Source organism: Streptomyces radicis (genome assembly GCF_003626575.1).
GTDB classification, from domain to species: domain Bacteria; phylum Actinomycetota; class Actinomycetes; order Streptomycetales; family Streptomycetaceae; genus Streptomyces; species Streptomyces radicis.
In genome coordinates, this window is record NZ_RBDY01000036.1 from 1 (window position 1) to 57,284 (window position 57,284).

A 57,284-nucleotide genomic window follows, 5' to 3' on the forward strand; every position below is an offset into this window, starting at 1 on the left:
GATGGCCCTCATGTGGGCCGCCGAATGGCCCCTCGCCCAGCACCTCTCCGACGGCACACCCAGCATGTCCGCCAACCCCTTCATGGACTCCCACCTCGTCTACGCCCTCGCCCTCATCACCCTCGCCACCCTCCACGCCGACCGCACCTGGGGCCTGGCCCACCTCTGGCAACGCCTCCCCCTCATCCGCACCACCCCCTGGCTCCACTGACCCCCAACCCCCGCCCGGGACGCCCACCACCGGCGCCCCGGGCGCACGTCGTCCCTCCGCTCCCGGGTGCCCCCGCCGCCCCGGTCAGCGCCGTATCAGCAGCTCGACCACCCCGGTGGTGTCCTCGTCGGGGTGCCCCTCGGCGAGGCGACGCTCCATCAGGGCCAGATAGGGCGCGATCAACTCGGCGCTCACCCCCTGCTCCTCGGCGGTGCGCAGCAGGGTCGCGCTCCCGGCCACCTGCATCGCGAGGTTCGACACGACCCCCTTGGTGTAGTCGTCGCTCTCCAACTGCTCGGCGACCTTCCCCGCCGACTGGCTCATGGCGACCAGCCACCCGGAGAGCAGCGGCGCGAACTCGCTCGGCCTGATGTCCTCCCGGCGGACCAGGGCGAAGGCGTGCGCCACACCCGCGAACATGCCGTTCATCGCGCTGAGCAACGCCACGTCGTGCAGCGCGGCGAACCCGGCGTCCTCCCCGACGAACGTCGCCCCCGCGGGCACGGTCAGGGCCTCCCTGCGCTCCTCGAACAGGTGGCGGTCCCCGCTGTAGAAGACATAGGCGCCCGAACCCTCGACGCCGATCATCGGCGGGACGGCCATGATGCCGCCGTCGAGATAGCGGGCGCCCCGCTTCTCGGCCCAGGTGGCGCGGGCGCGAGCCTCGGCGGGGGTGCTCGTCGTGATGTTCACCAGGTCCCGGCCCGCGAGGTCCGTGGTCGTGAGCGTCTCGTCGACGGAGGCGTCGTCGAGCAGGCAGGCGATCACGAGCGGGCTCGCGGCCACGGCCTCCGCGGCGGTGCTCGCGACCGTCGCCCCCGCATCGGCGAGCGGGTCGGCCCGCGCCGGGGTGCGATTCCAGACGGTGACGGGATGGCCCGCGGAGAGCCAACTCCTGACGAGCGCGGCGCCCATGGCGCCCAGCCCGAGAACGGTGATCGGCTGCGGTCTCGTGATGTTGTCGGTCATGCCATTTAGGCTGGTCGAGGATGCCGGGGTGGGCAAGAACGCACTTTGAAGTGGGTGGTTTCCCCCGGGTGAGCGAGCAGGCAGGAGGGTTGGACATGGCGACGGCGGCGAGGCCGGGGGGACCGGCGGGACACGTCTGTGGGATCGACGCGGCGATGTCGGTGATCGGTGGCAAGTGGAAGGTGCTGATCCTGTGGGCGCTGGGCGAGAGGGCGTGCCGCTTCGGGGAGTTGCGCAGGCGGCTGCCCGGCGTCACGGAGAAGGTGCTGGCGTCGCACCTGCGCGAGATGGAGGAGCACGGCATCGTGCACAGGGAGGCGCATGACGAGGTGCCGCCCCGGGTGGTCTACTCCCTGACGGAGAACGGCACTTCGCTCAACGCCGCGCTGGTGCCGCTCGGCATGTGGGGGAGAGCGCACGTGCTCGGCATCGCCGCGTGAGCGCCACCCCGGCGCGCCAAGAGACCCGAGGCGCCCACGACACCGAAGACACCGCCCAAGGCGCCGAGGAGGCGCCCATGACACCGGAGGCGCTCAGGCGTTGGGCGTCGCCACGGGCACGAGGCGTTTACGGGCCCAGTAGAGCTTCTGCGCCAGCAGCGTCAGGGTGCCGGCGATCAGGATGCCCAGCAGATTGAGCCCGAGCTGGGTCATCGAGCCACGGGCGTCGGCGAAGTGGCCGTAGCCAAGGGCGAGCGCGGCGTGCCCCGCGGCGGGGACGGTCGTCACCGAGATCGCCACGCCCACGAGCATCCCGGCCTTGGCGGAGGTCAGGGACAGGATCCCGGCGATCCCGGCCAGCGCCGCCACCACGAACGACATCGCGTCGGGCCTCCAGACGAACTGGCTCGCCGGGTGCGGCCCCTCGAACATCGCCTTGGAGAACAGCCCGAACACATCCATCAGCAGGGCGAACGCGCACGTCAGCAGCGCGGCGAGCGGGAAGCCGACGAGCAGCGCCACGACGGGCCGCACCGCCCGGCGCGGGGTCCACATCGCCACGCTCGTGCAGATCCCGGCCAGCGGACCGAATTCAGGCCCCACCGCCATCGCGCCCACCAGCAGGATCGCGCTGTCGAGCATGACGCCGGAGGCGGCCAGCATCGTCGCCACGACGAGGAACGCCAGCCAGGTCACGGACAGCCGTGACTCTCCCTGGGTGGCCTCGTCCATGGCCTCCCACAGCACGGCGTCCACGCCCTCGCCAGGCGCGTCGCGCTCGGCCCTGGCGGAGCGGGTCGAGAGCGACAGATCGACATTGTCGACGATGATCGCGCCGTCGTCGGACAGCCCGAGCGCGCGCAGGTGACCGATCAGCGCGTCCGCCGCCTCGCGCGCCACGTCGCACAACACCACATCCCCCACGGGCTCCTGCGCGACCCCGGGCAGGACCATCAGGTGCGCGGTGCCGACGGTGCGCCGCAACAGGGCGACGACGTCCTCGGTCCGCTCGGCCGGGGTGATCAACCTCATCTGGAGCATGGGCATGCCCGGCAGACTACGAGGGTCGGCGGGTCTCGGCGCTCTCCGCCCCGGTCCGGCGCCACCGTCGGCCGCCGCGCCCCCGCCGCGACCCGTCGCGCCCCCGCCCCGGCCCCCGCCGCGCCCCCCTACGACCCGTCAGCGCCGTTGGCCGCCGCGACCTCCGCCCTGATCCCCGCCATCAGCAGCCGTAGCCCGAAGCGGAACTGTTCATCCGACCCGACGACAAACAACTCCTCGCCGGGCACATGGCTCCCCGGCAGCCCGTCGAGCATCGAGCGCACCTGCTCCCAGCGTTCGTCACGCGAGCCCGCCCGCACGGCCATGGCCAGCGAGGACGCCAGATACGCCACGAGCGTCTGGAGGCAGCGCACCGCCGTCGCCGGGGGCAGCCCCGTGGTCACCAGCGCCGTCACCAGCCCGACGGCGACGCGCCGCCCGTTCGCCCCCATCGGCGGCCTGGCGGCCACGTGCGCCGCGATGCCCGGGTGCCGCAGCGCGGCCGAACGGATGGCGTCGGCGGTGGCGAAGACCCGTTCGTCCCAGGGGAGTTCGGCGTCGGGCGACGGGACGTCGGCCAGCGCGAGATCGGCGACGGCGTCGAGCAGGGCCTCTCGGTTGGCGAAGTGCCGGTAGAGCGCCATCGGGTCGCAGCCGAGCTCGGCCGCGATCCGGCGCATCGACATCGCCTCCGCGCCGTCGCGGTCCCCCAAATCGGACGCGGTGCGCACGATCAGCTCGGGCGAGAGGAAGCGGGACGTTGCCATGGGCCCATTCTGGCACCGTGTCTACGGTGTAGACATGGCGCTCCCTTCCTGTCTACGCTGTAGACATCCGGCCGCGCACCCCGCGTCCCCGCCGATCGAAGGAGAAGAGACCGTGCGTTCCCCCCTGATCGTCGGCCGAGGGCTGGCCGTCTTCATCGGCGTCGGCACCCTGGGCAACGTGGTGATCCGCGGCGTTGAGGAGCACTTCGTCGTTCCCGACCTGCTCATCGCCGTCGCGCTGCTGGTGGCCGCGGCGCTCCCGCCCGCGCACGCGGTGCCGTTGCTCGGCGTGGCGTTCGGCATGGCCTCGGGCGTGTTCACCGTGGCGACCTTCTCCTATGTGGCGCGCGGCGAAGTGGGCGTCCCCGTCACGCTGTTCGCGGTGTCCTGCCTGGCCATGGCCGCCGTGCTCACCTGGCGCGCCGCGTCGCCCGGCGGGGACTCGGCCCCCGCCGGGCGGGTCACCGCGGCCTCGCCGTCCTGAACGACGGCGCTTCGCGACCGCTACGCGCCCGGCGCACGCGCCTCGCGCGCCTCGTCGGCGGCCGCCACCGGCGTCCGGGGGGACGTCGGTTCGGCCCCGGCTCGCGCCCCGGTCCCGGCCCCCGTCCCGCGCGTCGCCGCGGGGGACGGCAGGAGGAACGTCGCGGCCAGCGTCGCGACGAGCAGCCCGGCCGCCCCGAGCGCCGCCCCCGCGCCGACCGCCACCGCCCAGGGCGCGATGGCCAGCCCGGCCTTGACGGAGCCCATGCCGACGCCCACCTGGAGGAACTGCGTCGGCTCCACCAGGGGCGTGCCGCCGCGCGCACGCGCCCGGCGCTGATGCAGGGCGAACGCGCCCGGCGCGAGCGCCCCCACGACCACGAGCGCGGTGGCCCGGCCCGGCCAGTGGCCCTCGTCGGACAGGGCGATCAGCGGATGGAGCAGCAGCACCAGGGCGGCGGTGGAGAGCGCCGCGCCCGGCAGGTCGAGCCGGGGCGCGCTCGCCACCCGCCTCGGCCGCACCACGGGCGCCGTGACGCGGCTGCTCGACCGGATGGATGGCGCGGGCTACATCCGCCGCGCCTCCGCCCTCCACGACCGCCGCCGCGTCGTCGTCGAGCCGACCCTTGACGGGCTGGCTCGCTGCGCGGAGTACTACGAGGGCCTGGGCGAGCGCACGACGGCGATGCTGTCGACGTTCGACGGGCCCCAACTCCGCGCGATCCTCGAGTTCGTGACGACGAGCAGGGAGGGCACGGTCGCGGAGGCCGCCCGCCTGCGCGAGGACGGCTGAACGCGCCGGACGCGAACGCGCGCCCAACGCCGGACGCACCCAACGTGCCCAACGCGCCGAACGTGAAACGTGAACGCCCGCCGAACGCCGACAAACCCTTTGCCGCGTACCCCGGTTGATGGAAGGGTGACGCGCCGGAGGTGGGGACGGTGGACGCTGGAGGAACGGCCGACCGCGTGACGCTGCCTGTCGTCGTGCGGGATCTGCTGCCCGAGGACCTGGAGCGCTGCGGCTGGTCCGGGTCGCCGCTCCATCTGGCCGCGGTGGCCAAGGAGTTGACGAGGGTCCGCGCGGGGGAGGTCGACTACCTGGCCGTCTGCCCACCTTCCGGGCTTCCCGTGGCCATCGGCGCCGTCGACCATGTGGACCGGCCGGGCGTGGGCAAGCTGTTCCAGCTGGTCGTCCACCCGGCGCTGCGCTCGTGCGGCCTGGGAACGCGCCTGATCGCGGCGGCCGAGCACCGCGTGCGCGTCCGCGGCCTCGCCCATGCGGAGATCGACGTCGAGGAGGACAACTCCAGGGCTCGCGCCCTGTATGAACGCCTCGGCTACGTCGCCTACGGCTCGGCACCCGTCGGCTGGGACGAGGAGCGCACCGACGGCTCCGTCACTCGCTATGAAACGGTGTGCACGCTGATGCGCAAGCGGCTGCCCTGAGTCCTTGAACGGTCACTCCGCGCGACCCTGGCCCACGACCGTGTCGAAGTGCGGCCAGCCGTCCGTCTCGGTCCTGCCGGGGGAGGCGGGCAGGGCCAGGCCGGGCAGAGCCGCGTCCAGCAAGACCCGAACGGTCCCCGGACGGTGGAGGTTGAGGTAGGCCCGGTCCGGCAGCCGTATCAACGCCCCTGCCTCGAACGCGGAGTTGGAGATGATCCGCCCGGGCCCAGGGCGGAAGACGAGCCCGAGGCGGCGTCGGGTGCCCTCGCGGTAAAGGGACAGCACCAGGCGGCAGTTGGCGTAGTCGGAACGGTCAACGTGCTGACGCACGGCCCAACACCATGTCGTTCCGCCCACGACGAGGCGCCGCAGACGGCGATCGGTGCCCATGCCGCCACGTTAACGGCGAACGGCGGGGGTCAGCCAGCCAGTTGGGCGGCCGCGACGGGGACGAGGGGCTCATCGATCCGGTGCCTGCCGAACGCCTCCCGCTCCAACTCCGTCAGCGCACGCGGCCGTTGGCGCACCGGATCCACGCCCACCCAGGTCGAGGTGATCTCGGCGAAGATCACCGAGCCGTCCGTGATCCGCGCGATCCCCGTCACCGAGGACCGGCCCAGCTTGGTCACCGTGGTCTCGATCCGCACCCGGCGCTGGTACGGGCACGGCGCCTGGTAGCGCGCCGTGTGCTGCACGGCGACGAACGCCGGGGGAACGCCCTCGGCCGTCGCCGCGAGATCCGCCCACGAGTCCTGTACCCAGGCCAGCATGCGGGCGTTGTTCACGTGACGGTGAAAGTCCAGGTCGGCCAGGGAGACGCGCTGCTCCCACACATGCGGAGTCATGCCCGCCAGCCTGCCCGACGCCACGCCGTACCGGAGGCGACAATCCCCCATTCGGCCTAGCGTGGGCGCCGAACTTCACTCACAGAACATCTGCACATCTGCTCCGACCTCGATGCGCGGTGAACTCCGGTCTCGCGCACGGTACTTGATCATCGGGGCGGCCCGGCGGTGAGCCGTACGCAGGGTGAGACAAAGTCATCCGCGAAGTGATCGGCCCCGAACCCGGACGCGACCAGAACGCGCAGCACCGCCTCATTCATCGCGGCGCCGACCTCGCCGCGGCGCCGGATCAGCGGGTCGTCCATCCTGCGCTCGCGGACGCACGCGATGACCGCCTGGTTCATCTCCGCGCTGATCTTCCAGCGGGCGTAGACGCCGCCGAGCGCGTCGGCCTTGGCGTCGACCCAGACCTGCACGCCCGAGTCGCCGAACTCCTCGCGCAGCACCGGCAGTCCGGCCGCCCGCAGCGCGGCGTCCACCGCGTCGGCGAGCGCCGCCCTGGCCGCCAGCACCTCCTCGGTTGCCCTGGGGTCCCCCCCGGGCGCGGCGTCGGAGGTGTCGGATGTATCGGACATGAACGAACACTCCTCATCGGCCGTCGGCGCGTCGGATCATATCGGACAGCAGATCCGCGCTCGCCTGGTTCATGAGCAGCGCGTCATCGGCCGACAACGGGGGCGAGTTGTAGTAGGGAACGGACCACGACACGTTGACCTGGCCCATGCTGGAGTCGATGAGGTTCTGGCAGTTGGCGCACGGCTGGCGCTCCGTGTAGAGGTCGATGACCCGCTGTGGGTCGATGCCGCGCTGCTCGAGCTGCTGGAGGATGTGTCCCTCGGAGTGTCTGCCCGCGCCGCTGAACCCGACGATCAGCTCGTCGAGCCCCTGCACCCGGGCGACCGCGACGTTGTGGTCGGCGTCCCAGTAGCCCGCGTTCCTGCGCTCCTGGAACGCCCGCTGGCTCAAGTCCGTGCTGTTGTAGCGGATTTCGCCGACCGGGTGGGCCGCGAGGCCCAGCGCGTCCGACCAGGTCAGCGGATTGTGGGGATAGCCGAAGACATGGGGCGAGGGCCCGAGCCCCAGCGGGTCGGGGGAGGTGTAACGCCCGGCGAAGGGGTCGTAGTAGCGGTGCAGGTTGTAGTGCCACCCGGTCTCCGCGTCGGCGTACTGCCCCGGGAAGCGCAGCGGCATCCGCCGTGCGTCGCCCTGGAGTTGGGTGGGAACGCCCCACAGACTCGCGCGGGCGTGCCAGGCGACGGAGCCGTCCTCGTCGACGAGATGCGTCGGCGCGCTGGCCAGGTCGGTGACGATCGCGTAGAAGCGCCGGTCGAACGCGTCCTGGTCCGCGTCGGGCCCGAGGCGTTCGATCTGGGCTACGGGCCGCAGCCCGTCGTACTCCCACGTCGTGGTCGCGGCCCCGTCGGAGGCCGACGGCGTACCGCTCCGTTGCTCGACGAGCTGCGTCTCGTCCCATGTGAACGTCGTCTCCTCGACCACCTCGCCGCCGTCGTCGAGCCGCTGCTTCGCGACCCGGCGGCCGAAGGGGTCGTAGAGGTAGCGCCACAGGGTCCCGTCCGGCGTGACCACCCGGGCCAGCCGGTCCTCCGCGTCCCACACATAGCGCCATACATCGGGCTTGCGGGACAGCCGCGTTCGCTGCTGCTTGATGACGCGCCCTGCGTCGTCGTACCAGTACCTGACGCCTCCGGCCCGGGTCAGCAGGCCCCCGCGATACTCCCGGTCCCCGACCGCCGTGCCCTCGACCGCCGCGCCCCCGTCGGACGACGCCGACTCGCCCCAGCGCGCGGAGAGTTGGTCGCCGACGTCGTTGTACCGGTAGCTCTCCCGGCCGTCGGGGGCCTCGACGTCCAGGACGCGGCCGACCGGGTCGAGCCGGTAACGGGTCTCGCCCGACGGCTCGGACACCGACACGGGATAGTGGTCCGCGCGGTACGCGAAGGTTCGCCGCACCATCGGCCCGCCGCCGGAGGACGCCGGGGCGCCAGGACCGGCCTGTGCCGCCCGCGCCGCCGTGACGGTCTGCTCGGTCAACCGGGCGGCGGCGTCCCAGGATTGGGCGGTGTCCAGGATGCCGAAGACGTCCTGCCCGATGAGGCGCCCCGCCGGGTCGCGGTGGAACGTGACCGTTCGCCCGGCCGCGTTCAGCGCGACGGCGCGCCCCGCCTCGTCACGCTCCCACCGGGTGACGTGCCCCGCGGGGGTGGTCCGGCTGAGCGGCCTGCCCAGCGGGTCATGAGTGAGGCTGAGCGTCCTGCCGTTGACCGTCTCGGTCAGCAGGTTCCCCAGGACGTCGAACGTGCGGACCAGCTCGACGCCGGGGGAGCGGGCGGCGACGACGCGCCCGGCCTCGTCGTACTCGAAGGTGGTGACAGCGCCCTCGGAGGTCTCCTTCCTGACCACGCGACCGGCGAAGTCCCTGGTGTAACGCACGGACTGGCCCGCCGCGTTGACGCGCGAGGTCACCCGGCCCGCGGCGTCCCGCGCGTAACGGGTGACGCGCCCGTCGAAGTCGCTCTCCGCCACCAGGCGTCCGGCCTCGTCATAGCCGAAGTCCCACGTCTCATCACGGGAGTTGCGCACGGCGGTGAGACGCAGCTCCGAGTCGCGCTCGAACGTGTAACGGCGCCCGTCGGGCCAGGACTTGGACGTCTCCAGATCGAACACGCCATAGGTGGAACGGGCCACGCCGCCGTTCTCGTCCGTCAGCTCCAGGACGTTGCCCTCCGCGTCCCGGGCCCAGGTGCGTTGACCCCCCAACGCATTGGTGACGCGGGCCGGTTGACCGTCAACGGTCCACTCCGTCGTCGTGGTCGCCCCGAGCGGGTCGGTGCGCCGCACGACCCTGCCGAAGGCGTCGCGGTCGAAGCGGGTCGTCCGCCCGAGGCCGTCGGTGACGGCCACGGGGAGTCCGGCGGCGTCGCACAAACGCCGGGTGCTGTGGCCGAGTTGGTCCGTGGTCTCGGCGGTGGCGCCGGTGGGGTGGTGGGAGAGCCGCACGACATTTCCGGCCGGGTCGGTGATCGCGACGCGATTGCCCCGGTCGTCGTGGACCTGCGCCCAGACCGAGCCGTCGGCCAGGGTCGTGCGGACGGGCTGCCCGGCGGCGTCGCGCTCCACGAACAGCTCGGTCCCGGCCGGTCCCTCGATGGCGAGGAGGTCGCCGTAGCCGTCGTAGCGGAAACGCGTGGTGGTGCCGACGGGGTCGGTGACGCCGGTGGCCCGGTCGTAGCGGTCCCACTCCCAAGCGGTCGTGTTGCCCAACGGGTCGGTCTCGGCCGTGAGTTGGAAGCTGTCGTTGAACTGGTGGACGGTGGCGTGGCCGAGGGAGTCCGTCACGGTGGTGCGGTGGTCGGCCGCGTCGTACGCGTAGTGGTACTCCAACGCGCGCTCGGACCCGGTGGTGTGGACGCACCGCCCGTCCTCGTCGTACTCGTACGCGTACCAGTAGCCGTTGCGGTCCTCCCAGCGGGTGATCCTGGCGTGGTCGTCGTAGGTGAACGTCAGTGGTAGTCCTGAGGAGTTGTGGATCTCGCTCAGCAGGCCGTTGTGGTAGTCGTAGCGGCGCAGAACGGGCCGGTCGGGGTCGTTGAGCAGGCGCAGCTCGGTGACGCGGCCGCGCTCGGTGGCGACGCCGACGCGGTAACCCCCGCTGTGGCTGACCTCGGTGGGCGCGCCCGTGGCGGGGTCGTACGCGAACCGGATGGTGTTCCCGTTCCGGTCGGTGACCGAGGCGAGGGGGAGCTCGGCGCCGGGGCGTCCGGGGACGGGGGCGAAACGCAGCGTGTGCCCGGTCTCCCGCTGGCGCACGGTGAGCGGCGAGCCGGGCCGTCCGTCCCAGGTCAGCCCCCACCGCGGGCCCTCCACAGGGAAGACGGGCTCGTCGGGATCGGGGCGTGGGTAGAGCAGGGTCATGCCGTCGGCGGTGTGGAAACGGACACCGTGCTCGTCGAGCTCCAGCCGTTGGTCGAGGGTGGAGGCCCAGGAGCGGCCGAAGCAACGTCCGTGGCGGTGGCTGGAGATGTGGTGGCGTTCGATGATCAGTGGGAGGACGCCGGGGAGTTGGACGTCGGTGGCCGACATCAGCAGCTCGCCGGTGGCCATGTCGACGGGGTCGCCGCATGCGTTGCGGCCGTTCATGGGGACGGCGTCGCCGCGGGTGCGGCGGCCCAGGCCCAGGGCGCCCTGCCGGATGCCGCGCAGTCCGGTACGGGCCAGGCCCCTGACCCCGGCCGCCAACGCCCCCAGCGTGGTGAGGCCTTTCATGCCGGGGATGCAGTCCAGGGCTGCCATGGCGACGTCGAAGAGTGATGCCTCGCCTCTGGCGTATTTGATCAGTGTGTCGGCCAGGACGATCAGCGCGGCGGCGAGGACGACCCAGGCCAGGGGGCCGCCGATGATCATGACGACGACGCCGAGGACGGCGACGACGAGCTTGGCGATGTCGACGATGGTGTCCCAGTTGTCGACGACCCAGTCGATGGCGTCCTCCCACCACGACCGGTTCTGGATGCCCGCGTCGGAGGCCGCCTCGATGTCACGGGCGCAGATCCGGGCGGCCTCCTCGCGCATCTCCTTGGCCTGCCGGGCCAGTTCGCGGGCGGCGGAGAGGTCGGCCTGGGCGGCGTCGACGCGGCCCTGTGCGGCGGATGCGGCGGCCTCGGCGGCGTCGTGGTCGCGCACCGCGGAGCGGATCTCGCTCTCGGAGGGCGGCTCGGGGTCCTCGCCCTCCTCCTGGAGGCGTTCGGCCTCCTCACCCGCCCGCCCCACCCAGTCCTCCGCGCCGCCCAACTCCGTCTGCGCCGCCCGCAGATCCGCCTGCGCCGCGATCGCCCGGTCCAGCGCGCGATCCGCCTGCGCCTGCGCGCGTTGCAACTCCGGCCAGTACCGCGCGAGGGCGTCGGCGGCCATGTCGTAGGACGTCTGAAGTTTGGTCAGGTTCTCGGGAACGCCGTCGAACTCCCCGCGGAACGCGTCCGCGGACAGCCCCGACCAGTCCTGCACGGCGCGGTCGGAGGCCATCCCCCGGATCTGCGACAACGCCTCCCCGACATCGTCGGCGAACTCCTGGAGATCCTCCGCCAGGGTCCGAACCTCCTCCGGATCCCCCGGAGTCGGATCCGAGTCCATGTCCACCGGCGACCAGTCAGAAGCACGAGCCATCGAGTCGTCACCCCCCAAAGTGGGCCGACCACGACAGTAGGCGCGAAGTGGCCCGCGCCTCAATGGTGTTGCACGCGGCGCAGGCCGTGACCGGCTTCCACTCGACGCGATCGCCACCGTTGCGAGCTGAGGACGCGACGTAATAGGGCGGCAAACGGCTCGAGTTCATGTCGGGCGAGCCCCTGACCCTCGCCGTGACAACGGAGTTGTGGGCCAGCCGTTGGGTATCGCCCGGCAGGGCTCAGCGCTGAGAAGCGCGGATCAGGCGGAGTTGGCCGATCTCTGTGGCGTTCTTGGTCAGCTCCGTGTTGAGCCAGGCGAGGGTGTGGGCGATCGTGTGGGCCGGGTCGTGGGGCCAGGGGAACGGGGCCGTGGCGTCGAGGTCCTCGTCCGTGAGGCGCTCCAGCTTCTCCCGCCAGGCCGTGCGGAGTTCGTCGAGCCAGGCGATGGCGGCCTCGCCGCTGCCTGGCCAGGTGATCTCCGTGCGGTCGCGGGGAGTTCGGCCCTCCAGGTGGTCAAGGGTGACGCTCCACCACCAGCCGATGTGCCAGCTGATCCAGCCGATCGTCGGTACCGGGATCGGGTCGGGCTCCTCGTCCGACCAGTCGGGCACCCAGCCGCCCGCGCCCTCGGCGACGGGGCGCACGGTCCAGCAGAGGGGGCCGGGCTCCCACAGGAAGTCGTCCTCGTCGAGGCGCTCCAAGTGGTACGCGAAGAGGGCCCAGGCGAGGTCGAACTGCCAGCGCAGCAGGTCGACGCGGGAGGCGTTGACGGATGGCACGAGAGGGACCCTGGCACACGCCCGCGCCATCCGCACAACGGTTATCCGATGAATCTCGCCGGGGCGCGCTCCTCGTCGAAGCGGGCGGCCGCCTCCGGTCGCTCTGCGACCGTCAGCAGGAGCTGACCCAGCGGTGGGAGAGGAACGTACGGCCCGCGCTGTAGCCGATGCCCGTGCCCCGGGGGACGCAGATGCTGCTGCCCTGGTAGTCGGCCTGGGAGTAGAGCCGCACGTGGATCAGCAGGCCCGGGCCGCCGTTGTTCTCGATGTAACGCACGCGGCTGGTCCCGGCCCAGCTGCAAACCGTTGTGCCGCTCCGCCAGTTGTTGTCGTTGCCAGACCAGGAGCACTGGCGGCCGCTGGTGTTGGTGGTGTCCCATACGCAGACGTTGCCCGCGGCGCAGGCCGCCTGCGTGCCGATGTCGCTCCGGGCGTCCTCCGCGCGGGCGTTGCCCGACATGCCCGTGAGGGCAAGGACCCCGGCGGCTCCGAGCAGCGTCAGTTTCTTGAGAGCGTTCATGGCTTCCCCCTGTGGTGAGTGCCGTGCGGTGGCGCAGATCCTGACATCCGGCCGAGTTGGCGACGAAGGGGTTCAGGTGGGGATGAATCGCTTGGCGGCGGGAGCCCGTATTGATATGTGGCCGCGGTTCACCCGTTCGAGTGATGACGCGAGAGTGGGCGGTCGACTACTGTCTGTGATCAAGCGGGGAGTCGAGAGTGGGGGAAGTGATGACGGTGTCGGATGAGGTACCAACGCCCCTGCGGGCACGGGTCTGTTGGCCGCCCTGATCAGGGGTGACCGCGCGGAGGGCGGGCGTTTCAGGGAGGAGTGAATTCATTGCGGTCCCGCCCGCGCCTTGGTAGGTACGGACGAGGGGGACGACATGGACAGACATTTCGGGGGACTTCGTGCTGCGTATCCACTTCGACGGGGATGACCTCGCCCACACACGGGTCGCGGAGAGACCCGTCCCGGCCTGGGAGACGGTGCTGAGCCTGCACTGCCTCCACCACTCCGATCGCTGGATCGTCTCGCGCCGCTGGCGCCGGTCCGTCGCAGGGAGCGCGCCGCGCGCCACCCAGCTGCTGACCCAGCTCGTCCCGCCCCGTGGCTATTTCCCGGACTTCCTCACCCCGGGACGCCAGCGGTACGGCCTGCGCGAGAGCGTCGCCGAGGTGCTGCGCACCCCCAGGGCCGAGCTGCGGCGCGACCTCGATCTGCTCGCGGCGGAGCGACCGTCGACCCCCTGGTCCAGGGCGCTGGGTCGGGGAGACGGCGACGCGTTGGAGCTGCTGGGCCGCGCCATGGCGTCCTACCAGCGGGCGGCCATCGCCCCGTTCTGGAGGCGCGTCCGCACCCGGGTGGAGGCCGACCGGGCGCGCCTGTCCCGGGAGCTGCTGAACGGCGGCACCGAGGCGTTGCTCGGAGGTCTGGCGCCCAGCATGCGCTGGCGCCGCCCGGTGCTGGAGGTCGACTATCCGGTGGACAGCGAGCTGCGGCTCGGGGGCCGGGGGTTGCTGCTGATCCCCTCGTTCTTCTGCTGGCGCACCGGCGTCACGCTCGTGCACCACGATCGCACCCCGGTGCTGGTGTACCCCATACCGCGGTGGCCGCTGACGAGCGGGCCGGTGGAAGACCGGCACCGGGCGCTGGCCGCGCTGGTCGGCACGACCAGGGCGGCGGTGCTCGAGAGCGTGGGCGAGGGCGCGACGACCGGCGACGTGGCGCGGCGCACCGGCGCGTTGGCATCCTCGGTCAGCCAGCACACCACCGTGCTGCGCGACGCGGGCCTGGTGGTGAGTGAGCGCCGCGGCAACACGGTGACGCACACGCTCACCCCCCTCGGCCGGTGCCTCCTCGCGGGCGGTGACCCCCAGGCACCGTCCATACGTTCCGGAGGTGAGGTGCCCTTGTAGGAGAGGCGCTACGGACTGCTGACCCAGTCCGTGTCGTGGTCGAGGCGGGCCAGGAGCTGGTCGCGGTGCAACTCCGCGACCACCTCCGTCAGATCGGGGTGGCGCAGCAACGCCGCGGCCTGCCGGTCGCGTTCGGCGGGGAGCGTCAGGCGGCGGAACTCATGCTCGCCGCCGTCCACGGCGGCCACCGCCTGTCGCGCCAGGTCGGACGAGGTGAGCAGGCAGACGGCCCAGCTGGCGACCGTTTCGTCGACCCATGTGCGCCAGGCGAACTCCTCGCCCTCGGGCAGCACGGTGTCGGCGCCCACGATCCAGTCGAGATGTGCCGAGCCGCCGGGCCCGGCCATCGTGACCAGGGCCGCGTCCATGGCGGTCGGGTAGCGGAGCCAGGCGGCGACGGTGACGGCCTGGCGGGCCTGGACTTCGGCCAGGACTTCGTTCAGCGGGCCGTCGGCGGCGGGATACGCACGCAGAAGCCACTGGCTGGTCGCGGCTATGACGGGTGAGAGATCAGCGCACACGGATGGGTCTTCCTCGTGCAGCGGGTGTGGGGGCGAGGTGAACCGCCCGCCAGCGTACCGGCCCGTGGTCCAAACCATCAGACCGCCGGGACACAGGTGCGCAACGTCATATCCGGCAACGCGCCACGCCCGTCGGTCACGCAGCGTGCCCGGCGCGCACGGCGCGGTGTCCGGCGCCACTCCATCGGCCCAACGGCGCGGTGTCCGGCGTGCGGGTGACGCCGCGCGCCCGCACGGTGGCGGGGGTGGCAGCGGTACACCACCCGCACCTTCAGGAACTTCCGAGCGGAGAGGCACCATGATCCCTGCGACACCCGCCCGAGCGGCCCTGAGCGCCCTGGGCGCCCTCCTCCTCGTCGGCTCATCGGCCGGCGTTGCCCATGGCCAGACCGACACGCTGTCCACCACGGACGAGACATTCCTGACCTCGGCGCACCAGAGCAATCTGGCCGAAATAGCCGCGGGCGAGGACGCGCGGACGAGCGCCACCACCGAGTGCGTCAAGGAGGTCGGCGAGACGCTGGTCATCGACCACCGGCGGCTCGACGACTCCCTCACCGCACTGGCCGGGCGGCTGAACGTCGCGTTGCCCGACGCCCCGACGCCCGAGCAGCAGCAGACGCTCGCTGACCTCGCGGCGCTTGCGGGCACCCCGACCTACGACGAGGAGTGGCTGCGCACCGAGGAGGCGGGCCACCGCGCGACGCTCGAGCTGATCGACGACGAGATCAACGGTGGGGAGAACGCCGAGGTCATCGCCCTGGCCGAGGCCGCGCGCCCGGTGGTGGCGCTGCACCTGGAGATGGTCGAGGGCGGCCGGTGCGACGCGCGCCCCTCGGGCAACGTCGACTGAACGCCCCACCCCCGCGCAGGAGAACGGCCCGCCGCCTTCGCCCGGCGGGCCGTTCCCGTGCGCCCCGGGGCCGAACGACGTTTTCCTGGCGTCCCGTTGGTTACCCGAGTGCCCGGTGCGAAGGCAGACCGGGCAGGACGTTCAGGCGAGACATCGAAGGAGACCGCCATGGGACACGGCGGAGACATCATCCATGAACTCACCACGGATCACCGGGAGGTGGCGGAGCTCTTCTCCGACATCGAGTCGATGCCACCGGGGGAGCCACGCCGCAAGCGGCTGGCCGACCAGGTGACGATCGAGCTCGTGCGCCACTCCATCGCCGAGGAGCAGTACCTCTACCCGGCGGTGCGGGCCCAGGTTCCCGAAGGGGACGCGATCGCCGACCGCGAGATCGGCGACCACGCGACGGCCGAGCGCATCATGAAGGAGCTGGAGGAGTACTCCGCGTCCCACGCGAGGTTCGACCAGCTGGTCGCCCGGCTGATGATCGAGGTCAGGGAGCACATCCAGGACGAGGAGGACCACCTCTTCCCGATGCTGCGCGCGGCGTGCACGCCCGAGGCGCTGGCCGACCTGGGCGACAAGGCGCGCCGCGCCAAGCGGATGGCGCCCACCAGGCCGCACCCCTCGGCCCCCGACACCCCGCCGCTGAACAAGGTCCTGGCCCCGGGCATCGGCCTGGTGGACCGGGCGCGCGACATGATCAGCGGGCGCGGCAGGGGGAGTTGAGCCGGTCGGGCCACGGGTCCCGGGCGAACGCCGTGCCCGGGGCCCGGATCAGCCGCCCACGCCGAGCGCCTTCGCGATGACCGCGTGGACCAACTGGTCGGCGGGCAGCCGGTTCTCCTTGAGGCGTTCCAGGTCGTCAGGGCCGAACCAGTCCCACGCCGGGTGCTTGGACCACTCGAGGACCGGCGCGTCCAGGTCGCCGTCCACCTCGACGACGTAGTCCGCCTCGTGCCGCAGGCCGCGCCCGTCGTCGCCCTCCCACGTGATCACGCCGAGGAAGCGCGTCACCGCGCGCACCCGCCAGCCGGTCTCCTCCTTGACCTCGCGCACCAGGGCGTCGAGCAGCGTCTCGCCCTCCTCCACATGCCCCCCGACCAGGTCCCAGCAGTCGGGGAACAGCCGCCGCGTGGCGCTGCGCCGCTGGGCGAACGCCTGGCCGCGGGAGTTGAGCACCACCGCGGCCACGGCCCAGGTGCGGCCGCCGCCGGGCTCGGGGAACGCCACCCCGGGCGCCACCGCCACGGTCGCCGCGTCGGGGGAGAGGCCCGCGCCCCGCTCCCGTTCCGCCGCGAACTCCTCGGGCGCCAGGGCGGCGCGCGCGGCGGCCTCCACGCGGTCGACATCGGCGCGTCGTCCCGCACGCCCAGCACGGCCGCCACCGCGCCAGGCACCCCCGCCCCGGTGACGGCGGCCAGCTCGACGAGCCACACGCCGTCGGGGAAGCGGCCGGTCTCGCGCGCCGCGGCGGCGAGCGCGAGCCGCGTCTTCCCGACCCCACCGGGCCCGGTCAGTGTCACCAGGCGGGCCGAGGCCAGCCGTTCTCCGGTCTCTGCCAGGTCCTCCTCGCGGCCGATCAGCTCGGTCACGGGGGCGGGCAGATTGGTGCGCGCGGGGGGCGCGAGCGCCGCCTCCTGCCGCCCCGCGCGGTAGAGGGCGCGCATGTGCGCGGCGACGAGCCGCTCCCGCAAGGGGTGACGCTTGATCAGCGCGGGCAGCTCCGCGGTCAGCGCGTCGTGTTCGCCCAGGGCGAGGCGGGCCTCGGCGCGCTCCTCCCACGCCGTCAGCCGCCGTTCGTCCAGCCGGGTCACCGCGGCCCGCGCGAACGCCTCGTCGGCGAAGTCGGCGAACGCCTCGCCCCGCCACAGGTCGAGCGCCTCCCCGAGCAGCGCCGCGCGCGTGCGCGGGTCCCCGCTCGCGGCGGCGCGCCCGAGCAGCGCCTCGAACGCGCGCGCGTCCACCGCGTCGGGCGCGGCGTCGAGCGTGTAACCGGCGGGGCCGAGCGTGACCAGCGCCCGCCCGCCCGGCTCCGCCTCGGCCAGCGCGCGGCGCAGCTGCGAGACCCGCGCCTGAAGCGTGCCGGTGGGATTGCGCGGGGGGCGCGCGCCCCACAGGTCCTCGATCAGCCGGTCCGCCGGGACGGGGCCGCCGTCCCGCGCGAGCAGACCGGCGAGCAACGCCCTGACCTCGGTGTCGGGAACGATGACCGGCGTCCCCTCATCCGTCCACACGGCCAGCGGACCGAGCACCCCGAAGCGCATGCGGCCAGGCTAACCGGGCGGCCCTGCCACAGCGGGCTCCGCAGCCGTTCCACAGCGGGCTCCGTAGCGGGCCCGAAGCGTTCCCGAAGCGGCGGGGCGCACGGTGGGGCCCACGCACACGGCGGAGGAGACCGGGACGGACATGAGCACGCGTGAGCCGGTGACCGTGATCGGACTTGACGCGATGGGCGCGAAGATGGCCGAGATCCTTGTCGACGCGGGTCACCCGACGACCGTGTGGAACCGAACGGCATCCAAGGCCGATCGGCTGGTGGAACGCGGTGCCACCCTCGCCGCGTCCCCGACCGAGGCGTTGCGCGCCTCGGGACTCGCGGTCGTCAGCCTCGTCGACCACGGCGCGATGCACGACGCCATCGGCGCGGCCGACCCGGCGGCGCCGAGGGACCCGGTGCTGGTCGCCCTCAGCTCCGACACCCCTGAACAACTGCGCGGCGCGGCCCGTTGGGCGGCCGGGCACGGCGTGCGGTTCGTGGCGGGCACCTACCCCGGCGACGGGCACCTACCCCGGCGAGGAGAACAGCCTCGCGATGCAGGTCGTCGGCGCCGAGCGCGTCGTCGAGACGACGCGCGAGGCGGGCGTCGCGACCGGCCTGTCCGCCGCGGTGCACCACCTCTTCGCCAAGGCCGAGGCCGAGGGCCACGCGGCGGAGAGCGTGGCCAGTGTGTTCGAGACCCTGCGCACCCCGGCCTACAGTAGGCCGATGGCCGCGGAGACGGACGGGGAGTGGGTGCTCGTGGTCGCCGCGCGCAACGACCGGGGCGACAGCGGGCGGCGCGGGTGGGAGCGATGGCTGCGCGGGTGGGGGATCGACTGGGACCCCTTCCACCCCCACGAGGTGCGGATCGACATCGCGCGCGTGGCCCTGCCCGACGGCGGCGTTGGATGCGTCGTCAGCAGGTCCGTGCGCACCACGGCGCTGCGCCGCCTCGGCATCGCGCCAGGCCCCCCGCCCGACGCCTCCGCCTGACGCCACCTCCGCCTGACGCTTCCGCCCGGCCCCCTAGCCCATGCCCAGCTTGGCCTTGCGCAGGCTCAGCACCGCGTCCTCGTCGCCCTCGATCGACACCTTGGCCGCCTCCTGGCGCCCCATCGCGAACAGCAGCAGCTCGCCGGGATCGCCCGTGACCGTCACCACAGGGGTGCCCTTGTGGGCCACCGCCGTCTGCCCGTTGGGCCGCCTGAGCACCAGGCCCACCGGGCTGCGGCGGCCCATGATCCGCGCCCCCGACTCCAGCCGCTTCCACAGCGCGTCCGAGAACACCGGGTCGAGATCGCGCGGCTCCCACTCGGGCCGCGCGCGCCGCACGTCCTCGCCGTGGACGAAGAACTCCACGGTGTTCGCCGCCTCGTCGATCTGCTTGAGCGAGAACGGCGAGACCCGGGGCGGGCCGAGCCTGATCAGCTGGACCAGCTCGTCGTAGGGCCGCGACGCGAACTCGCTTCGCGTGCGCTCCCCCCGGGCGGCGAGCGGCTTGATCACGATCCCGGCCGCCGCGTCGGGCCGCCGCTCCCGCACCACCACATGGGCCGCCAGATCACGCGCCGTCCACCCCTCGCACAGGGTGGCGGCCTCCGGGCCCGCGGACTCCAGGAGATCGGCCAGCAGCAGACGTTCACGCTTCGCATGCGTCGACATGCGTCCAGCCTAGTCGTCCGCCCCGCGGAGCACCCCTCGAGCAGGAGGCAGAATGAACCCATGTCCCCTACGTCACCTGGTACGTCACCGGGCCCGTCCCTCGATCCGGCCATCGCCGCGCGCCTGAAGCGCACCCCCGACGGGCTGGTCGCCGCCATCGCCCAGCAGTACGACACCGGTGAGGTGCTCATGCTCGGCTGGATGGACGACGAGGCCCTGCGCCGCACGCTGACCACGGGCCGCTGCACCTACTGGAGCCGCAGCCGCCGCGAGTACTGGGTCAAGGGCGACACCTCGGGGCACGCGCAGCACGTGAAGTCGGTCGCGCTCGACTGCGACGGCGACACCGTGCTCGTCCAGGTCGACCAGGTCGGCGGGGCCTGCCACACCGGCGACCGGACGTGCTTCGACGCGGGACGCCTGCCGTTCCCGACGCACTAGGCTCACGCGCCATGACGACGCCAGACCTCGAGCGCTTCCGGACGCTCGCCAAGGAGCGCCGGGTGATCCCGGTCACCCGTCGCCTCCTCGCCGACGGCGACACCCCCATCGCCCTGTACCGGAAGCTGGCCGCCGAGCGCCCCGGCACGTTCCTGCTCGAGTCCGCGGAGAACGGGCGGACGTGGTCGCGTTACTCGTTCATAGGCGTCCGCAGCGTCGCCACCCTGACCGTGCGCGACGGGCGCACGCACTGGCTCGGCACCCCGCCGGTCTCCGTCCCCACGGACGGCGACCCGCTGCGGGCCCTGCGCGAGACCATCGAGATCCTGCACACCCCGCACGACCCCGAACTACCGCCGTTCACCGGGGGGATGGTCGGCTACCTCGGCTACGACATCGTCCGCCGCCTCGAGTCCATCGGCGACAGCACCCGCGACGACCTGGCGCTCCCCGAGCTGACCATGCTGCTCGCCTCGGACCTCGCCGTGGTCGACCACCGCGACGGCACGGTGCTCCTGATCGCCAACGCCTGGGGGCACCTCCCGCTCGCGGGGGAGAATCACCATGACCCCGACACCGGCGTCGACGAGGCGTACCTGGACGCCGTGGGCAGGCTCGACGCCATGACCGCCGACCTCGCCCGCCCCGCGGGGGCCGAGGCCGTCGCCCTGCCGCCGTCCGAGCTGCCCCCGCACACCGCCCGCTGGGGCGGCGATGACTACCGGCGCGCGGTGGAGACCGTCAAGGAGTACATCAGGGCGGGCGACGCGTTCCAGGTGGTGCCCTCGCAACGGTTCGAGACCCCGTGCGCCGCGAGCGCCCTCGACGTCTACCGCGTGCTCAGGGCGACCAACCCCAGCCCTTATATGTACCTCTTCAGGTTCGACGGCTTCGACATCGTCGGATCGAGCCCCGAGGCGCTGGTCAAGGTCGAGGACGGCCGCGCCCTCCTCCACCCCATCGCGGGCACCCGAAGGCGCGGCGTCACCCCGCAGGAGGACGCGGCCCTCGGCGAGGAGCTGCTCGCCGACCCCAAGGAGCGCGCCGAGCACCTGATGCTCGTCGACCTCGGGCGCAACGACCTCGGCCGCGTGTGCCGCCCCGGCACCGTCGAGGTCGTCGACTTCATGTCGGTCGAGCGCTACAGCCACGTCATGCACATCGTCTCCACCGTCACCGGGCGGCTGGCGGACGACCGCACCGCCTTCGACGCCCTCATGGCCTGCTTCCCCGCAGGAACGCTCTCGGGCGCGCCCAAGCCGAGGGCGTTGCAGATCATCGAGGAGCTCGAGCCCACGCGCCGCGGCGTCTACGGCGGCTGCGTCGGCTACCTCGACTTCGCGGGCAACGCCGACACCGCCATCGCCATCCGAACGGCCCTCCTGCGCGAGGGAGTCGCCTACGTCCAGGCGGGCGCCGGGGTCGTGGCCGACTCCGACCCCGTCGCCGAGGACACGGAGTGCGCGAACAAGGCGGCGGCCGTTCTGAGGGCGGTGGCCACAGCCGGGAAGTTGCGAGGTAGCGTGGAAGCGTGACCCGGAACCCCCCAAGCAGCGCCGCGGGCGCGCGCGCCTCGCGCCGCGCGCTGGGTGTCGCGCTGCTCAGCGGCGCCGCAGGGGCGGCGATCGTGCTGATCTCCGCCGGGCAGACCTGGGGCGAGGGCGAGACGGCCGCCACCGACGCGTCGCTGCCGGTCACGGCGAGCGGCAGCGCGGTCTCCGGCGTGCCGAGCGCGCTGGCCCTGGTCGGACTCGCCGCGCTCGTCGCGGTGTTCGCCGTCCGCAGAACGGGGCGGACCGTCGTCGCCTCGGTCCTCGCCCTGTCGGGGGCGGGCGCGATCGGGACCGCCGTGCTGGGCGCGGGCGACACCGACGCCCTGGAGACCAGCGCCGCCGAGGCCATGGGCCTGACCGAGGCCGCGGTGACGAGCGTGAGCCACACGGGCTGGCCGTGGTTCTCCGCGCTCGGCGGGCTGCTGCTGCTGTGCGCGGGGCTCCTGGCGTTGAGCTACGGGCGCCAGTGGCCCGCGATGTCGGGCCGCTACGAGCGCGCTGGCCGCCGCGAGCGCGGGGAGCAGGGCCGCTCGGCCGCCCTCGGCGACGACCGCCCCGAGGACATCTGGCGCGCGCTCGACCGGGGCGAGGACCCCACGTAGGACCGTCCCCGCTGCCTGCGACAATGGCCACAAGCCACTCCGGCCCCCAGGACGGTCCCTCGACCGGGCGGCCGTCGATCACCGAGGAGCACTGAAACATGGCGCGCGAGAACCACCACGGGAACACCCCGGCCGCCTGGACCGCTGTCATCATCATCATCGTCGGGTTCTGCGTCGGTAGCGCCTACACCGTGATGGCCCAGCCGTGGGGGGTGGCCGCCGGTGGCGCGGTCGTCGCGCTCGGCGCGGTGGTCGGCCTGGTGATGCGCTCCATGGGCCTCGGCCAGCCGGTCTCCTCCACGGCGGCGGTCGGCAAGGCGCCGACGGCCGCGGTCCCCGGCCAGTCGACGGGCGATGACCGCGAGGCGAGCGTCACCGGCTGAACGCGGCGCGTTCCTTTGCGCGGGCGCGGCGCGCCGCCGATGCTGAACGGGTGCTCGCCGCCCCCCTCGCCGCGCTGGGCGCGGCGGCCGCCGCGTTCGCCGCGGTGGCCACGGTCGACCCCAACGTCCCCGGCCACTACCCCCCTTGCCCGGTCCTCTCGCTCACCGGTCTCCACTGCCCCGCCTGCGGCGGCCTGCGCAGCGCCCACGCGCTGGCCCACGGCGACATCCTGACGGCGCTCGGCGCGAACGCCCTGGCGTTGACCGCGTTCGTGACCTTCGCGACGACCCTGGCCCTGTGGCTCACCCATCGCACATTCCCCTTCACCCCCACCCCCCGCCACGCCTGGACGGCGGCAGCGGTGACGGCCGCGTTCACGATCACGAGAAACACTCCGTGGGGCACACCGCTGATCGCTGCGGTCCCCTGAGAGTCCGCCTGCGGCGCGCTGGGCCGCGTGGGGTGGTTGTTGTGGGGGTTCGCCTGCGGCGGGCTGTTGCGCTCGGCGCGCTCCGCAGGGCGGGTGGTGGCTGTGGTTCGCCTGCGGCGGGCTTGGCGGTCGTATGCGTTGTGCGGTGTACGGGGTGACTGCTGTTCGCCTGCGGCGAGCCGGGAGCTTGAGGTCTTGCCTGCGGCGGGTGGTGCGCCGTGCACAAGGCCGCGCACGCGGGGTGGCTGGGGGAGTGATCGAGGTGTACCTGCGGTGGGCTGGGATGCCGTGTGCGGGGTGGCCGCTGTGGAAGTTCGCCTGCGGGCTGCTGCGTTTCGTGGGCTACGCCGGGCTGGGTGTTGTCACGCGGGTGGTTGCTGTGAGGGGGCGCTTGTGGTGAGCCGTCTTGTGCGGCGACTTGAGGAGGCTCCCTGGTGCCGCCGGAGGTGTGTTGGTTGCCTGCGGGGCGGGTCCGGTGAGCGCGCTCGCCCTGCCGCAACCACGCCGAGCAGCGCGCAACGTGGCGGCCCTCCGCAGGCGTACCCCCATACGGTGGCCATCCCCGGACGGTGCAGCTCGCACCGCGTGGTGGTTCGCCATGGCCGGGTTCCTGGACGGCAGTCCTCGGTGCGGTGGAACCGGCCCTCCGCTCCGGGCCTCTCGGCGTAGCTGGCACAGTGCAGTGGCTCGCCGCAGCAGAAATATTCCAAGCCCCCGGCCCGCCGCAGCCATCCTGTCCACCGCACAACGCGTACGGCCGCCCAGTCCGCCGCAGGCGACCTTGCGGTACCCCCCCACCTCGCGCGGAGCAGAACACGCATACGCTCAGCCCGCCGCAGGTGGGATTCACAGCGGTCACCCGGCGCGCGGCACGTCGCGCACGGCGCCCAGTCCGCCGTGGGCAGGACCTCAAGCTCCCGGTCCGCCGCAGGCGAAGGGCGGCTACCGGGCGCGCGGCACGACGCGTTCGGCGGCCAAGCCCGCCGCAGGCGATCAGCAGCGACCCACACGCCGCACCTCGCGCACGGCGGCCAAGCCCGCCGCAGGCGAACCCGCAGGCGAGCCCGTGACCACCCCCGCGCGGGTCAGCGCGCCGCAGGCGCTGCGCGGGGGATGCGGATGCGAACGCTCCGGGTCCTGGCGGATACCATCGAGGTGTTCGTATCTCCCCGGAGGGAAGGGGCCGGTCGCGTGAGTGTGCTGGACGAGATCGTCGAGGGCGTCCGTGCGGACCTCGCCGAGCGGCAGGCGCGGGTGAGCCTCGACGACCTCAAGGCCGCCGCCGCGAAGGCCCCCGCGGCCAAGGACGGCGTCGCCGCCCTCAAGGGCGAAGGCGTCGCCGTCATCTGTGAGGTCAAGCGCTCGAGCCCCTCCAAGGGCGCGCTTGCCGCGATCGCCGACCCGGCCGCGTTGGCCGGGGACTACGAGGCCGGTGGCGCGGCCGCGATCTCCGTCCTGACGGAGGAGCGCCGTTTCGGTGGCTCGCTCGACGACCTCAAGGCCGTGCGCGCCCGGGTCGACGTGCCCGTGCTGCGCAAGGACTTCATCGTCACCGCCTACCAACTGTGGGAGGCCAGGGCGCACGGCGCCGACCTCGTGCTGCTCATCGTCGCCGCGCTCGGGCAGGACGCGCTGGTGTCGCTCGTCGAGCGCGCCGAGTCCATCGGGCTCACCCCGCTCGTCGAGGTGCACGACGAGGAGGAGGTCCAGCGCGCGCTCGACGCGGGCGCCAAGATCATCGGGGTGAACGCGCGGAACCTCAAGACGCTCGACGTCGACCGGCAGACGTTCGCCAGGGTCGCGCCCGAGATCCCCGCCCACGTCGTCAAGATCGCCGAGTCCGGCGTCCGCGGCCCGCACGACCTGATCGCCTACGCGAACGAGGGCGCCGACGCCGTGCTCGTCGGGGAGTCCCTGGTCACGGGCAAGGACCCGCGTTCCGCCGTGTCCGACCTCGTGGCCGCCGGGGCCCACCCGGCGCTGCGGCAGGGGCGCTGACCGGAGTGTCGACCGGCGCGCGGTGCAGCGATCCGGCCCGGGGCACGCGCCCCCGCGGCTGTCGCGCGCCCGCGCGCCGCGTGCTCGGCCGCCGCGTGCGATACCACATCGGGTGCGAGCCCGGCCAGATCAACGGCCGTCGATGGCGCCGCCCCGGGGTCTCCGCCTGAGGCGGACCCCGTCGCGCCCGTCGTTTCGGTACACCCATCTGGAAGGGCTTCGTTCCGCATGTCCGTTGCTCACTTCTTTCCCGACCCCGATGGCCGGGTCCCCGACGCCGGGGGATACTTCGGCGCGTTCGGCGGCACCTTCATCCCGGAGGCCCTGCGGGCCGCCGTCGATGAGGTCGCGGCCGAGTACGAGAAGGCGAAGGGCGACCCCGCCTTCGCCGCCGAGCTCGACGACCTCCTGATCCATTACACCGGCCGCCCCAGCCCGCTCACCGAGGTGCCGCGCTTCGCTGAGCACGCCGGGGGCGCCCGGATCTTCCTCAAGCGCGAGGACCTGAACCACACCGGCTCCCACAAGATCAACAACGTGCTCGGCCAGGCCCTCCTCACCCGTCGCATGGGCAAGACGCGGGTCATCGCCGAGACAGGGGCGGGCCAGCACGGGGTCGCCACGGCGACCGCCTGCGCCCTGTTCGGCCTCGACTGCACGATCTACATGGGCGAGGTCGACACCGAACGCCAGGCGCTCAACGTCGCGCGGATGCGCATGCTCGGCGCCGAGGTCATCCCCGTCACCTCGGGCAGCCGCACCCTCAAGGACGCGATCAACGAGGCGTTCCGCGACTGGGTGGCCAACGTCGCGCACACGCACTACCTGTTCGGGACCGTCGCGGGCCCTCACCCGTTTCCCACGCTGGTCCGCGACTTCCACCGCGTCATCGGCGTGGAGGCGCGCCGCCAGATCCGGGAGCGCGTCGGGCGGCTGCCCGACGCGGTCGTGGCGTGCGTGGGCGGCGGGTCGAACGCCATCGGCCTGTTCCACGCGTTCATCCCCGACGAGGGCGTGCGGCTCATCGGCTGCGAGGCCGCGGGCCACGGCGTCGAGTCGGGCGAGCACGCCGCGACGCTGACCGCGGGCGAGCCCGGCATCCTGCACGGCTCGCGCTCCTATGTCCTCCAGGACGAGGAGGGCCAGATCACCGAGCCCTACTCCATCTCCGCCGGGCTCGACTACCCCGGCATCGGCCCCGAGCACTCCTACCTCAAGGACGCGGGGCGCGGCGAGTACCGGCCCGTCACCGACGACCAGGCGATGCGGGCGCTGCGGCTGCTGTCCCGCACCGAGGGCGTGATCCCCGCGATCGAGAGCGCGCACGCGCTCGCGGGGGCGCTCGACGTGGGCCGCGAGCTGGGGCCCGAGGGGCTGATCCTGGTCAACCTCTCGGGGCGCGGCGACAAGGACATGGACACGGCCGCCCGGTACTTCGGGCTCTACGACGAGCGGCGGGGCGAACGACAGGGCGAGCGACAGGGCACGAACGGAGCTGAGGCATGAGCGGCAACGCACACCTCCTGGACGCCAGGCTCGCGGCGACCCGGGACGAGGGCCGCGCGGCCCTCATCGGGTACTTCCCTGCCGGGTTCCCCACCCTCGACGGCGGCATCCGCGCCGTGACCGCCATGGTCGAGGCGGGCTGCGACATCGTCGAGATCGGGCTCCCGCACAGCGACCCGGTGCTCGACGGCCCGGTCATCCAGACCGCGGACGACATCGCGCTGCGCGGCGGCATCCGCATCGCGGGCGTGCTGCGCACCGTGCGCGAGGTACACGCGGCGACCGGCGCGCCGGTGCTCTGCATGACCTACTGGAACCCCGTGGACCGCTACGGCCCCGAGCGGTTCGCCGCGGAGCTGGCCGAGGCGGGCGGCGCGGGCTGCATCCTGCCCGACCTGCCCGTCGAGGAGTCGGAGGCCTGGCGGAAGGCCGCCGAGCAGCACGGTCTCGCCACGGTCTTCGTGGTCGCGCCGAGCAGCGCGGACGCCCGCATCGCCACCGTCACCGCGGCGGGCAGCGGCTTCGTCTACGCCGCCTCCCTCATGGGGGTGACCGGCACCAGGGCCTCGGTCAGCAGGGACGCCGCCGACCTGGTGCGGCGCGTGCGGGCCACCACCGAGCTGCCGGTGTGCGTGGGGCTCGGGGTGTCCAACGCCGTCCAGGCGTCCGAGGTGGCCGTGTTCGCCGACGGCGTGATCGTCGGCTCGGCGTTCGTCCAGCGCGTTCTCGAGCACATGGACGACGAGGAGGCGCGGCTCGCCGAGCTGCGGCTGCTGACCGCCGACCTCGCGCGCGGGGTCAGGGCCCGCGGCTGAACGGAGCGCTGCTCAACGGACCGGTGCTCAACGGCCGGACGCGCGCGCCGGGTTCACGCCCGGCGCGCGCTCCGGCTCACGGCCCCCGTGAGGGCCGGGCGCGTTTCCCCGCTACAGTCGGTGGCATGGGGATTTCGGGGGCCGCGGGCAGCGCCGCGGGTCAGGAGGCGCCTTGGCGGGCGCCCACGGTGGTCGAGGAGAGGCTCTACGCGGCGGGGGCCGAAGGGGACTGGCCCACCTTCTTCACGGTGCTCGCGGGGACGGATCTCTACTTCCCGATGTCCCGTGAGCTGATGGACGCCGTGCCGGGCTCGATCCCGTTCAAGCCGTTCCACGACCCGCGCTTCCAGGGCCTGTCGCTCGCCGTCTTCACGCGCGGCATGCTGACCGCGCCGAGCGGCGACCACGTCTTCGAGCGCAGCGACCTCAAGGCGTTGGCCAAGGGCTGGCCCAAGTCCGTCCGCTGGCTCGCGGTCAACCCCGGCACCCCCGTCGAGACCTTCCTGCCCGCCGACCCCAAGCGCTGGAAGCGGCACACCAAGGCCTCGGCGCCCGAGCCGCAGCTCAAGACGCTGTGGACGGGGCACAGGTACGACACGCTGGCGCACGGCATGGCCTGTGGCGCCATGCTCATGGTCAACAACGGCGCCATCTGGAACCACCTCGGCTGGCAGTGGGGCGGCTACACCGAGGAGAAGGAGCTGCTGCGCACGTGGTGGGGCGTCTCGGGGCGCCCCGAGTGGCTCGAGACCACCGAGCAGCTGCTGCGCGGCGACGTCATCTCGCCCGCCTGGGAGTTCGCGCTGCGGGTGCGGCAGGCGTTGATGCAGGAGCACGGCACCGCGCCCGACGCGGTGCGCTGGCGTGAGACGGCGGAGCGCGTCCTGGTCTCGCGCACCGCGGAGGTGGTGGACAAGACGGGCCGCCCGCCCGAGTTCGACCTCGACGCCGACATCGCGCTGGTCCAGGAGCTGATCGGCCGCGTCCTGCGCTACGAGGCCCGCTTCCGCGCCGACGGCCTGCTGAGCGGCGACTCCTGTGTGCGCTCGGTCCTCGCCTGGGACTTCGGGCGCGCCTCCTGCATGGCCCGCTGGGGCCTGGGCGCCAGGTACGCCGACCTCGCCGAGACCGAGCGGGCGCTGCTGCGGGCGGGCGAGGCGAGCCGACAGGTGTACAGGTCGTGGGCGGAGTTCGCCATCGGCTTCGTGCTGGGCCGGTGCCTGCACTTCGACAGCGAGGAGTTCGGCGACTGGTACACGGACATGGTCGCCGTGCACCGGATCCTGAGCACCGAGCCCGAGAGCCCCTGGCTGAGCGTGCCCTGGGAGCAGTCGCCCGCGGACGTGCCCGAGCGCTGAGGCGCGGCGGCCCGAGCCCGCCCCTCCGTGGGCGTGTCCTGACCGGGCGCCGCGTCGTTGGCCCTTGCGTGAGCGAACGGAATCGTCAGGGGAAGATCAGCGCGCGCGAGCGGCTGCGCGCGGAGCGGGAGCGCGAGCGGGCGGCGGAGCGCCGCAAGCGCACCGTCAAGGTCAGCGGCATCGCCGTCGCCGTCCTGGTGGTGGCCACCGGGGTCGGCATCATCGCGGCCAACGGCAACGGCGGGGGCACGGACGACACACCCGCCGTCGACCCGATCAGCGTGGGCAAGGGCGACGCCCCGGCCACCCTCGCGGTGTACGAGGACTTCCGCTGCCCGGCCTGCGGCCAGTTCGAGAACGGCTTCCGCGACACGGTCGCCGACCTGACCGACGAGGGCAAGCTGCGCGTGGACTACCACCTGGTGACGATCATCGACGGCAACCTCGGCGGGAACGGCTCCAAGTTCGCCGCGAACGCCGCGCTGTGCGCGAGGGACGAGGGCAAGTTCGCCGAGTACCACGACGTCCTCTTCGAGAACCAGCCGCCCGAGTCGGACGACGCCTTCGGTGACAAGTCTCACCTGATCAACTTGGCGGGCGACGTGGAGGGCCTCGACACCGAGTCGTTCCGCTCGTGCGTCCAGAACGGCGACAACGACGAGTGGGTCCACCGTTCGAACAAGGGATTCCTGGGCTCCGACTTCAGCGGTACCCCCACGATCCTGCTGGACGGCGAGAACGTCTACGGCGACACCGACGACCCGCTCACCCCCGACCGCCTGCGCGAACGCGTGGACGAACTGGCCGGATAGCCGGACGGGTGCCGGATCGTCGTCGGATCGGTGACGGACACGGGCGCCGGGATGGGGCAGGCGGATTCCGTCCCGGCGCCCTGGCACGGTAGCGTCGGGAGCACCATGGAGATCCTTGCCTCATTCCCCAGCCCAAGCGAGAGCGAGATCCACCTCGGATCGATCCCGCTCCGCGGATACGCCCTGTGCATCATCATCGGCGTCTTCCTCGCCATCTGGCTCGGCGGGCGGCGCTGGGTCGAGCGGGGAGGCAGGCCGGGCACGGTCGCCGACATCGCCGTGTGGGCGGTGCCCTTCGGCCTGATCGGCGCGCGGGTCTACCACGTGGTCACCGACTACCAGCTGTATTTCGACGAGGGCCGCGACTGGGTCGACGCGTTCAAGATCTGGGACGGCGGGATCGGCATCTGGGGCGCGATCGCCGGTGGCGCGCTCGGGGCCTGGATCGCCTGCCGCCGCAGGGGCATCGCGCTGCCGCCGCTGGCCGACGCGGTCGCGCCGGGGATCGCGTTCGCACAGGCGATCGGTCGCTGGGGGAACTGGTTCAACCAGGAGCTGTACGGTCGCGCCACGGATGTTCCATGGGCCGTGGAGATCGACAACGGTCTCGACAACGGGACCTTCCACCCCACCTTCCTGTACGAGTCGCTGTGGTGCGTGGGCGTCGGCGTGCTGGTGATCTGGGCCGACCGGCGGTTCAGGCTGGGGCACGGACGGGCGTTCGCGCTGTATGTCGCCGCGTACACGGCGGGCCGCTTCTGGATCGAGTACCTGCGGATCGACGAGGCGCACGAGTTCCTGGGCCTGCGCCTGAACAACTGGACATCGGTCCTGGTCTTCGCCGCCGCGGTGGCGTACCTGGTGATCTCGTCCAGGCGGGCGCCGGGGCGCGAGGAGCGGGTGGAGGCTCCTGAGGACGAGCCCTCCGACGCGGTGGAGTCGGCGGACGCCGCGGAGTCGTCGGAAGAGACGGACGCGGCGGACGCGGCGGAAGCGGCGGACACCGCCGAGACGGCCGATGCCCCCGCGCCCGCGAAGCTGGAGAAGGCCGCGAAGGCCGACGGGGCCGAGGGCGGGGACGGCGAGAAGGAGACGGCGCCCGCCGAGAAGGGGTCATAGCCCACCCGCCCCGGCCTCCCGGAGCCCCGCCGTCGCCCACGCGACGGCGGGGCTCCGTCGTTGTCGCCGGTGGGAGGGCGGGGGCGGGGAATACGCCGGGTGGGGAAAACCGCTGAGGCTGATGGCGTTGCTTTGTTTCTGGGGGGTTTCAGATCCTTGTCCCCGGGCATGTGCAATGAGGCCCACAGCGTGGGCGTTGTCCGCATCGTGGACTGTCGTATCCGCTTCCCGGGATCCGACACATCGTGTAACCTGCACGAAAATTTAACGCACGCCAGGGCCAGCGTCGTCCCTCGGAACAATCACGCACCAAGACGACGACGGGAGAGCCGATGCGTTCCGCGTCCCACCCGGTCAAGCAGGGGATGTACGACCCGCGCCACGAGCATGACGCCTGTGGTGTCGGCTTTGTCGCCACTCTCACCGGCGAGGCCAGCCATGAGCTGGTCGATCAGGCGCTCGCCGTGCTGCGCAACCTCGAACACCGTGGGGCCACCGGCTCGGATCCCGATACCGGCGACGGCGCGGGCATCCTGTTCCAGATCCCGGACGCCTTCCTCAGGGCGAATGTCCCCTTCTCCCTGCCCCCCGTCGGTTCGTATGCGGTCGGCATCGCCTTCCTGCCCACGGGCGCCGACGCCGCCGCGACCGCGATGGCGCGGATCGCGGCCATCGCGGGCGAGGAGGAGCTGAACGTCCTCGGCTGGCGCGAGGTGCCCGTCGCGCCCGAGCTGCTCGGCGCCGCCGCGCGGGCGACGATGCCCGCGTTCCGTCAGCTGTTCGTCGCGGACGCCCACGGCGTCAAGGCCGGTCTCGAGCTCGACCGCGCCGTGTACGCCCTGCGCAAGCGCGCCGAGCGCGAGGCCGGGGTGTACTTCCCCTCGCTGTCCGCGCGCACCCTTGTCTACAAGGGGATGCTGACCACCGGGCAGCTCGAGCCGTTCTTCCCCGACCTGTCCGACCGGCGGCTCGCCTCGGCGATCGCGCTGGTGCACTCGCGGTTCTCCACCAACACGTTCCCGAGCTGGCCGCTCGCCCACCCGTACCGGTTCGTGGCGCACAACGGCGAGATCAACACCGTCCAGGGGAACCGCAACTGGATGAGGGCGCGCGAGTCGCAGCTGGCCGGCGATCTGTTCGGGGACCCGGAGCGGCTGGAGCGGGTCTTCCCGATCTGTACGCCCGAGGCGTCCGACTCGGCCACCTTCGACGAGGTGCTCGAGCTGCTGCACCTGGGTGGGCGGAGCCTGCCGCACGCGGTGCTGATGATGGTCCCCGAGGCGTGGGAGAACCACGAGTCGATGGACCCCGCGCGGCGGGCGTTCTACCAGTACCACTCCACGATCATGGAGCCCTGGGACGGCCCGGCCTGTGTCACGTTCACCGACGGCGTGCGGGTCGGCGCGGTGCTCGACCGCAACGGGCTGCGGCCTGGGCGCTACTGGGTCACCGACGACGGGCTCGTGGTGCTGTCGTCCGAGGTCGGCGTGCTGGACATCGAGCCGTCGCGCGTCGTGCGCAAGGGGCGGCTCCAGCCGGGGCGGATGTTCCTGGTGGACACCGCCGAGCACCGGATCATCGAGGACGACGAGATCAAGGCCGAGCTGGCCGCCGAGCAGCCCTACGGGGAGTGGCTCGACGCGGGCCTGATCGAGCTGGCCGACCTGCCCGAGCGCGAGCACGTCGTGCACACCCACGCCTCGGTCACCCGGCGGCAGCAGACGTTCGGCTACACCGAGGAGGAGCTGCGGATCCTCCTGACGCCCATGGCCCGCACCGGCGCCGAGCCGATCGGGTCGATGGGCACGGACACCCCCATCGCCGCGCTCTCCGACCGGCCCCGGCTGATCTTCGACTACTTCACGCAGCTGTTCGCGCAGGTCACCAACCCGCCGCTGGACGCGATCCGCGAGGAGCTCGTCACGTCGCTGCACTCCTCGCTCGGCCCCCAGGGCAACCTGCTCGAGCCGGTCGCGGCGTCCTGTCGCAGCGTGACGCTGCCGTTCCCGGTGATCGACAACGACGAGCTGGCCAAGCTCATCCACATCAACGCCGACGGCGACCTGCCCGGGTTCGCCGCCGTGACGCTCTCCGGGCTCTACCGGGTCTCGGGCGGCGGGCAGGCGCTTGCCGACCGGCTGGCCGAGATCTGCGCCGAGGCCGACGCGGCCATCGCGGACGGCGCGCGGATCGTCGTGCTCTCCGACCGGCACTCGGACGCCGAGCACGCGCCCATCCCCTCCCTCCTGCTGACCTCGGCCGTGCACCACCACCTCATCCGCACCAAGCAGCGCACCCAGGTGGGCCTGCTGGTCGAGGCGGGCGACGTGCGCGAGGTGCACCATGTCGCGCTGCTGATCGGCTACGGCGCGGCGGCGGTCAACCCGTACCTGGCCATGGAGTCGGTCGAGGACCTGGTCGCGCGCGGCACCTATCTGCCGGACGTCGACGCGCCCACCGCCATCCGCAACCTGATCAAGGCGCTCGGCAAGGGCGTGCTCAAGGTGATGTCGAAGATGGGCATCTCCACCGTCGCCTCCTACCGGGGCGCGCAGGTCTTCGAGGCGGTCGGGCTCGACGCGGCGTTCGTCGACGCCTACTTCCACGGCACCACCACCAAGATCGGCGGCGCCGGGATCGATGTCATCGCCCGCGAGGTGGCCGCGCGGCACGCCGCCGCGTTCCCGGCCTCCGGCGTGGCCCCGGCCCACCGGAACCTGGACATCGGCGGCGAGTACCAGTGGCGCCGCGAGGGCGAGCCGCACCTGTTCGACCCCGAGGCCGTCTTCCGGCTCCAGCACTCCACGCGCGAGCGGCGTTACGACATCTTCCGCGGGTACACGGGGCGGGTGAACGAGCAGTCCGAGCGGCTCATGACGCTGCGCGGGCTCTTCCGGCTGCGCGAGGGCGTGCGGCCGTCGGTGCCGATCGATGAGGTCGAGCCGGTCGCCGAGATCGTCAAGCGGTTCTCCACGGGCGCCATGAGCTACGGCTCCATCTCGCAGGAGGCGCACGAGACGCTGGCCATCGCCATGAACAGGCTCGGCGCCAAGTCCAACACCGGCGAGGGCGGCGAGGACTCCGAGCGGCTGGTCGACCCGGCGCGGCGCAGCGCCATCAAGCAGGTGGCGTCCGGGCGCTTCGGCGTGACCAGCGAGTACCTCGTGCACGCCGACGACATCCAGATCAAGATGGCCCAGGGAGCCAAGCCGGGCGAGGGCGGCCAGCTGCCGGGGCACAAGGTCTATCCGTGGGTGGCCAGGACGCGGCACTCGACGCCGGGCGTCGGGCTGATCTCCCCGCCGCCGCACCACGACATCTACTCCATCGAGGACCTCGCGCAGCTCATCCACGACCTGAAGAACGCCAACCCGGGCGCCCGGATCCATGTCAAGCTCGTCTCCGAGGTCGGCGTGGGAACGGTCGCGGCCGGCGTCTCCAAGGCGCACGCCGACGTGGTGCTGATCTCGGGGCACGACGGCGGCACCGGCGCCTCGCCGCTCACGTCGCTCAAGCACGCGGGCGGCCCCTGGGAGCTCGGCCTGGCCGAGACGCAGCAGACGCTGCTGCTCAACGGGCTGCGCGACCGGATCGTGGTGCAGACCGACGGCCAGCTCAAGACCGGGCGTGACGTGCTGGTCGCGGCGCTGCTGGGCGCCGAGGAGTTCGGCTTCGCCACCGCTCCGCTGGTCGTCTCTGGCTGTGTCCTGATGCGGGTGTGCCATCTCGACACGTGCCCCGTCGGCATCGCGACCCAGAACCCGGTCCTGAGGGAACGTTTCACCGGGAAGCCGGAGTTCGTGGTGAACTTCTTCGAGTTCATCGCCGAAGAGGTCCGCGAGCTGCTGGCCGAGCTGGGCTTCCGCAGCCTGGAGGAGGCCGTCGGCCACGCCGAGCTGCTCGACGTCTCGCGCGCGGTGGACCACTGGAAGGCGCAGGGCCTCGACCTGGCCCCGCTGCTGTACGTGCCCGAGCTGCCCGATGGCACCCCGCGGCACCGGACCACCGAGCAGGACCACGGGCTCGCCAAGGCGCTGGACAACGATCTGATCAAGCTGTCGGCCGACGCGCTGTCCGCCGAGACGGCCGAGGACGCGCAGCCGGTCCGTGCCCAGCTGGCCATCCGCAACATCAACCGCACCGTGGGCACCATGCTGGGGCACGAGGTGACCAAGCGGTTCGGGGGCGCGGGCCTGCCGGACGACACGATCGACCTCACCTTCACGGGCTCGGCGGGCCAGTCGTTCGGCGCCTTCGTGCCGCGCGGCGTCACGCTGCGCCTGGAGGGCGACGCCAACGACTACGTCGGCAAGGGGCTCTCGGGCGGGCGGCTGATCGTCCGCCCCGACCGGGCGGCCGACCACCTGCCGGAGTTCTCGACGATCGCGGGGAACACCATCGCCTATGGCGCGACCGGTGGCGAGATCCTCCTGCGCGGCCGGGTCGGCGAGCGCTTCTGTGTGCGCAACTCCGGCGCCACGGTCGTCGCCGAGGGCGTCGGCGACCACGGCTGCGAGTACATGACCGGCGGCCGGGCCGTCGTGCTCGGCGCGGTCGGGCGCAACTTCGCGGCCGGCATGTCCGGCGGCATCGCCTATCTGATCGATCTCGATCCCGCGTCGGTCAACCCCGGCTTTGTCGCGGTCGAGGAGCTTGACGAGAGCGACGCGGAGTGGCTGCACGGCGTGGTCCGCCGCCACGCCGAGGAGACCGGATCGACCGTCGCGGGCGCGCTGCTCAGTGACTGGGACGCCTCGCTCGCCCGCTTCAGCAAGATCATGCCCACCACCTACAAGGCCGTGCTCGCCGCCAAGGACGCCGCCGAGCGGGCCGGACTCTCCGAGTCCGAGACCCACGAGAAGATGATGGAGGCGGCGACCCATGGCTGATCCGAAGGGCTTTCTGACCACCCGGCGCGAGGTCGCGCGGACCCGCCCCGTCGAGACCCGGGTCAGGGACTGGAACGAGGTCTACGTCCCCGGCTCGCTCCTGCCCGTCATCAGCAAGCAGGCCGGGCGCTGCATGGACTGCGGCGTGCCGTTCTGCCACAGCGGCTGTCCGCTCGGGAACCTGATCCCCGAGTGGAACGACTACGCCTACCGCGGCGACTGGCGCGCGGCGAGCGAGCGGCTGCACGCGACCAACAACTTCCCCGAGTTCACCGGGCGGCTGTGCCCCGCGCCGTGCGAGTCCGCGTGCGTGCTCGGCATCAACCAGCCCGCCGTGACCATCAAGAACGTCGAGGTCACCATCGTCGACAAGGCGTGGGAGGCGGGCGTGATCACCCCGCAGCCCCCGCAGCGGCTCTCCGGCAAGACCGTCGCCGTCATCGGCTCGGGCCCCGCCGGGCTCGCCGCCGCCCAGCAGCTCACCCGGGCCGGGCACACCGTCGCCGTCTTCGAACGCGCCGACCGCGTCGGGGGGTTGCTGCGGTACGGCATCCCCGAGTTCAAGATGGAGAAGCGCCACCTCAACCGCCGCATCGAGCAGATGCGCGCGGAGGGCACCAAGTTCCGCACGGGCGTGGAGATCGGCAGGGACACCGACGCGGCGTCGCTGCGCAAGCGGTACGACGCGGTGGTCATCGCCGCGGGCGCCACCACCGCGCGCGACCTGCCGGTCCCGGGGCGTGAGCTGGGCGGCGTGCACCAGGCGATGGAGTATCTGCCGCTCTCCAACAAGGTGCAGGAGGGCGACCTGATCGCCTCGCCGATCTCCGCCGAGGGCAAGCACGTCGTGGTCATCGGCGGCGGCGATACCGGCGCCGACTGCGTCGGGACCGCGCACCGGCAGGGCGCGGCGTCCGTGACCCAGCTGGAGATCATGCCGCGCCCGTCGGACGAGCGGCCCGCCCACCAGCCGTGGCCCACGTTCCCCATGACGTTCAAGGTCACCTCCGCGCACGAGGAGGGCGGCGAGCGCGTCTACTCGGTGTCCACCACGCGCTTCGAGGGCGACGGGAACGGCGACGTGCAGTGGCTGCACCTCGTCGAGGTGGAGTTCGTGGCGGGCAGGCTCACGCGGAAGCCGGGCACCGAGCGCCGCATCCCGGCCCAACTGGTCACCCTGGCCATGGGGTTCACCGGCACCGACCAGGAGAACGGGCTGGTCGCGCAGTTCGGCCTCGACCTGGACGAGCGCGGCAACATCGCGCGGGACGCGTCCTACGCCACCAACGTGGACGGCGTGTTCGTCGCGGGGGACGCGGGGCGCGGGCAGTCGCTCATCGTCTGGGCCATCGCCGAGGGCCGCGCCGCGGCGCGGGGCGTGGACCGCTATCTGACGGGCGAGTCACGGCTGCCCTACCCGATCAGGCCCACCGACCGTTCGCTCGCCGTCTGAGCCGAAGTACCGCCCCCGGAAGGGCTTTTGGGCCTCTGGCCTGGACCAATGCGGTCAGAGGTCCAGCCCACAAACGGTGCCGTTCCGTGATGTGCGGACCTGGATCGGCCGTTCGCCGCGCTGTCACAATCAACGCCCATTCGATCGTTACGGAGGGGCGCTCGTATGCGGCAATCTCCCCGGGGGCGTTCCCCCTTCTCGCTCCTGTCGCGGCGTCGGCGCCTGCTCGCCGGCGCCGCGGCGCTGTCGCTCGGCCTGCTGACGGCCTGCGGCGGCGACGGTGACGACGGCTCCGACGGCGGAGGTCCGACCCTCGAGGTCTGGATCATGGAGGGCACCAACCCCGACGCCGAGCCCTATGTGGAGGCGCTGGAGGCCGCGTTCGGCGAGGAGACCGGCGCCTTGCTCGACGTGCAGTTCATCCAGTGGGCCGACGCGCACGACCGGTTCACCACGGCCATGGCGGGCGGTGAGCTGCCCGACGTGGCCGAGATAGGCACCACATGGGCGGCGGAGTTCGGCGCGGCCGGGGCGCTTGCCGACCTCTCGGGGAGCATCGACGAGGCGGGCCTCGGCGACGACCTGGTGCCGGGGCTCATCGACGCGGCCACCGTGGACGGGTCCGTCTACGGCATGCCGTGGTACGCGGGCATCCGCTCGCTCATGTACCGCGCGGATGTCTTCGCCGAGCACGACCTCCAACCGCCCACCACCTGGGACGAGTTGCGCGAGGTCGCGCTGCGACTGCGCGACCTCGAGCCCGACATGATCCCCTTCCCGGTCTCCGGCGGCAGCGAGTACGGCCTCTACCCGTTCATCTGGGGCGCGGGCGGCGAGATCGCCGAGCGGGACGGCGACGGCTGGCGTTCCACCATCAACTCCCCCGAGGCCGTCGAGGGGATCGAGTTCTACACGTCGCTGGCCACCGAGGACGGCCTCTCCGTCGCCGCCGCCGAGACCTGGCTCGAGACCGACCAGCTGGAGAGCTTCCAGAACGGCCAGGCGGCCATGGTCGTCAACGGCAACTGGACCGTGAACACGCTCATCCAGGCCGACCCCGCGTGGGCCGAGCAGGTCGGCGTGGTGCCGCTGCCCGGCCAGGAGAGCGGCTTCAGCCCGTCCTTCGTCGGCGGCTCGCTGCTCGGGGAGTTCACCAGTGACGAGCCCGAACTCGCCTGGCGGCTCATCGAGATGATGACCACGGGCGAGCTGGCCGCCCAATGGGCCGACCAGTCGGGGTACTTCCCCGGGCAGCAGTCGCTGCTCGAGGAGGTCCAGGGGGAGGAAGAGCCGCTGGTGGCGCCGTTCGCCCGGCAGATGCTCGAGGCGGGCGCCGCGCTCCCGGTGACCGAGCTGTACGGGCAGGTCCAGGGCGAGCAGATCGTCCAGGGCATGCTCCAGCGGATCCTCTCGGGCGACCAGAGCCCCCAGGAGGCCGCCGACGAGGCCGCCGCGGCCATGGACGAGACCTTTGGCGGCTGATCCGAGGAAGGCCGGGCCCGCCGCGCCCAGGGCCCGTGCCGCGCGCCGCGCGGCATGGGCCCGCGCCTCGCGCCCCTGGCTGCTGCTCGCCCCGGCGCTCGCCGTGCTCGCGGTGCTGCTGTTCTGGCCGCTGGTGCGCGTGCTGCTGCTGTCGTTCCAGGACTACGGGCTGCGGCAGATCAACACCGGCGAGAGCAACTACACAGGTCTCGACAACTACCGCGAGATCCTGGGCGATTCGTTCCTGTGGACCACGGTGCTGCCCAACACCGTGGGGTTCGCGGCGACGTGTGTGACCCTCACCGTGGTGGTCGGCACCCTGGTCGCGCTGCTGCTGCAACGCCTCGGGCGCGCGTGGCGGGCCATCTGCTCGACGGCGATCATGATGGCCTGGGCGATGCCCGCGGTGACCGGCACCTATGTGTGGATCTGGGTGTTCGACCCGCTCAACGGCGTGGTCAGCGGCGGCCTCGACGGGCTCGGGCTGATCGAGCCGCGCGAGACCAACTGGTTCACCGACCGCTGGTCGTTCTACGCGATCGCCACGCTCAACGTCGTCCACCACGGCTTCCCCTTCGTGGCCATCACCGTCTACGCGGCGCTGCTGACCATCCCGCGCGAGCTGCCCGAGGCGGCGACGGTGGACGGGGCGAACGCCTGGCAGCGGTTCTGGCACCTCACCGTCCCGACCATAAGGCCGGTCTTCATGGTGGTGACGATCCTGTCGATCATCTGGGACTTCAAGGTCTTCGCGCAGATCTACCTCATGCCGGGCGGCGCGGGCGCCAACCCCGACGTCCTCAACCTCGGCGTGTGGTCCTACATCGAGTCCTTCAGCCGCAACCAGTACGGCCTCGGCTCGGCCATCGCGGTCCTGCTCACGCTGCTGCTGCTCGCCATCACCGTCGTCTATGTGCGGGCCCTGTCCAAGGAGTCCGACGAGGGGGACGCCCCGTGACCCGCCGCACCTCCACCGCGGGAAGGATCGGCATCGCCGCGGCCGTGACGGCGCTGCTCGCGTTCACGCTCTTCCCCGTCTACTGGATGATCTCCTCCGCGTTCGACCCCGAGGCGGACCACCGCGGCTCCGAGGTGCTGCCCTCGGGGTTCACCCTCGACCACTTCTCCCATGTGCTCGACGACGGCGAGTTCGGCCGGTATCTGGCCAACTCCGCGCTGGTGGGCCTCGGCACGGTGCTGCTCTCCGGGCTGCTCGCGCTCTTCGCGGCCGTCGCGGTGGCCCGCTTCCGCTTCCGGCTGCGCACCCAGGTGCTGGTGATGATCCTGGTGGTGCAGATGGTGCCGCTCGAGGCGTTGGTCATCCCGCTGTTCCTCCAGATGCGCGACCTGGAGCTGCTCAACAGCCTGATCGGCCTGACGATCGTCTACCTGGCGTTCTCGCTGCCGTTCGCCGTCTGGACGCTGCGCGGCTTCGTCGCCGCGGTGCCGAGGGAGGTCGAGGAGGCGGCGTACCTGGACGGCTGCGGCTGGTGGGGGATGTTCTCCCGGATCCTGCTGCCGCTCGTCGCCCCCGGGCTCGTGGCCACGAGCGTCTTCGCGTTCATCGTCGCCTGGAACGAGTTCGTCTTCGCGTTCGTCTTCATGCAGGACGACAGCAAGTACACCGCGGCCGTCGGGCTGCACCGCTTCTTCGGCCAGTACAGCACCGACTGGGGCGCGGTCATGGCGGGCTCGACGCTGATCACGCTGCCCGTCCTGATCTTCTTCGTCCTGGTGCAGCGCCGCCTGGCCGGGGGCCTGGCGGCGGGCGCGATCAGGTGAGCCCGCCGCATAGGGTGGGGCGCATGAACAGCGTTGACGACCGGGATCACGTTGACAACCAGGATCACGGGGACAACCGGGATCACGGGGACAACCGGGATCACGGGGACGACCGGGACGACCTGGACGAGTCCGTCCGCGCGGAGCTCGAGCAGCTGCGGGACAGCATCGACAACATCGACGCCGCCGTCGTCCACATCCTGGCCGAGCGCTTCAAGGCGACGCAGCGGGTCGGGCGGCTCAAGGCCGAGCACCGGCTCCCGGCCGCCGACCCGGCGCGCGAGGCGCGCCAGATCAAGCGGCTGCGGCAGCTCGCGGAGAGCGCCAAGCTGGATCCGGCGTTCGCCGAGAAGCTGCTCAACTTCATCATCGCCGAGGTGATCCGCCATCACGAGACGCTCGCGAGCGAGTCCGTGACCGGTGGCGGATCACCGTCGGGCGACCGGCGGTAGGCCCGGGCGGGCCGCGCTCGGCCCGCGTACCCGGCGAGCACCGAGGTGAACTCCCGGGGCCGCTGACAGCCGTCAGGACATTGGACTGGACCAATCGCGTCGGCGGGGAGTTCCGGTACGCCGTCCGCTGCGGCACGATGATCCCCATGGCCACACTGACACGCAGCGAAGCGGAAGACCGCGCCCGCCTCATCGAGGTCCGCCGGTACGCGATCGACCTCGACTTCACCGGCGGCGAGGAAACGTTCACCTCCGCCACCACGATCCGCTTCCACGCGCGCCAGGCCGGGGACACCTTCGCCGAGTTGCGGCCCACCGCCGTGCACCGCGCCACCCTCGACGGCGAGGACCTCGACCCCGCGGCGTTCGCCGACGGGCGCATCGCGCTGACCGGCCTCGCCGAGGGCGAGCACGAGCTGTCCGTCACCGCCGACCTGCCCTACTCGCGCACCGGCGAGGGCATCCACCGCTTCACCGACCCCGCCGACGGGCTCACCTACCTCTACAGCATGTGCTGCATGACCGAGAGCCCCCTGGTCTACGCGGCGTTCGACCAGCCCGACCTCAAGGCCGTCTTCGACGTCACCGTCACCGCGCCCGAGGACTGGACGGTGCTGGGCAACGGCGTCGCAACGCGCGTCGACGGCGAGCCGGGGCGCTGGATCTGCGCCACCACGCCGCCGCTGAGCACCTATCTGATGGCCGTCGTCGCGGGCCCCTACCACTCGGTGCGCACCGAGCACGCGGGCCTGCCGTTCGGGCTGCACGTGCGGCGTTCGCTGGCCGAGCACCTCGACAAGGACGCGGACGAGCTGTTCGACCTCACCAGGCGCTGCTTCGACCGGTACGCCGAGCTGTACGACGAGCCCTACCCGTTCGACTCCTACGACCAGGCGTTCGTCCCCGAGTTCAACGCGGGCGCCATGGAGAACCCCGGACTCGTCACCCTGCGCGACGAGTTCATCTATCGCTCGGCCGTCACCGAGACCCAGCGCCAGACGCGCGGCGTCGTCATCGCGCACGAGATGGCCCACATGTGGTTCGGCGACCTGGTCACCCTGCGCTGGTGGGACGACATCTGGCTGAACGAGTCGTTCGCCGAGTTCATGGGGTACCAGGTCATCGACGACACGACCGACTACGCGCCGTGGACCGAGTTCGCCGTCGCCCGCAAGACGTGGGGGTACGACGCCGACCAGCGCCCGACCACCCACCCCGTCGCCCCCGAGCCCGACGCGGTGCCCGACACGGCGTCGGCCTGGCTCAACTTCGACGGCATCTCGTACGCCAAGGGCGCGTCGGCGCTGCGTCAACTGGTCACCTGGCTCGGCGAGAAGGACTTCGTCGCCGGGATCAACGACCACTTCGCCCGCCACCGGTTCGGCAACGCGACCCTCGCCGACTTCATCGGCTCCATGGCCCGCGCCTCGGGCCGCCCCGTGCCCGAGTGGGCCGACCGCTGGCTGCGCACGAGCGGCCCCGACACGCTCGCCCCCGAGGTCATCGACGGCGCGGGGGAGTGGCGGCTGCGGCTCGCGCACTCCGGGGGGCGCCCGCACCGGCTCACGCTCGGGGCGTACGACGAGGAGGAGGGGCGCGCGGTCCTCCGCGAGCGCCACAACCTCGACCTGCCCGCCGCCGACGGCACCGCCGAGCGCGCCTTTCCCGGGGCCAGGCCCGCGCTGCTCGTGGTCAACGACGGCGACCTCACCTATGCCAAGGTGCGGCTCGACCGCGCCTCGCGCGAGACGGCGCTGCGCGTTCTCCCCACCCTGCCTGACCCGTTGACCAGGACCGTCGTCTGGGCCTCGCTGCGCGACATGGTGCGCGACGGCGAGCTCGACCCGCTCCTGTACGCCGACGCGGCCCGCCGCCTGCTCCCAGACGAGCCCGCCACCGCGCTCGTGGAGTCGGTCATCGACTTCGCCAGCGGCCAGGTCGCGGGCGTCTACCTCGCGGGCGGGCGGCGGGCCACCGCGCTGCGCCTCGTCGGCGACCTCGCCGCCGAGCTGCTCGGCCCCGCCGCTACCGACCCCACCCGCCGCCTGATCGCGGCGCGGGCGGCGATCGGCGCCGCCACCGAGCCCGGCGAGCTGCGCGCGTGGTGGGAGGCGGGCACGGTCCCCGGCGGGCCGCACCTCGACCCCGAGCTGCGCTGGCTGCTGCTGCACCGGCTCGCCGTCCTCGGCGCCACCACGCGCGAGGAGATCGCGGCCGAGGCCGCGCGCGACGCCACCGCCGTGGGCGAGGAGGGCGCGGCCCGCTGCCGCGCCGCCCTGCCGGACGCGGAGGCCAAGGCCGCCGCGTGGGAGGCGATGTTCGACCCCGCCGACCGGCTGTCCAACTACCTCTTCGTCGCGACTGCCCAGGGCTTCTGGCACCCCGAGCACGAGGAGCTGCTCACGCCCTACGTCGAGCGCTACTTCCCGGCCGCCACCGCCCTGGCCGCCCGCCGCGGCCACACCCTGGGCGTGATGGCCGCGCGGTACGCCTACCCCGCGGCGATCGTCGGCAAGGAGACCGCCAGGCTGACCGAGGAGTGGCTGCGCGACCACGAGCCCGTCCCCGCCCTGGCCCGCGGTCTGGTCAACCAGCTGGACGACATGCGGCGCGCGCTCGACGTGCGGCACGCGTTCAGGAGGGGCGGCCTGTGACCGCCGGGCGCGGCGGTCCGCGACGGGTGTGACGCTCCGGGATCCCACGCCTCGGGGAGCGTTCGGGAACACTTCGGCGGTCCGTTAACTCGTTGGGGGGAACGGCTCGCAACGCCGGGACCGCGCCGGGGGCGCCCGCGTAGCTTGTGCCCGTCCGGCCCAAGCCGGCGCCCCCACGCACCCGAGAGAGACCGAAGCATGGCCGCGCCCCCCACCCCCGACCCCACCCTGCTCGCGGGCGGCCCCGCCGGGCCCCGCGCCCTGCGTCCCCTGGTGGAGACCGTTCTCGCCGCCCTCGCCGATGGCGCTGCCGCGCGCTGCGGGCCGCTGCCCCGCGGCGGCCCCGACGCCGTCACCCGTCGGCTGCTGACCCGCTACGGCGCCGCGCTCCCGGCGCAGGGCACCGGCGCGCACGACGCGCTGCACTCCCTGGTGACCGCACTCGCCGAGGGCGCCGCCGACCCGGCCGACCCCCACTGCGCGGCCCATCTGCACGCCCCGCCGCTGGCCGTCGCCGCCGCGGCCGACCTGGCCGCGGCGGCGCTCAACCCCTCGATGGACTCGTGGGACCAGGCCCCCGCCGCGTCCGTCCTCGAACGCCATCTCACCGGCGCGCTCGCCGCGTTGGTCCACCCCGCGGGTCCCGCGCCCGACGCCCTGGTCACCACGGGAGGCACCGAGGCCAACCTCCTGGGCGCCCTTCTCGCCCGCGAGCGCCTCGGCCCCCGGCTGACCCTGGTGTGCGGGGCCAACGCCCACCACAGCGTCCGGCGCGCGGCCTGGCTGCTCGGCCTTCCCGCGCCCCTCGTGCTGCCCACGCCCACCGGCGCCCTCGACCCCGGCGCCGTCGCCGCGGCCCTCGACCGCCTCGACGCGGCCGGGGCGGCCCGCGCCCTGGTCGTGGCCACCGCGGGCACCACCGACGCCGGGCTCATCGACCCGCTGCCCGGGCTCGCCGACGCCCTCGCCGCCCACCGCGCCCGAGGGGCCGCGGCGCTGCACGTCGACGCGGCCTACGGCGGCCCGCTGCTGCTGAGCGACGCCCACCGGGCCAAGGTCGCCGGGCTCGACCGCGCCGACTCCGTGACGCTCGACCTGCACAAGCTGGGCTGGCAGCCGGTCGCCGCCGGTCTTCTGACCGTCCCCGACACCGCGTGGCTGGCCGCGCTGACCCAGCGCGCCGACTACCTCAACGCCGAGGACGACACCGAGGCGGGGCTGCCCGACCTGCTCGGCCGCTCGCTGCGCACCACGCGCCGCCCCGACATCCTCAAGATCGCCGTGACCATACGCGCCCTCGGCACCACGGGCCTCGCCGCGCTGGTGGACAGCGTGTGCGACGCCGCGCGCGCCCTGGCCGCCCTGGTCGCCGCCGAGCCGCGGCTGACCCTGTGGGCCCGGCCCACCATCTCCACCGTGCTCTTCCGCCCCGCGGGCGCGGCCGACGAGCAGGTCGCCGCCATCCGCCGTCGGCTGCTCGCCGAGGGCCGCGCCGTCCTGGGCCGCGCCTGCGCGCTCGACGCGGCCGGGCGCCCGGCGCTGTGGCTGAAGGCCACCCTCCTCAACCCCCAGGCGCAGCACAGCGACCTGGCCGCCCTGATCAAGCTCGTCCTCGACCAGGCGGACCACACCACAGAGCCCGAGCACCCCGAGCATGAAAGCCCCGCGAAGGACGGCAGCCGATGACCCCCGTGGACCCGCACGCCCCGTTCGACCTCATCGGCATCGGCATCGGCCCCGCCAACCTCTCGCTCGCCGCCCTCGCCCAGGGCAGGCCCGACCTGCGCACCGCGTGGTTCGAGCGCGAGGCGGCGTTCCACTGGCACCCCGGGCTGCTGATCGAGGGCACCACGCTGCAAGTCCCGTTCCTGGCCGACCTGGTGACCCTCGCCGACCCGACGAGCCCCTATGGCTTCCTCAGCTATCTGCGGCACCAGCAGCGGCTGTTCCCCTTCTACGTCGCCGAGCGGTTCCACATCCCGCGCGCCGAGTACGACGCGTACTGCCGCTGGGTCACGGGCCAGCTGCCCGGGCTGTTCTTCGGCCACCACGTGGACGGCGTGCGGTGGAGCGCCGAACGTGCCGTCTTCGAGCTCGACATCACCAGGCTCGGGCCCGACGGGGCGCCCGTCGAGGCGACCCGCGCGCACGCCCGCCATCTCGCCGTCGGCATCGGCACCGCACCGCACGTCCCCGAGCCGCTGCGCCCGCTGGCCGACTCGTCCGCCGTGCCCGTGATCCACTCCGCCGACTACCTCGACCACCGCGAGCGGCTCCTCGCCCTCGACCACCTCACGGTCGTCGGCTCGGGCCAGTCGGGCGCCGAGGTCTTCCTCGACCTGCTGCGCCGCCGCGCCCCCGGCCGCGAGGGGCTGCACTGGATCACCCGCAGCCCCGCGTTCGCGCCCATGGAGTACAGCAAGCTCGGCCTCGAGCACTTCACGCCCGACTACACGCGGTACTTCCACGGGCTGCCCGAGCCGGTGCGCGACCGGCTGCTGGCCCGGCAGGGCCAGCTGTACAAGGCGATCGACGCCGGGACCCTGGCCGCCATCCACGACGAGCTGTACGAGCACGGCCTGCGCGCCGGTTGGCCCGACGCGACGCTGCTGCCAGGCGTCGCCGTCCGCACCGCGGGCCGCACGGGCACCGCGGAGATCGAGCTGCACCTGGAGCACGCGGACTCGGAGGAGCGCAGCAGGCTGCGCACCGCGGGGCTCGTGCTGGCCACGGGATATCGCGAACGGCCCCTCGCCCCGCTGCTCTCGGCCCTCGAGCCCGGGCTGCGCAGGGACGCGGCGGGGCGGCCCGAGGTGACCGAGGACTACCGGCTGGTGCTCGATCCGGCCGTCACGGGCGCGGTGTTCGCGCAGAACGCCGAGCTGCACACCCATGGCGTCGGCGCCCCGGACCTCGGCCTGGTCGCGCACCGGGCGGCCACGATCCTCAACGCCCTGCCGGGCGGCGAGCGCTATCCGCTGCCCACGCGCACCGCGTTCACGACCTTCGGCCTCGCACCCGCCGGCGCACGCCGGGTCCCGGCGCAGCGTTTCGTGGCGGAAAGCGCTGGGCAGATTACCACTCGATAAAAGGTCTCTGCCGATGTCCCGGGTGAATAAGGGCTCATAAGAGCGGGCCCCCGCTCATAATTGAAAAGTTCCCCGGTCTTGTCGGTCTCTCTTTAAATCCCGGCCTCCGTGTGGTCACTTCCGGATAGCTCTCTACTGGCCGGTAGCTCCTATGGTTGCCATATGCGCCGAGCGAAAATCGTTTGCACACTTGGGCCTGCCACCGACTCATATGAGCGCATCGCCGCGCTCGTCGACGCGGGGATGAACGTAGCCCGGCTCAATCTCAGCCATGGCGCTCACCGAGAGCACGAAGTGCGCTACCAGCGGGTGCGCCGCGCCGCCGAGGAATTGGGGCGCAGCGTCGGAATCATGGCGGATCTCCAGGGCCCGAAGATTCGGCTCGGCAGCTTCCGTGAAGGGCCCGTGCTCCTGGAGACCGGCGACGAATTCACCATCACGACCGAGGACGTCGCGGGCGACCAGGACCACTGCGGCACCACCTACGCCGGGCTGCCCGGCGATGTCGCCCCGGGCGAGCGGATCCTGGTGGACGACGGCCGCGTCGCCCTCGAGGTCGTCGCGGTCGAGGGCCCCCGTGTGCGCACGCGCGTCGTCGAGGGCGGCCTGGTCTCCGACCACAAGGGCCTCAACCTCCCTGGCGTCTCGGTCTCCGTCCCCGCGCTCTCCACCAAGGACATCGACGATCTGCGGTGGGCCCTGCGCGCGGGCGTCGACATCATCGCCCTCTCCTTCGTGCGCGGCGGCGACGACATCAAGGACGTCCACCACGTGATGGCCGAGGAGGGCCGCTTCCTGCCGGTGATCGCCAAGATCGAGAAGCCGCAGGCCGAGGAGAACCTCCAGGACATCGTGGACGCCTTCGACGGCATCATGGTCGCCCGCGGCGACCTGGGCGTCGAAGTCCCGCTCGAGGCCGTGCCGATGGTGCAGAAGCGGGCGGTCAAGCTCGCCAAGCGGAACGCCAAGCCCGTGATCGTGGCGACGCAGATGCTCGACTCGATGATCGAGTCCTCGCGGCCCACGCGCGCCGAGGCGTCCGACGTGGCCAACGCCGTGATGGACGGCACGGACGCGGTGATGCTCTCCGGCGAGACCAGCGTGGGCCGTTACCCCGTGGAGACCGTCCGCACGATGAGCCGCATCGTGTGCGCCGCCGAGGAGGAGCTGCTCGCGCGCGGCCTCACGCCGCTCGACCAGGGCACCAAGCCCCGCACCCAGGGCGGCGCCGTGGCCAGGGCCGCCGCGGAGATCGGCGACTTCCTCGACGCCAAGCTGCTGGTGGCGTTCACGCAGAGCGGGGACACCGCGCGCAGGCTCTCGCGGTCGCGTTCGCCGATCCCCGTGGTGGCGTTCACGCCCGACCCGGCCACGCACGCGCAGCTGACGCTGACCTGGGGGGTGGAGACGCACCTGGTCCCGGCCGTGCAGACCACGGACGAGATGGTGGCACAGATGGACGAGCAGCTGCTGAGTATCGGGCGCTGTCGCAAGGGCGAGATCGTGGTGATGACGGCGGGCTCGCCGCCCGAGACGCCCGGCACGACCAACCTGGTCCGGGTCCATCACGTCGGCGAGGACGACTCGCCGCACTGATCAGGGCGCCGTGCCCATCAGTGCCGGGTGCGGGATTCGAACCCGCATGCCCTCACGGGCAGAGGTGTTTGAGACCTCCGTGTATACCGGTTCCACCAACCCGGCGAGTGACGCGGTCAGTGTAGCCGCTCGGCCGCCGCGTGAGCGACTGGGTACTCTCATGGGTGGCCCAGCCGGCAGGAAACGAGGAGCACCGTGAGCACCCCCGACGTCCCTGACGAGCCCACCACCCCGGCGGAAGCCGCGGACGAGGCGGCTCATGTCCCGCCCCACACCACGCGCGTGGTCATCGCCGAGGACGAGGCACTGATCCGGCTCGACCTCAAGGAGATGCTCGAGGAGGAGGGCTACACCGTCGTCGGGGAGGCGGGGGACGGTGAGCGCGCGGTCGAGCTGGCCAGGGAGCTACGGCCCGACCTGGTGATCCTCGACGTGAAGATGCCCGTCATGGACGGGATCTCCGCCGCCGAGAAGATCGCGGGGGAGTCCCTCGCGCCCGTCCTGATGCTGACCGCGTTCTCCCAGCGCGACCTGGTCGAACGGGCGAGGGACGCGGGCGCGATGGCGTACCTCGTCAAGCCGTTCAGCAAGAGCGACGTGGTGCCCGCGATCGAGATCGCCGTCTCCCGCTTCCAGGAGCTGACCGCGCTCACCAAGGAGGTCGCCGACCTCGCGCAGCGGCTGGAGACGCGGAAGTTGGTGGACCGCGCCAAGAGCGTGCTCCAGACCCAGTACGGGCTGACCGAGCCCGCGGCGTTCCGCTGGATCCAGAAGACGTCGATGGACCGCAGGCTGTCCATGCACCAGGTCGCCGAGGCCGTGATCCAGGACGCCGAGGAGAAGCGGCAGAAGCAGCAGAAGCAGCGATCCGAGTAGCCGAACGCCTTTCGCGCGGCTCGTGCAAAGGTTCGCAGTGAGTTAACAGCGCGTTAAAACGCCCGAAAAGCGACGTCGCTCCCCGCGTTCCCCTTCGGTGGGGGGCGTGCGGGGGGCGCGCTTCGGGCCGGTCCGGGATGAGCGGATCTTGCCCGTAACGTCCGCTCACCGGTGCGCCGTGTTCTGTTTCCGGCGTATGCCACAGGTCACGAGGCGATCACATCTGTCGCGACAGTGTGTTCGTGCAGCGTGTGGGGCAATAGATTCCGCTGCACGCCGCATCGGTGTGCCGTGAGCACTAGGGAAGCCGTGCGGCCTCGACATGACGGCCTCGCTCCAGGGGGTTTTCCACGTGCTCAACAAGTCCATCGTGAGACTCGCGATACCGGTCGCCATCGGGGCACTCGCGCTCACCGCTTGCGGAAGTGACGAAGGGGACGGTGGTGGGGCGTACAAGATCGCGTACCAGGGCCCGCTGTCCGGCACCAACGTCGCGCTCGGCGAGAACATGCAGAACGGCATTCAGCTCGCCATCGACGAGGCCAACGAGAGCGGTGAGTACGACTTCGAGATCGAGTACTTCGCCGCCGACGACCGCGGCGCCGAGGGCGATGCCACCACCGCGGCCCAGACCGCGATCGACGACGCCGACGTGATGGCGGTCGTCGGCCCGGCGTTCTCGGGACCCGCCAACATCTCGGCGCCGCTCTACGGCCAGGCCGGGCTCGCCGCCGTGTCCTCGTCGGCGACCCTCCCCGCGCTCACCGAGCAGGGCTTCCAGACCTTCCTGCGCGCCGTGCCCAACGACAACGCCCAAGGCCTGGCCATGTCGGACTTCCTCGTCGGCCAGGACGGCGTCGAGAACGTCATGGTGATCAGCGACTCCACCCCGTACGGCGAGGGCCTCTCGGACGTCGCCCAGTCCGAGCTCGAGGGCGCCGGGGTCACGGTCGAGCGCGAGACCGTTCCGGCCGACACCGTCGACTACGGCAGCGCCGCGCGCACGGTCGTGGACTCGGGGGTGGACGCGCTCATCTACGCGGGTTACTACGAGGGTCTCGCGCCGTTCGCCACCCGCCTCGCCGAGGCCGGCTTCGACGGCATCGGGATCTCGGGTGACGGCTCGAACGACGACGAGCTGATCAACCTCGCCGGTGACTCCGTCGAGGGCTGGTACCTCACGTGTCCGTGCACCGACGCGGCGGAGGAGCAGGCCACCGCCGAGTTCGCCGAGCGCTACGAGGCGGCCTACGACACCCCGCCCGGCACCTACTCCGCGGAGTCGTACGACGTCGCCAACATGATCATCGAGACCATCGCTGGGCTCGGTGACGACGTCAGCCGCCAGGCCGTGTACGAGGCGCTCGCCGGCGCCGAGTACGAGGGCCTGACGAAGACGTTCGCGTTCGACGAGAACGGCGAATTCACCAATACGGCGATCTTCATGTACCAGGTCGAGGGCGGCCAGCGCGGCTACCTCGGCCCGGTCGAGGAACTGGCCGCCGGCTGAGCCCGCAGGCCCGGCGGGGCGGGGCGCCACCCGCTCCGCCCGCCGGGCCACCACGCATCGCCGCTCGTTCCCACAAGGAAGTCAGTTCCCATGTCCCTTTCCGATATCTGGGACGTCCTCGTCCTGGGGCTGGTGCTCGGCTCGCTCTACGCCGTCATCGCCATCGGCTACACGCTCGTCTACGGCGTGCTGCAACTGCTGAACTTCGCGCACAGCGAGGTCTTCATGGCCGGGGGCTTCGGAGGCGTCATCGCCCTCACCCTCATCGAACCGGCCGTGGACCCCTCGGGCCTGCAATCGGCGCTCTATGTGCTCCTCGGTATTCTGGGTGGAGCCATTCTGGGTGGCCTTGTCGCATTCGGTCTTGAAAAGGCCGCCTATCGCCCGTTGCGCAGACGCAACGCCCCGCGCCTGGTCTTCCTGATCACGGCGATCGGCGCCTCGTTCTTTCTCTACAACCTGGCCGGCAAGATGTTCGGGCGCTATCCGCTGCCCATGCCGACGATGTACGAGAACAGGCAGGTGTTCGAGATCTTCGGCACCTCGGTCAGCGTGACCCAGCTGCTGATCCTGGTCGCCGGGCTCCTCATGCTCGTGACGGTCGACTTCGTGGTGAACCGCACCAAGCTCGGCTCGGGCATCAGGGCGGTCGCCCAGGACCCCGAGGTGGCGTCGCTGATGGGCGTCGACATCGACAAGGTGGTGTCGAGGACGTTCGTGCTCGGCGGGCTGATGGGCGGCGTGGCGGGGTTCCTGTTCGGCACCAACCTCCAGGTCGAGTACACGATGGGCTTCCTGCCCGGCATCACCGCGTTCGCCGCCGCCGTCCTCGGCGGCATCGGCAACGTGCGGGGCGCCATGCTCGGCGGGCTCACCCTCGGCGTCGTCGAGTCGTTCACGGTGGAGCTGTGGGGCGACGGCTGGCGCTACGTCGGCGCGTTCGTGGTGCTGGTGCTCGTGCTGATGTTCAGGCCGACGGGAATTCTCGGTGAGCGTGTGGGGAGGACGGCATGAGCGCCCAGGCTCCCGCCAAGGGACGGCCATCGGCTGCCAAGCTGCGGCAGCGGGCCTGGTACCGGCATCCGCGCTGGGGCAGGCTCACCGCCCTGGTGATCACCGCCCTGGTGGTCGCCCAGGTCACCGGCGAACAGGGCGTGCGCGGTGACCTCTTCGCCGCCCTCGAGGCCAACTTCACCGGCTCGGGCGTGTGGATCTGGCTCGGCGTCTTCGTCGCGATCTGGCTGGTCCGCGAGTTCGCGCACGACGTGATCAAGGCGTTCACCTCCTCCGTCAAGCAGGAGGCCGCGCGCCCGGTCGACAGCCCCAAGGAGCTGGCGCCCAGCGGGGGTTACTCCCTGGGCCGCGTCCATGTGTGGCTGCCAGCGCTGATCGCCAGGACGGTGCGGCTCGGCAACGCCGTGCTGCGCGACAACAGGAACATCAGGTACGCGGCCCTCGGCGGCCTGCTGATCTTCCTGGTGCTGCTGCCCCTCATGGTGACCACCCGCTGGCAGCAGGTCATGGTCGACCAGATCGGCATGTTCGTGCTCGTCGCCATCGGCCTCAACGTGGTCGTCGGCTGGGCCGGCATGCTGGACCTCGGCTTCATCGCGTTCTTCGCGATCGGCGCCTACAGCGCGGCCTACTGGACCGGCGGGCTGCCGGTCGAGCCGCCCGTCGAGCTGAACAACTTCCTGGTGATCCCGCTCGCCGTGGTCACCTGCCTGATCGCCGGAATCCTGCTCGGCGCGCCGACACTGAGGCTGCGCGGCGACTATCTGGCGATCGTGACGCTCGGCTTCCACGAGATCGTCTACCTGACCGCGCGGAACTGGAACGACTTCACCGGCGGCACGAGAGGCGCCCAGACGGACCGTTTCTCCGTGGACCTGGGCTTCTGGTCCTACGAGTGGGGCCTCGACCCACAGCCCTACTACTGGCTGCAACTGGCGTTCGTCGTCGCGGTGCTCGCGCTGTTCCTGCGCCTCGAGCACTCCCGCGTCGGCCGCGCCTGGACCGCCATCAGGGAGGACGAGGTCGCCGCGGCGGCCACCGGCGTGGACACCGTCCGCTTCAAGCTGCTGGCGTTCGCCATCGGCGCGTCCACCTCGGGCATCGCGGGCGTCGTCTACGCGAGCAAGCTCGGCTACATCAACTCCGAGATGTTCATGGTGCTGCTGTCCGTGCTCGCCCTGTCCTATGTCGTCTTCGGCGGCATGGGCTCGATCCCCGGCGTGCTGCTCGGCACGGCGATCCTGGTCTGGCTGCCCGAGGCGCTGCGCGACACCGTCGACCCGCAGGACCGTTACATGTACCTCGGCGGGCTGCTGGTCGTGATGATGATCTACCGGCCGCAGGGCCTGCTGCCCTCGCGACGACGGCAGCGCGAGCTGAAGATGGCCGAGGAGGGCGCCGGGGGCGCCGACGCCCTGGGGGCGCAGCCTGGAGGTGCGCGGGGATGACGACCGAGTTGAAGAAGGACGCCGAGGCCGGGGTGGGCGGTGACGTCCTCGACGCCAGCGGCATCACCCTCCGCTTCGGCGGCCTGACCAGCCTCGACGATGTGGCGCTGCGCATGGCGCGCGGCGAGATCCTGGCGGTCATCGGGCCCAACGGGGCGGGCAAGACCTCCCTGTTCAACTCGTTGACCGGCGCCTATGTCCCGCAGGAGGGGAGGATCACCTTCCGTCCGAGGAGCGGCGGCGAGCACGAGCTGCGCGGCCGCAAGCCGCACAAGGCCAGCCGCCTCGGGGTGGCGCGGACGTTCCAGAACATCCGCCTCTTCGGCGCGTTGACCGTGCTGGAGAACGTCAAGATCGCCGTGGAGACGCGGCAGAAGACCGACCCGATCTCGATCATGCTCGGCCTGCCCAACGCGCGGCGCGACGAGCGGGAGAGCGACCGCAAGGCGCACGAGGTGCTGCGCTTCGTGGGCCTCGACCACCGGATGAACGAGATCGCCGCCGCGCTCAGCTACGGCGAGCAGCGGCGCCTGGAGATCGCGCGGGCGCTGGCCACCAGGCCGGAGCTGCTGCTGCTCGACGAGCCGGCGGCGGGCACCAACCCCACGGAGAAGCGCGACCTCGAGGGCCTGATCCGGCGGATCAACACCGAGCTGTCCGTGAGCGTGCTGCTGATCGAGCACGACATGCGGCTGGTGATGTCGGTGGCCGACCGGGTCGTGGTGCTCAACTTCGGCCGGAAGATAGCCGAGGGCACTCCAGGCGAGGTCCAGCAGGACCCCGCGGTGATCGAGGCGTACCTGGGCACGTCGGGCGAGGAGGATCGCGCCCTGGTGGCCGAGATGGTCGCCGAGCACGAGGCGGAGCAGGGCGCGGTGCCCGCGGACGTCCCGGGCCCCCGGGACACCCCGGAGCCCGAGGGCGCCGCGAAGGACGAGGAGGAGCGGTCGTGAGCGTCGGACTCGACAAGGAGGCGGGGGCGGCGCCCGTTCCCGAGGACGGCTCGCCCGCCCTGCTCGAACTGCGGGACCTGCACGTCTTCTACGGCGCGATCGAGGCGCTCAAGGGCGTCAGCCTGACCGTGGCCGAGGGCGAGGTGGTGGCCCTGCTCGGCGGCAACGGCGCGGGCAAGTCCACCACGCTCAAGACCGCGTCCGGCATGATGGCGCCCCGCACCGGCGAGGTGTGGCTGCGCGGCGAGCGCGTCGACGGCATCAAGTCGCACGAGCTGGTGCGGTTCGGCATCGGGCACGTCCCCGAGGGGCGCCGCGTGTTCCCGCGGATGACCGTCCTCGAGAACCTGAGGATGGGCGCCTACCGGCTGCGCCGCCCCGACCCGGCCGACATCGACCGCGTGTTCACGCTGTTCCCGGTGCTGGCCCAGCGGCGCAAGCAGGTCTCGGGCACCCTCTCGGGCGGCGAGCAGCAGATGCTCGCGATCGGCCGCGCCCTCATGGGCAAGCCGGAGCTGCTGCTGCTCGACGAGCCGTCGATGGGCCTGGCGCCGCTGATCGTCCAGCAGATCTTCGAGATCCTCAAGGAGATCAACGACCAGGGCACCACGCTGCTGCTGGTCGAGCAGAACGCCTCGCAGGCGCTCCAGCTCGCCGACCGCGGCTATGTCCTGGAGACCGGCTCGGTCGTGATGGCCGACGAGGCGTCGGCCCTGCTCGCCGACCCGCGGATCCGCGCCGCCTACCTGGGCGAGGCGGCCGAGTGACGCCGTGACGCGGCGCCCGCGTTCGGGCCCTCGGGGTCAGGACGCGGGCGCCGCGTCGCCGGGGTCGGCCGCCCGCGGGCTGACGGCGGGGCGCAGGGCGCAGGTCAGGCGGGCGGTGCAGACGCGCTTGCCCGCCTCGTCCGTGATGGTGATGTCGTACGTCGCCGAGGTGCGCCCGGTGTGCGCGGGCGTGGCCACGCCCGTCACCAGACCCGAGCGGACGGCGCGGTGGTGCGTGCAGTTGAGGTCCACGCCCATGGCGACCTTGTTCGGCCCGGCGTGCAGCATCGCGCCCACCGAGCCCAGCGTCTCGGCGAGCACCGCCGAAGCGCCGCCGTGCAGCAGCCCGTACGGCTGTGTGTTGCCCTCGACCGGCAGGGTGCCGATCACCTTCTCCGGCGATGCCTCGAGCACGGAGACGCCCATCCGCTCGCCGAGCGACCCGGCGGAGAAGAGCGCGGCCACGTCGAGGCCGAGCCCGGCCCACTGATCGACGACGTGCGGCGGGAAGTGCGTCGTGATGCGGTCACCCATGGACAGCGTTGTATCAGGGCCGCCTCACCGCTCGGGCGCCGGGGTGAGCCGGACGACGATCGACTTGCTCGCGGGGGTGTTGCTCACGTCGGCGGTCGCGTCGAGCGGGACCAGCACGTTCGTCTCGGGGTAGTACGCCGCCGCGCAGCCGCGCGCGGTGGGGTAGCGCACGACGCGGAAGCCGGGCGCGGTGCGCTCCGAGCCGTCGGTCCACTCGCTGGTGATGTCGACGTACGCGCCGTCGGCCAGGCCGAGTGCGTCGGCGTCGGCGGGGTTGACCAGGACGACGCGGCGGCCGCCCGTGATGCCGCGGTAGCGGTCGTCGAGGCCGTAGATCGTGGTGTTGTACTGGTCGTGCGAGCGCAGCGTCTGGAGCAGCAGGCGCCCCTCGGGCACCTCGGGGCTGGTCACCTGGGCGGCGGTGAACATCGCCTTGCCCGTCGCGGTCGGGAACGTCCGCTCGTCGCGCGGCGCGTGGGGCAGCGCGAAGCCGCCAGGGTGGGAGACGCGTTCCTCGAAGTCGGCGAAGCCGGGGATCACCCGGGCGATGCGGGCCCGTACGGCGCGGTAGTCGCGCTCGAACTCCTCCCACGGCGTGGCGCTCTTCTCGCCGAGCACCCTGCGGGCCAGGCGGCACACGATCGCGGGCTCGGACAGCAGCTGCGGCCCCGCGGGCTTCAGCCGCCCGCGCGAGGCGTGCACGATGCCCATCGAGTCCTCGACCGTCACGAACTGCGGCCCCGCGGCCTGCACATCGCGCTCGGTGCGGCCCAGCGCTGGCAGGATCAGCGCCCTCGCGCCCGTGACGCAGTGCGAGCGGTTCAGCTTGGTGGAGACGTGCACGGTCAGCCGCGCCTTGCGCATCGCGTCCTCGGTGACGGCCGTGTCGGGGCTGGCCGCGACGAAGTTGCCGCCCATCGCGAAGAAGACCTTGGCGTCGCCGTCGCGCAGCGCGCGGATGGCCTCCACGACGTCGAACCCCGGCTCGCGCGGCGGATCGATGCCGAACTCCGCGCCCAGCGCGTCGAGGAACGCCCCGGCGGGCTTCTCGGTGATGCCCATCGTCCGGTCGCCCTGGACGTTGCTGTGCCCCCGCACGGGGCAGACCCCGGCCCCTGGACGGCCGATGTTCCCGCGCAGCAGGAGGAAGTTGACGACCTCCTTGATGGTGTCGACGGCGTGCTTGTGCTGGGTCAGGCCCATCGCCCAGCAGACGATGACGCGCCGCGAGGCGAGCACCATGGCCAGGGCGCGCTCGATGTCGGTGCGCGACAGGCCCGTCGCGCGCCTGGCCTCCTCGGAGTCGGTCGCGCGCGCGACCGCGGAGAACGCGTCGAAGCCGTGCGTGTGGCGGCGGATGAACGGCGCGTCGATGGCGCCGCCGCGGTTGATGATCAGCTTGTTGAGCAGCCGGAAGAGCGCCTGGTCGCCGCCCAGCCTGATCTGGAGGAAGAGGTCGGTCAACGGGGTGCCGCCGCCGGCGAGGCCGCGCGGGGTCTGGGGGTTCCTGAAGCGTTCGAGCCCGGCCTCGGGCAGGGGGTTGACCGTGATGATCCTCGCCCCCGAGGCCTTCGCCTTCTCCAGCGCGGTCAGCATCCGCGGGTGGTTGGTGCCGGGGTTCTGCCCGGCGACGATGATCAGGTCGGCCTGGTACAGGTCGTCGAGCAGCACGCTGCCCTTGCCGACGCCCAGCGTCTCGGTGAGCGCGGCGCCCGATGACTCGTGGCACAGGTTGGAGCAGTCGGGCAGGTTGTTGGTGCCGAACTCGCGGGCGAACAGCTGGTAGAGGAACGCCGCCTCGTTGCTCGTGCGGCCCGAGGTGTAGAAGACGGCCTGGTCGGGGTGGGGCAGCCCGCGCAGCTCGTCGGCGATCAGGTCGAACGCCGCGTCCCAGCCGATCGGCTCGTACCTGTCCCCGCCCTCGGGAAGGTACATCGGGTGGGTCAGGCGCCCCTGCTGCCCCAGCCAGTACCCGGAGCGGCGCGCGAGGTCGTCCACCGGGTGCTCGGCGAAGAACGCGGGCGTGACGCGGCGCAGCGTCGCCTCCTCGGCGACGGCCTTGGCGCCGTTCTCGCAGAACTCGGCGGCGTGCGGCTTGCCGGGCTCGGGCCACGCGCAGCCGGGACAGTCGAAGCCCCCGTGCTGGTTGACGCGCAGGAGGGTGAGCGCGGTCCGCCTGACGCCCATCTGCCGCTGGGCGTTCTTCATGGCGTGCCCGATCGCGGCAGGTCCGGCGGCCGTGTTCAGCGGCTCCGAGACCGAGGGGGCGTCCTGGACAGGATCGGAGGCGGGCGGCTTGGCAGACATGGGCCGATCGTCGCACGGACGGCGGGCTCTGTCAGTGGTCCGTGGCAGGATCGGGAACGTGGCTGAGAACGCAT

The 57,284-nt window shown here is 72.3% G+C and carries 52 protein-coding genes, 1 tRNA gene and 3 pseudogenes (1 of these 56 running past the window's edge); 39 read left to right on the plus strand and 17 right to left on the minus strand.

Features of this window, described 5'->3' with window-relative positions; translation table 11 throughout:
- Positions 1–211 (plus strand): annotated as a pseudogene (locus tag D7318_RS33100) (hypothetical protein); the annotation flags it as partial.
- An 84-nt stretch (positions 212–295) separates the two neighbouring features.
- On the opposite strand, the gene D7318_RS28390 reads toward D7318_RS33100, so the two are convergent.
- Positions 296–1,180, minus strand: coding sequence for an NAD(P)-dependent oxidoreductase (locus D7318_RS28390; RefSeq protein WP_120700101.1), 885 nt, complete (start codon positions 1,178–1,180; stop codon positions 296–298).
- 95 nt (positions 1,181–1,275) lie between these two features.
- On the opposite strand from D7318_RS28390, the gene D7318_RS28395 reads away from it, so the two are divergent.
- Positions 1,276–1,620: a winged helix-turn-helix transcriptional regulator gene (locus D7318_RS28395; protein ID WP_120700102.1), complete on the plus strand. Its 345-nt coding sequence runs from the start codon at positions 1,276–1,278 to the stop codon at positions 1,618–1,620.
- A gap of 93 nt (positions 1,621–1,713) precedes the next feature.
- Here D7318_RS28395 and D7318_RS28400 read toward each other — a convergent pair whose 3' ends face one another.
- Both D7318_RS28400 and D7318_RS28405 read right to left on the minus strand, forming a co-directional pair.
- Complete coding sequence (locus D7318_RS28400) at positions 1,714–2,661, minus strand: DUF389 domain-containing protein (protein ID WP_120700150.1); 948 nt, start codon at positions 2,659–2,661, stop codon at positions 1,714–1,716.
- 128 nt (positions 2,662–2,789) lie between these two features.
- Positions 2,790–3,428, minus strand: a complete 639-nt coding sequence (locus D7318_RS28405) for a TetR/AcrR family transcriptional regulator (protein ID WP_120700103.1) — start codon at positions 3,426–3,428, stop codon at positions 2,790–2,792.
- 112 nt (positions 3,429–3,540) lie between these two features.
- Here D7318_RS28405 and D7318_RS28410 point away from each other — a divergent pair, with 112 nt between their 5' ends.
- Positions 3,541–3,912, plus strand: coding sequence for a hypothetical protein (locus tag D7318_RS28410; protein ID WP_120700104.1), 372 nt, complete (start codon positions 3,541–3,543; stop codon positions 3,910–3,912).
- Between the two features lie 20 nt (positions 3,913–3,932).
- Here D7318_RS28410 and D7318_RS28415 read toward each other — a convergent pair whose 3' ends face one another.
- Positions 3,933–4,418 (minus strand): hypothetical protein, encoded by a 486-nt coding sequence (locus tag D7318_RS28415; RefSeq protein ID WP_183091643.1) that lies wholly within the window; start codon positions 4,416–4,418, stop codon positions 3,933–3,935.
- 25 nt (positions 4,419–4,443) lie between these two features.
- Between D7318_RS28415 and D7318_RS28420 the strand changes: the two genes are divergently transcribed.
- Together D7318_RS28420 and D7318_RS28425 are read left to right on the plus strand one after the other, a co-directional pair.
- Positions 4,444–4,704: a hypothetical protein gene (locus tag D7318_RS28420; protein WP_329604649.1), complete on the plus strand. Its 261-nt coding sequence runs from the start codon at positions 4,444–4,446 to the stop codon at positions 4,702–4,704.
- 140 nt (positions 4,705–4,844) lie between these two features.
- Positions 4,845–5,360: a GNAT family N-acetyltransferase gene (locus tag D7318_RS28425; RefSeq protein ID WP_183091645.1), complete on the plus strand. Its 516-nt coding sequence runs from the start codon at positions 4,845–4,847 to the stop codon at positions 5,358–5,360.
- A gap of 12 nt (positions 5,361–5,372) precedes the next feature.
- On the opposite strand, the gene D7318_RS28430 is transcribed toward D7318_RS28425, so the two are convergent.
- From D7318_RS28430 to D7318_RS28455, 6 genes are all read right to left on the minus strand, one after another.
- A complete protein-coding gene (locus D7318_RS28430; protein ID WP_120700108.1) occupies positions 5,373–5,690 on the minus strand; it encodes a hypothetical protein in 318 nt (105 codons plus the stop codon).
- An 89-nt stretch (positions 5,691–5,779) separates the two neighbouring features.
- Positions 5,780–6,205 carry an acyl-CoA thioesterase gene (locus D7318_RS28435; protein WP_183091646.1) on the minus strand — a complete coding sequence of 142 codons (426 nt, stop codon included), beginning with the start codon at positions 6,203–6,205 and terminating at the stop codon, positions 5,780–5,782.
- A gap of 149 nt (positions 6,206–6,354) precedes the next feature.
- Positions 6,355–6,780 carry a hypothetical protein gene (locus tag D7318_RS28440; protein ID WP_120700110.1) on the minus strand — a complete coding sequence of 142 codons (426 nt, stop codon included), beginning with the start codon at positions 6,778–6,780 and terminating at the stop codon, positions 6,355–6,357.
- A 13-nt stretch (positions 6,781–6,793) separates the two neighbouring features.
- Complete coding sequence (locus D7318_RS34690) at positions 6,794–11,386, minus strand: DUF6531 domain-containing protein (RefSeq protein WP_120700111.1); 4,593 nt, start codon at positions 11,384–11,386, stop codon at positions 6,794–6,796.
- 241 nt (positions 11,387–11,627) lie between these two features.
- Positions 11,628–12,167 (minus strand): DinB family protein, encoded by a 540-nt coding sequence (locus D7318_RS28450; protein WP_230424168.1) that lies wholly within the window; start codon positions 12,165–12,167, stop codon positions 11,628–11,630.
- 112 nt (positions 12,168–12,279) lie between these two features.
- Complete coding sequence (locus D7318_RS28455; RefSeq protein ID WP_120700112.1) at positions 12,280–12,687, minus strand: peptidase inhibitor family I36 protein; 408 nt, start codon at positions 12,685–12,687, stop codon at positions 12,280–12,282.
- 389 nt (positions 12,688–13,076) lie between these two features.
- On the opposite strand from D7318_RS28455, the gene D7318_RS28460 reads away from it, so the two are divergent.
- A complete protein-coding gene (locus D7318_RS28460; protein ID WP_120700113.1) occupies positions 13,077–14,084 on the plus strand; it encodes an ArsR/SmtB family transcription factor in 1,008 nt (335 codons plus the stop codon).
- Between the two features lie 8 nt (positions 14,085–14,092).
- Here the strand turns inward: D7318_RS28460 and D7318_RS28465 are convergent, their stop codons facing one another.
- Positions 14,093–14,605 (minus strand): hypothetical protein, encoded by a 513-nt coding sequence (locus D7318_RS28465; protein ID WP_120700114.1) that lies wholly within the window; start codon positions 14,603–14,605, stop codon positions 14,093–14,095.
- 298 nt (positions 14,606–14,903) lie between these two features.
- Between D7318_RS28465 and D7318_RS33105 the strand changes: the two genes are divergently transcribed.
- Together D7318_RS33105 and D7318_RS28475 are read left to right on the plus strand one after the other, a co-directional pair.
- Positions 14,904–15,458, plus strand: coding sequence for a DUF4142 domain-containing protein (locus D7318_RS33105; protein WP_183091647.1), 555 nt, complete (start codon positions 14,904–14,906; stop codon positions 15,456–15,458).
- Between the two features lie 168 nt (positions 15,459–15,626).
- Entirely contained in the window at positions 15,627–16,190 is a 564-nt protein-coding gene (locus tag D7318_RS28475; protein ID WP_120700115.1) for a hemerythrin domain-containing protein, read from the plus strand.
- Between the two features lie 48 nt (positions 16,191–16,238).
- Here the strand turns inward: D7318_RS28475 and D7318_RS34840 are convergent, their stop codons facing one another.
- Both D7318_RS34840 and D7318_RS28485 read right to left on the minus strand, forming a co-directional pair.
- Positions 16,239–16,898, minus strand: a complete 660-nt coding sequence (locus D7318_RS34840; protein WP_329604650.1) for an NUDIX hydrolase — start codon at positions 16,896–16,898, stop codon at positions 16,239–16,241.
- Positions 16,820–17,728: pseudogene (locus D7318_RS28485) on the minus strand (AfsR/SARP family transcriptional regulator); the annotation flags it as partial. The pseudogene D7318_RS28485 and the gene D7318_RS34840, both read right to left, overlap by 79 nt.
- Before the next feature lie 142 nt (positions 17,729–17,870).
- On the opposite strand from D7318_RS28485, the pseudogene D7318_RS35060 reads away from it, so the two are divergent.
- Positions 17,871–18,209, plus strand: a pseudogene (locus D7318_RS35060) (NAD(P)-binding domain-containing protein); the annotation flags it as partial.
- A complete protein-coding gene (locus tag D7318_RS34845) occupies positions 18,166–18,717 on the plus strand; it encodes an imine reductase family protein (protein WP_408055549.1) in 552 nt (183 codons plus the stop codon). The pseudogene D7318_RS35060 and the gene D7318_RS34845, both read left to right, overlap by 44 nt.
- 33 nt (positions 18,718–18,750) lie before the next feature.
- On the opposite strand, the gene D7318_RS28500 is transcribed toward D7318_RS34845, so the two are convergent.
- Positions 18,751–19,386, minus strand: coding sequence for a TIGR03085 family metal-binding protein (locus tag D7318_RS28500; protein WP_120700118.1), 636 nt, complete (start codon positions 19,384–19,386; stop codon positions 18,751–18,753).
- A 60-nt stretch (positions 19,387–19,446) separates the two neighbouring features.
- Here D7318_RS28500 and hisI point away from each other — a divergent pair, with 60 nt between their 5' ends.
- The 22 genes from hisI to pyk all read left to right on the plus strand — a co-directional run bounded on the left by hisI (position 19,447) and on the right by pyk (position 47,801).
- Complete coding sequence (hisI, locus tag D7318_RS28505) at positions 19,447–19,827, plus strand: phosphoribosyl-AMP cyclohydrolase (RefSeq protein WP_120700119.1); 381 nt, start codon at positions 19,447–19,449, stop codon at positions 19,825–19,827.
- 11 nt (positions 19,828–19,838) lie between these two features.
- Complete coding sequence (locus D7318_RS28510) at positions 19,839–21,362, plus strand: anthranilate synthase component I (RefSeq protein WP_120700120.1); 1,524 nt, start codon at positions 19,839–19,841, stop codon at positions 21,360–21,362.
- Positions 21,359–21,982 (plus strand): TIGR02234 family membrane protein, encoded by a 624-nt coding sequence (locus D7318_RS28515; RefSeq protein WP_120700121.1) that lies wholly within the window; start codon positions 21,359–21,361, stop codon positions 21,980–21,982. Before D7318_RS28510 ends, D7318_RS28515 begins: the two co-directional genes overlap by 4 nt.
- Before the next feature lie 98 nt (positions 21,983–22,080).
- Positions 22,081–22,365, plus strand: a complete 285-nt coding sequence (locus tag D7318_RS28520) for an HGxxPAAW family protein (RefSeq protein ID WP_230424170.1) — start codon at positions 22,081–22,083, stop codon at positions 22,363–22,365.
- A gap of 50 nt (positions 22,366–22,415) precedes the next feature.
- Positions 22,416–22,796, plus strand: coding sequence for a DUF2752 domain-containing protein (locus D7318_RS28525; protein WP_230424172.1), 381 nt, complete (start codon positions 22,416–22,418; stop codon positions 22,794–22,796).
- A 1,191-nt stretch (positions 22,797–23,987) separates the two neighbouring features.
- The gene (trpC, locus tag D7318_RS28530; protein ID WP_120700123.1) at positions 23,988–24,794 is read left to right on the plus strand and encodes an indole-3-glycerol phosphate synthase TrpC; all 807 of its coding nucleotides are present in this window, start codon (positions 23,988–23,990) and stop codon (positions 24,792–24,794) included.
- Positions 24,791–24,964: a tryptophan biosynthesis modulator TrpM gene (trpM, locus tag D7318_RS35065; protein WP_408055550.1), complete on the plus strand. Its 174-nt coding sequence runs from the start codon at positions 24,791–24,793 to the stop codon at positions 24,962–24,964. Before trpC ends, trpM begins: the two co-directional genes overlap by 4 nt.
- A gap of 58 nt (positions 24,965–25,022) precedes the next feature.
- Positions 25,023–26,300, plus strand: a complete 1,278-nt coding sequence (trpB, locus tag D7318_RS28535) for a tryptophan synthase subunit beta (protein WP_120700124.1) — start codon at positions 25,023–25,025, stop codon at positions 26,298–26,300.
- Positions 26,297–27,115, plus strand: coding sequence for a tryptophan synthase subunit alpha (gene trpA, locus D7318_RS28540; RefSeq protein ID WP_120700125.1), 819 nt, complete (start codon positions 26,297–26,299; stop codon positions 27,113–27,115). The genes trpB and trpA overlap by 4 nt, the downstream gene beginning before the upstream one ends.
- 125 nt (positions 27,116–27,240) lie before the next feature.
- Positions 27,241–28,473 carry a DUF1266 domain-containing protein gene (locus D7318_RS28545; protein ID WP_120700126.1) on the plus strand — a complete coding sequence of 411 codons (1,233 nt, stop codon included), beginning with the start codon at positions 27,241–27,243 and terminating at the stop codon, positions 28,471–28,473.
- A 68-nt stretch (positions 28,474–28,541) separates the two neighbouring features.
- Positions 28,542–29,285: a DsbA family protein gene (locus D7318_RS28550; RefSeq protein WP_183091648.1), complete on the plus strand. Its 744-nt coding sequence runs from the start codon at positions 28,542–28,544 to the stop codon at positions 29,283–29,285.
- 105 nt (positions 29,286–29,390) lie between these two features.
- Positions 29,391–30,404: a prolipoprotein diacylglyceryl transferase gene (lgt, locus tag D7318_RS28555; protein WP_120700127.1), complete on the plus strand. Its 1,014-nt coding sequence runs from the start codon at positions 29,391–29,393 to the stop codon at positions 30,402–30,404.
- 332 nt (positions 30,405–30,736) lie between these two features.
- Entirely contained in the window at positions 30,737–35,293 is a 4,557-nt protein-coding gene (gene gltB / locus D7318_RS28560) for a glutamate synthase large subunit (protein WP_120700128.1), read from the plus strand.
- Positions 35,286–36,746: a glutamate synthase subunit beta gene (locus D7318_RS28565; RefSeq protein ID WP_120700129.1), complete on the plus strand. Its 1,461-nt coding sequence runs from the start codon at positions 35,286–35,288 to the stop codon at positions 36,744–36,746. Before gltB ends, D7318_RS28565 begins: the two co-directional genes overlap by 8 nt.
- Positions 36,747–36,911: 165 nt before the next feature.
- A complete protein-coding gene (locus tag D7318_RS28570) occupies positions 36,912–38,228 on the plus strand; it encodes a sugar ABC transporter substrate-binding protein (protein ID WP_120700130.1) in 1,317 nt (438 codons plus the stop codon).
- Positions 38,218–39,186: a carbohydrate ABC transporter permease gene (locus D7318_RS28575; protein ID WP_120700131.1), complete on the plus strand. Its 969-nt coding sequence runs from the start codon at positions 38,218–38,220 to the stop codon at positions 39,184–39,186. The genes D7318_RS28570 and D7318_RS28575 overlap by 11 nt, the downstream gene beginning before the upstream one ends.
- A complete protein-coding gene (locus tag D7318_RS28580) occupies positions 39,183–40,010 on the plus strand; it encodes a carbohydrate ABC transporter permease (protein ID WP_120700132.1) in 828 nt (275 codons plus the stop codon). The genes D7318_RS28575 and D7318_RS28580 overlap by 4 nt, the downstream gene beginning before the upstream one ends.
- Before the next feature lie 122 nt (positions 40,011–40,132).
- Positions 40,133–40,462 (plus strand): chorismate mutase, encoded by a 330-nt coding sequence (locus tag D7318_RS28585; RefSeq protein ID WP_230424179.1) that lies wholly within the window; start codon positions 40,133–40,135, stop codon positions 40,460–40,462.
- Between the two features lie 146 nt (positions 40,463–40,608).
- Positions 40,609–43,116 (plus strand): aminopeptidase N, encoded by a 2,508-nt coding sequence (pepN, locus tag D7318_RS28590; RefSeq protein WP_120700155.1) that lies wholly within the window; start codon positions 40,609–40,611, stop codon positions 43,114–43,116.
- Between the two features lie 198 nt (positions 43,117–43,314).
- On the plus strand, positions 43,315–44,802 hold the full coding sequence (locus D7318_RS28595) for a pyridoxal phosphate-dependent decarboxylase family protein (RefSeq protein WP_120700134.1): 1,488 nt from the start codon (positions 43,315–43,317) through the stop codon (positions 44,800–44,802).
- Positions 44,799–46,205, plus strand: a complete 1,407-nt coding sequence (locus tag D7318_RS28600) for a lysine N(6)-hydroxylase/L-ornithine N(5)-oxygenase family protein (protein ID WP_120700135.1) — start codon at positions 44,799–44,801, stop codon at positions 46,203–46,205. The genes D7318_RS28595 and D7318_RS28600 overlap by 4 nt, the downstream gene beginning before the upstream one ends.
- A 162-nt stretch (positions 46,206–46,367) precedes the next feature.
- Positions 46,368–47,801: a pyruvate kinase gene (gene pyk, locus D7318_RS28605; protein ID WP_120700136.1), complete on the plus strand. Its 1,434-nt coding sequence runs from the start codon at positions 46,368–46,370 to the stop codon at positions 47,799–47,801.
- Between the two features lie 21 nt (positions 47,802–47,822).
- Here pyk and D7318_RS28610 read toward each other — a convergent pair.
- Positions 47,823–47,906 (minus strand) — tRNA-Leu (locus D7318_RS28610).
- 90 nt (positions 47,907–47,996) lie between these two features.
- Between D7318_RS28610 and D7318_RS28615 the strand changes: the two genes are divergently transcribed.
- The 6 genes from D7318_RS28615 (at position 47,997) to D7318_RS28640 (ending at position 54,369) form a co-directional block, all read left to right on the plus strand.
- Entirely contained in the window at positions 47,997–48,677 is a 681-nt protein-coding gene (locus D7318_RS28615; protein ID WP_120700137.1) for an ANTAR domain-containing response regulator, read from the plus strand.
- A gap of 370 nt (positions 48,678–49,047) precedes the next feature.
- Positions 49,048–50,187, plus strand: a complete 1,140-nt coding sequence (locus D7318_RS28620; RefSeq protein ID WP_230424174.1) for a branched-chain amino acid ABC transporter substrate-binding protein — start codon at positions 49,048–49,050, stop codon at positions 50,185–50,187.
- Between the two features lie 90 nt (positions 50,188–50,277).
- Positions 50,278–51,201 (plus strand): branched-chain amino acid ABC transporter permease, encoded by a 924-nt coding sequence (locus D7318_RS28625; RefSeq protein WP_120700139.1) that lies wholly within the window; start codon positions 50,278–50,280, stop codon positions 51,199–51,201.
- The gene (locus D7318_RS28630; RefSeq protein ID WP_120700140.1) at positions 51,198–52,649 is read left to right on the plus strand and encodes a branched-chain amino acid ABC transporter permease; all 1,452 of its coding nucleotides are present in this window, start codon (positions 51,198–51,200) and stop codon (positions 52,647–52,649) included. Before D7318_RS28625 ends, D7318_RS28630 begins: the two co-directional genes overlap by 4 nt.
- Entirely contained in the window at positions 52,646–53,602 is a 957-nt protein-coding gene (locus D7318_RS28635; protein ID WP_120700141.1) for an ABC transporter ATP-binding protein, read from the plus strand. The genes D7318_RS28630 and D7318_RS28635 overlap by 4 nt, the downstream gene beginning before the upstream one ends.
- Positions 53,599–54,369 carry an ABC transporter ATP-binding protein gene (locus D7318_RS28640; protein WP_120700142.1) on the plus strand — a complete coding sequence of 257 codons (771 nt, stop codon included), beginning with the start codon at positions 53,599–53,601 and terminating at the stop codon, positions 54,367–54,369. Before D7318_RS28635 ends, D7318_RS28640 begins: the two co-directional genes overlap by 4 nt.
- Before the next feature lie 36 nt (positions 54,370–54,405).
- Here D7318_RS28640 and D7318_RS28645 read toward each other — a convergent pair whose 3' ends face one another.
- The gene (locus D7318_RS28645) at positions 54,406–54,903 is read right to left on the minus strand and encodes a PaaI family thioesterase (RefSeq protein ID WP_120700143.1); all 498 of its coding nucleotides are present in this window, start codon (positions 54,901–54,903) and stop codon (positions 54,406–54,408) included.
- Between the two features lie 24 nt (positions 54,904–54,927).
- Positions 54,928–57,210: an FdhF/YdeP family oxidoreductase gene (locus D7318_RS28650; RefSeq protein WP_120700144.1), complete on the minus strand. Its 2,283-nt coding sequence runs from the start codon at positions 57,208–57,210 to the stop codon at positions 54,928–54,930.
- 58 nt (positions 57,211–57,268) lie between these two features.
- On the opposite strand from D7318_RS28650, the gene polA reads away from it, so the two are divergent.
- Positions 57,269–57,284 carry the start of a DNA polymerase I gene (gene polA / locus D7318_RS28655; RefSeq protein ID WP_408055547.1) on the plus strand. Its footprint extends 2,687 nt past the window's final position, so only the first 16 of its 2,703 coding nucleotides appear in the window; it begins with the start codon at positions 57,269–57,271; its stop codon lies beyond the right edge, outside the window.

What these genes read in the sequence shown, in the direction of transcription:
- D7318_RS28565 (WP_120700129.1), top strand. Translation starts at nt 35,286, where the DNA reads ATGGCTGATCCGAAGGGCTTTCTGACCACCCGGCGCGAGGTCGCGCGG.
- hisI (WP_120700119.1), top strand. Translation starts at nt 19,447, where the DNA reads ATGTCCCCTACGTCACCTGGTACGTCACCGGGCCCGTCCCTCGATCCG.
- lgt (WP_120700127.1), top strand. Translation starts at nt 29,391, where the DNA reads ATGGAGATCCTTGCCTCATTCCCCAGCCCAAGCGAGAGCGAGATCCAC.
- pepN (WP_120700155.1), top strand. Translation starts at nt 40,609, where the DNA reads ATGGCCACACTGACACGCAGCGAAGCGGAAGACCGCGCCCGCCTCATC.
- D7318_RS28650 (WP_120700144.1), bottom strand. Translation starts at nt 57,210, where the DNA reads ATGTCTGCCAAGCCGCCCGCCTCCGATCCTGTCCAGGACGCCCCCTCG.
- D7318_RS28635 (WP_120700141.1), top strand. Translation starts at nt 52,646, where the DNA reads ATGACGACCGAGTTGAAGAAGGACGCCGAGGCCGGGGTGGGCGGTGAC.
- D7318_RS28435 (WP_183091646.1), bottom strand. Translation starts at nt 6,205, where the DNA reads ATGACTCCGCATGTGTGGGAGCAGCGCGTCTCCCTGGCCGACCTGGAC.
- D7318_RS28455 (WP_120700112.1), bottom strand. Translation starts at nt 12,687, where the DNA reads ATGAACGCTCTCAAGAAACTGACGCTGCTCGGAGCCGCCGGGGTCCTT.
- D7318_RS28520 (WP_230424170.1), top strand. Translation starts at nt 22,081, where the DNA reads ATGGCGCGCGAGAACCACCACGGGAACACCCCGGCCGCCTGGACCGCT.
- D7318_RS28630 (WP_120700140.1), top strand. Translation starts at nt 51,198, where the DNA reads ATGAGCGCCCAGGCTCCCGCCAAGGGACGGCCATCGGCTGCCAAGCTG.
- D7318_RS28440 (WP_120700110.1), bottom strand. Translation starts at nt 6,780, where the DNA reads ATGTCCGATACATCCGACACCTCCGACGCCGCGCCCGGGGGGGACCCC.
- trpA (WP_120700125.1), top strand. Translation starts at nt 26,297, where the DNA reads ATGAGCGGCAACGCACACCTCCTGGACGCCAGGCTCGCGGCGACCCGG.
- D7318_RS28405 (WP_120700103.1), bottom strand. Translation starts at nt 3,428, where the DNA reads ATGGCAACGTCCCGCTTCCTCTCGCCCGAGCTGATCGTGCGCACCGCG.
- D7318_RS28570 (WP_120700130.1), top strand. Translation starts at nt 36,912, where the DNA reads ATGCGGCAATCTCCCCGGGGGCGTTCCCCCTTCTCGCTCCTGTCGCGG.
- D7318_RS33105 (WP_183091647.1), top strand. Translation starts at nt 14,904, where the DNA reads ATGATCCCTGCGACACCCGCCCGAGCGGCCCTGAGCGCCCTGGGCGCC.
- gltB (WP_120700128.1), top strand. Translation starts at nt 30,737, where the DNA reads ATGCGTTCCGCGTCCCACCCGGTCAAGCAGGGGATGTACGACCCGCGC.
- pyk (WP_120700136.1), top strand. Translation starts at nt 46,368, where the DNA reads ATGCGCCGAGCGAAAATCGTTTGCACACTTGGGCCTGCCACCGACTCA.
- D7318_RS28400 (WP_120700150.1), bottom strand. Translation starts at nt 2,661, where the DNA reads ATGCTCCAGATGAGGTTGATCACCCCGGCCGAGCGGACCGAGGACGTC.
- D7318_RS28500 (WP_120700118.1), bottom strand. Translation starts at nt 19,386, where the DNA reads ATGTCGACGCATGCGAAGCGTGAACGTCTGCTGCTGGCCGATCTCCTG.
- D7318_RS28395 (WP_120700102.1), top strand. Translation starts at nt 1,276, where the DNA reads ATGGCGACGGCGGCGAGGCCGGGGGGACCGGCGGGACACGTCTGTGGG.
- D7318_RS28600 (WP_120700135.1), top strand. Translation starts at nt 44,799, where the DNA reads ATGACCCCCGTGGACCCGCACGCCCCGTTCGACCTCATCGGCATCGGC.
- D7318_RS28625 (WP_120700139.1), top strand. Translation starts at nt 50,278, where the DNA reads ATGTCCCTTTCCGATATCTGGGACGTCCTCGTCCTGGGGCTGGTGCTC.
- D7318_RS28475 (WP_120700115.1), top strand. Translation starts at nt 15,627, where the DNA reads ATGGGACACGGCGGAGACATCATCCATGAACTCACCACGGATCACCGG.
- trpB (WP_120700124.1), top strand. Translation starts at nt 25,023, where the DNA reads ATGTCCGTTGCTCACTTCTTTCCCGACCCCGATGGCCGGGTCCCCGAC.
- D7318_RS28645 (WP_120700143.1), bottom strand. Translation starts at nt 54,903, where the DNA reads ATGGGTGACCGCATCACGACGCACTTCCCGCCGCACGTCGTCGATCAG.
- D7318_RS28545 (WP_120700126.1), top strand. Translation starts at nt 27,241, where the DNA reads ATGGGGATTTCGGGGGCCGCGGGCAGCGCCGCGGGTCAGGAGGCGCCT.
- D7318_RS34690 (WP_120700111.1), bottom strand. Translation starts at nt 11,386, where the DNA reads ATGGCTCGTGCTTCTGACTGGTCGCCGGTGGACATGGACTCGGATCCG.
- D7318_RS28510 (WP_120700120.1), top strand. Translation starts at nt 19,839, where the DNA reads ATGACGACGCCAGACCTCGAGCGCTTCCGGACGCTCGCCAAGGAGCGC.
- D7318_RS28595 (WP_120700134.1), top strand. Translation starts at nt 43,315, where the DNA reads ATGGCCGCGCCCCCCACCCCCGACCCCACCCTGCTCGCGGGCGGCCCC.
- D7318_RS28390 (WP_120700101.1), bottom strand. Translation starts at nt 1,180, where the DNA reads ATGACCGACAACATCACGAGACCGCAGCCGATCACCGTTCTCGGGCTG.